Origin of the sequence: Algoriphagus sp. NBT04N3 (genome assembly GCF_019443765.1) — a bacterium.
Lineage (GTDB): Bacteria > Bacteroidota > Bacteroidia > Cytophagales > Cyclobacteriaceae > Algoriphagus > Algoriphagus ornithinivorans.
In genome coordinates this window covers 1,414,901-1,472,272 of record NZ_CP048415.1, presented here as the reverse complement: position 1 = coordinate 1,472,272, position 57,372 = coordinate 1,414,901, and the positions used below count along the sequence as shown (strand labels likewise).

Below are 57,372 nucleotides of genomic sequence, written 5' to 3'. Positions count from 1 at the left end.
CTTACCAAAAAAGTGCAAGAAACTCTCCAATCCATGGTGGTAGAAATACCTGACGAAGGATATGATGAGAATCTACAAAAGATTCTTGATGCAGAAGTTGATGTCACTTCCAAAAAGGCAGTAAGTGAGTTTTTGGGTAAAGGGAATATCATTGAGTCGGTAGATAGGCCCTCTCCTATCAAAAATAAACTGATGAAAGTATTCCATTTTCCACTCTATTGGATTTGGCTTTCTATCAGTCCCAAAATAGAAGATCGGGTTTTTGAATCCACGTTTAAGTTTTTGATCGGTTTCTTCTTAGCCCCTATTTATTACCTTTTGCTTCTTATTCTTGCATTAGAGAGCCCTTTGGGAAGCTGGGCCCTTTCCTTTCTGATCATGGCCTGGATAAGTCTCTTATGGAACAAGAACCCACAAGAATAAGTTGAAATGATACCAAATAGTATTTGGAGGAATCATTAACTTTGAGCAACTCTTTGTAAAACCCAAACATAACTTATCATGAGTGAAGACTTCTTGCCCATAAATGGGACTGATTATGTCGAATTATATGTAGGCAATGCCAAGCAAGCTGCTTTATTTTATCAATATGCTTTTGGCTTCGAATTAATAGCTTATTCCGGTCCGGAAACTGGCTACAGAGATAGAGCTTCCTATGTATTGAAGCAGGGAAAAATCAGATTGGTTTTGACTTCTCCTCTAAAATCTGACCATTACATAGCTGAGCACATCAAAAAGCATGGTGATGGAGTTAAAGTATTAGCCTTGTGGGTGGATGATGCAGAGAAAGCATGGCAGGAAACTACCTCCAGAGGCGCTGTTTCCGCTGATGAGCCTAGAACTTTTACAGACGAGCACGGGGAGGTAAAAGTAGCTTCAATTAAAACTTATGGGGATACTGTTCACACTTTCGTAGAACGAAAAAATTACAAAGGCATCTTCATGCCAGGCTTTATCCCGAGGAAAAGCACCTATCAATCTGAATCCATAGGCCTACTTCATATTGACCACTGTGTGGGAAACGTGGAATTGGGAGAAATGAACCATTGGGTAGAATTCTATGAAAATGTAATGGGCTTTAAACTCTTGGTTACATTTGATGATAAAGACATTTCTACAGAGTATTCAGCTTTGATGTCGAAAGTGGTTTCCAATGGAAATGGCTATATCAAGTTTCCAATCAACGAACCTGCCGAGGGAAAGAAAAAGTCCCAAATCGAAGAGTATCTGGATTTCTACAATGGCCCAGGAGTACAGCATATGGCTATTGCTACAGAGGATATCATTCATACAGTAGGTGAATTGAGAAAAAGAGGAGTTGAATTCTTGGAGGTTCCGGCAACCTACTACGATGATCTCTTGGATAGAGTTGGTGCTATTGATGAAGATATCAAACCATTGAAAAAACTCAATATTTTGGTTGACAGAGACGATGAAGGCTATTTACTTCAAATCTTTACCAAACCACTTCAGGACAGACCGACTCTTTTCATAGAAATTATCCAAAGAAAAGGAGCAACTTCTTTCGGAAAAGGTAATTTCAAAGCTTTGTTTGAAGCAATTGAACGAGAGCAAGAACTAAGAGGAAATCTTTAATAAAAATAAAGAGGCTGTCTCATAAATAGCTCTAGTGTCAGCCTGAGTCTTAAATATTCTTCGAACATACAAAAAAGGGGATGACAGGTTCATCTAAAATGGATTCGCCTGTCGTCCTTTCGCAAATGATATCCATCCCTTTTAGAAAAATTTTTTTTAGTTAGGGCGCGGTGGGCTGACGCAGCAGCGGGCCAGCGTCCGGCCTAGTGCGGTTGAAGCTTTGCTGCGTCTTGAATTTTTGGTTCTTTTGCTTCAAGGCAAAAGAACGAAGAGAAAAAAGAAAATGCTTAGTAGAAGCAGTAGGACTTTAAGTTAGCTAAAGCTTAATTTCCATGACAAAGAATTAAATTTCGAAATAAGTGAAATTTCGGAATTTAATTTAATCTGTCATTGGTAGCGGAGTCGAAGGCCATTTCTATCGTCATGTCCTACATTTCGACTTCGCTCAATGTGACAAATTGCACTTTTGAGACAGCCCCTTTTTTTATCGATACAGTTCACTGTGTAATTTCTTTAGAGCATTCAGGTCAAATTTGAATACCTGTCTATCATAGGTCATTAATCCATTTACTTCTACTTCAACGTCTGTAGTTTGGGTATAAATAGCCGCAGCTAATCCTTTAGGAATAAATTCTTTAAGATCCTCCATCAAAAGACTGTACCTGGCAAAAAGCTCTGCTTGATCCGAAAAACTCTGATAGCCCCAATTATCCCGATTTTGCCAAGTATGACCATCAAGCGGCAATCCTAATCCTCCAAATTCCCCAAGAACCAAGATGTTTTTCTCTCCAAATAAAGTTGGATCTGGCATAACAGGGTCGGGATAATTATGTAAATCTAAAATATCTCCCACTAGGTCGGCTTCCTTAGGATTCTCCCATTCAAAATTTCCCCCACTGGCAGAATTTATCAAGCGGGTTAGATCCAATTTTCTGGTTAAATCCACGATTTCAGCAGTTTTAAACTGGCCCCATGCTTCATTGAAAGGAACCCAAACAACAATGGAAGGGAAGAATTTGAATTCTTGAATGATTTCAGTCCACTCAGTCTTAAAAATTGACTCAGACTCTCCATTTCTTTCTTTGGAAGTACCTTCTCGAATCACTCCAGGTCTTATCTCCCATTTATTCCCCATGTCTCCAGAAGGCATATCTTGCCAAACTAGCATTCCTAATTTGTCTGCATGGTAATACCATCTGGCAGGCTCTACCTTCACATGCTTTCTAATCATGTTGAAGCCCATTTCCTTGGTTTTTTCTATATCAAAAGCTAAAGCTTCATCGGTTGGCGCAGTATACAATCCATCCGGCCACCAGCCTTGGTCTAAAGGTCCATATTGAAATAAAGGTTCTCCATTTAAAAAAATTCGCTGATGCCCGTCTCGAGCTTTAGCCATTTTGACCTCTCTAAAAGCGGCATATGAACTGACTTCATCAATGACCTTGCTCCCATCAAGTAATTTAATTTTAACATCATACAAATGTGGTTGCTGAGGAGACCATGGAATTGGATTTTCCAATTTTAGTTGAATAGGCTCACCAACAAAATTAGATCCAGAGGCAATTAGCACGCCTTGATTGGTCAATTGAATTTCAACCTTCTGCCCGGGTTTAGATTCAATTACGCTAGTATGAAAAACTTGAGTTTTTTGCTCAAAATTGGAAACAGAGAAAGTCTCAGAGATATAAGATTTAGGAACTGACTCTAACCATACGGTTTGCCAAATTCCAGTGACCGGTGTATACCAAATTCCTCTTGGGTTTTTAACTTGCTTTCCTCTTGGCTGTGGACCGGAATCACTTGGATCCCACACTCTAACTCTGATTTGCTGTTTTTTTCCTGGCTCTAAATGATCGGTGATATCATAGGAAAATGAGTCAAACCCTCCTCTATGTATACCAAGCGATTTCCCATTCACCCAAACTTCTGACTCCCAGTCAACAGCTCCAAAATGCAGCAATATTCTTTTCTTATTAGATTTAAGAGCCAATTCGAAGTCTTTTTGATACCAAATTTCATTATCCGGACCAACGGGTTGCTGAACTCCAGACAAGTAAGATTCTACAGGAAAAGGCACGATGATTTTTCCAGCAAATCCAATCTCTGGCAAACTGCCTTTTGGAAGAATGCTGTAATCCCAGGGTCCATTCAGATTCTGCCACTCTGAACGAACTAACTGAGGCCTTGGGTAATCCTGTAAAGGCGCATCCGAGCTAACTTGATCCGTCCAGGGAGTCTTTAAAAAATTAGCCTGCCCAAAGGCATATGTACAACTAAACAATAAAATCAAAAAAAGACTAGAGCGCATAAGTGGATTGTTTAATGAAAATCAAACCATAGTATCATAGGTCCAATTTTTCTGTCTGTATTTGTTTTTAAATTTTCAGAATCTTTACCTGGAGCACTCAAAATATTTTCTTTTGCCAGCTCTCTTTTACCTATCGACAGAAAGCTAATATCAGATTGCCAACCCATTAGATCATCTTTAGAAACCGGCCCCATATTGAGTTCAATACTTGGGTTTTCCGATTTTATCTCCACCCCAACATATTCGAAATTCAATTTAACTTTATGGAATTCAGGAAGTTCCAAAATATTTTTACCGTCCATAGCAGCATCATTAGCCTCATTTTCTAGAAAAAAGCTTCCGCTCAAATTTTTCGAATTTAGCCAACTTACCTCTTTCAATTGAGAAACTTGGTAATCAAAACTAAGCCCGATAAGATCTTGAGTTTGGTCTATATATCCATTGGCTTCCATTTTCAATTGACCATTGGAAAATATAGTCCAAGTTAAAGTAACAGGTCCTGGTTTATAATTAGATTGGATTTGTATACTACCGTTGGAATTTCTCTTCCAGGTAAAATTCTGATAGGTACTACTGACTCCTTCGATTTTTGGAACTTGAACAAATGTGAGCACATTCATACCCACCTTGACTTTTTCCAAATTCCCATTCGCTTTTCCGAAGACAAATATTTTTTCTCCTACACGAATCTGAAGATCCACTGTAGATTCCCTAACAACAATAGTTTCCTCTTCTTTTAAATCCTTTGCAGTAAAAGAAGCAAACATGATTAAAAATAAAACGAAATAAAGTTTTGAGGCTTTTGCCATTAAGTAATTCATTTGGGTGAAGCTATTTCAGACTCTAAATTAAACTTTATCTATCCATTTAAAAATTAGGAGGCGTTTTTCATTCTTATAGACAGGCTATGTTTCGATCAATTTCAAAAATTAAATGGCATTTTTTCACATTTTCCATATCTTAGAATCAAGCTATAATTTTTAAAAAAAATGACTTCTATAGACCCTTCAATCTTAGTGCGGGCACAGGCATGGCTCGATGGTAACATAGACCAGAAATCAAAAGATGCTATTAAAAAGCTTCAGACAGAGAATCCAACTGAACTTATTGATTCCTTTTACCAAGACCTAGAGTTTGGTACAGGGGGACTTCGGGGGTTAATGGGAGTTGGAACCAACCGAATGAATGTCTACACCGTTGGGATGGCTACCCAAGGCTTGGCCAATTATTTAATAAAATGCTTTCCCAATGAAGATATAGCTGTTGCGATCACCCATGACAGCAGGATCAATAATACTCTTTTCGCTAAAACCACTGCCGATGTTTTAACAGCCAACGGCATCAAGGTGTATTACTTCCGGGAAATGCGACCGACCCCAATGCTTTCTTTCGCTGTGAGGCATTTTTCATGCAAAAGTGGCGTGATGATTACAGCTTCCCATAATCCAAAGGAGTACAATGGCTATAAGGCATATTGGGAAGATGGAGCACAAGTCGTAGCACCCCATGATAAAAATATCATCAAGGAAGTTCAGAAAATCACCTCTTTTGATTTGGTAAACTGGGATAAGAATGATGATCTATTTGAATACATAGAAGAGGGTTTTGATCAAATTTATCTGGATAAAGTCAAAGGATTGAGTTTATCTCCAAAGGCGATTCAAGCTCAGAAGGATTTATCTATCGTGTTTTCTCCTATTCATGGGGCTTCAGGAAAAATGGTGCCAGCAGCCCTAAAAACCTTTGGGTTCTCGAATGTAAATATAGTCAAAGAGCAAGCTGAGCCAGATGGGACTTTCCCAACTGTAATCTATCCTAACCCTGAGGAAGCTGAAGCTTTGACATTGTCTGTGGAGTTAGGAAAGAAGGTCAATGCTGATCTGATTTTGGCATGTGATCCAGACGGAGATAGATATGCGGCTGTAGTACCTAATGAAAAAGGCGAGTTTGAATTGCTCAATGGTAATCAAACCGGTACTCTACTTACCTACTATCTCCTCAGCAAATGGAAAGATGCTGGAAAGCTGGATGGAAATCAATTTATGGTGAATACCATTGTAACCACAGAGCTAATCAATCGCTTAGCAGAGGGCTTCGGTGTGAAATGCTTTAATGTTTTAACAGGTTTTAAAAATATTGCAGCTATTATCCGTGAGTTGGAAGGAAAAGAAACCTTCGTTGGTGGTGGGGAAGAGTCCTATGGCTATTTGGTAGGAGACTTCGTGAGAGATAAAGATGGAGTAAGTGCCTGCGCGATGGTTGCTGAAGCGATTGCCTATTACAAAACTCAAGGAAAATCAGTATTTGATGTATTAGCAGAAGTTTACCAGCAATTCGAATTCTATAAAGAAGCCTTGATTTCTGTAACCAAAAAGGGAAAAGATGGAGCGGAACAAATCCAGGCTTTGATGATGGATTTCAGACTCAATCCTCCAAAGGAAATGAATGGAGTGTCCGTAGAAAAAATCATCGATGTAAAAGAAGGCATAATCAAACATGTCAAATCCGGTAAGACCGAAAAGTTGGACATGGATTCCTCCAATGTAATGCAGTTTTACCTGGAAGATGGAAGTAAGATATCAGCTAGGCCTTCAGGGACTGAGCCCAAAATCAAATATTACTTCTCTGTTCATGCACCACTGGCATCCACTTCAGATTACCGAAAGGTAGAGTCTCAGTTAGAAGATAAACTGGAAGGATTAAAGCGCTATTTTTCTTAATAAGCCATTGATTAGAAAAAAGAGACTGTCTCATAAATAGTTCTAATGTCAGCCTGAGCGCCTGCCTGTCGCAGGCAGGGAGTCGAAGGCCATTCCTATCGTTGTGGCCTACATTTCGACTTCGCTCAATGTGACAAATTGCACTTTTTAGACAACCTCTTTTTTATATCCTTTGCCACAGGACATCCGTGAAGTAATTTTCAGAATCAGTAAAAAAGTCCACGACTTTAAATCCACATTCTGAAGCCAATTGACTGATTTCGGACTCACTGAATTTTCTGCTTATTTCAGTGAAAATAGGTTCAAAAGCCTCAAATCGAATGAGTTTATTGGCAGCACCAATAGTTACCAATTGTTCTTTTTGGGAAATCAAATAACTTCTGCATTCCCCTGTAAGTGGATCATACATCGGCCAATGTGTAAATTGCTCCAAATCAAAATTGGCATCCAACTCTCTATTGATTCTTTTTAATAAATTGAGGTTAAAATCTCTAGTAACGCCCTGTTTATCATTGTAAGCCTGCAAAATGATGGATGGATCTTTCTTTAGATCCACTCCCAATAATAGCCAATCATGCGTTTGGGTACCTTGTGCTACATGAAGAAGGACATCTTTGGATTCATTCAAAGAGAAATTGCCAATATTAGACCCCAAAAAAAAGATTAGCGTAGGCTTTCCATTTTCCCAAACTCTTTCCTTCATAGCATTTCTGTAGGTATTTTGAATGGGATGAACATCTATTTCGGGTAATTCTCTTTCCAAATTATCCTTTAATTCCTGTAAAACTGAACCGGAAATATCAACAGGGAAATACGTAAAGTTGATTTCCGGCTTAGATCGTAGATATCTAAGCAGGATTTTGGTTTTCATTCCATCTCCGGCCCCTAGTTCTACCAAGTTGAAATCCTGGGAGTATCTCAAGATCTTTCCAAATATGGCAGCATGCTGATTTTCAAAGATTTCAAATTCTTTCCTGGTCAAATAGTATTCCGAAAGCCCCATGATTTTTTGAAAGAGCTTATCTCCTGCTGCATCATAAAAGTATTTGGAGGACAGAGATTTTGGATTTTGTGTTAACCCATTGATTACATCCTGAAGAAAAGTTTCAGATGCATTTTTAATTTCATTCATAAGCTTTAAAGTGATTTGGCTAGGCGAATGCCCATAAACTGCCATCTGTATTTAGGATGAAAAAAGTTTCTATATGTCGGTCTTGAATGCCCTTCAGGTGTAGCCACGGATGCACCTTTTAAAACCATTTGATTAACCATAAATTTACCATTATACTCTCCTAATGCCCCTGGCGCTATGATAAATCCCGGATAAGGCAAGTAGGCAGAGTTGGTCCACTCCCATCTATTTCCCCAATTGAATTTTTCCTGAGCAGCTTCCCATTCAAATTCAGTAGGTAAACGCATGCCTTTCCAACTGGCAAAAGCTGATGCCTCATAAAAGCTTACATGAGATAGACTTGCTTTGGGATCCAGAAACTTCCTCCCGTTTAAAGTATAATAGGTCCATGTATTATTTTGTTTTTCCCAATATAAGGGGGCTTCAATATTATTTTCTTTCACCCAAGCCCAACCTTCATCATGCCAATATCTTGGCTCAGAATAAGCTCCAGATTTTATAAACTCCAAATATTCTCCATTAGTCACCAATGCAGATGAGATAGCATAAGGATGTAGATAAACTTTATGTCTGCCTAATTCATTGTCAAAACAAAAGGAATCACCCTCGTAACCTATTTGGTAAATTCCTTCATCCATCTCAATCCACTTAGTCTTTTCTTCATGTGGATATTCATCAATATCCATGACGATAGGATCCAAAGGATTAAACCAAAAGCTGTATTTCAAATCAGTCAGCAAAAGCTCCTGATGCTGCTGCTCATGATTCAATCCAAGAATAATCAATTCATTAATCTCAGGATTATCTTTTCTAATCAATCCTTCCATGGCTTGATCCACATATTTCCTGTATTCTTTCACCTCTTCTACTGATGGTCTCGTGATCAAGCCACGCTGATTTCTGGCAGTTCTTTGCCCCATTGCATTGTAGTAAGAATTAAATAGAAAGTTGAAATGAGGATGTTTAACCCTATATTTTTCAGCGTATTTAATTAAAATAAATTGCTCAAAAAACCAGGAAGTATGTGCCAAATGCCACTTAGGCGGACTTACTTCTTCCGACGCTTGCAGGCTAAAATCCTCAGTAATCAAGTCGGAGCAAAGGTAAATCGAGTGGGTTCGAATCCTCCTGTAATCGTCTAAAAGTCTCATTAAAAACGGGTAGTTATTGGTTTTTCTAATATAAAAAAATACTTAGGCTTTCCCCAAATGAATCAGTGCTTCTCCTACATTAATTACCGGAAGATTATTGATACCTATCACATATCCATTGGAGGGAGCTTTGATGGGGATTTTGATATGTCCATAAGGATCTGAAATCCTAGCGACAACCTGACCTTTTTTAACCTCATCACCCAAGCGAACAGAGGAGTTGAAAATCCCTGAAGATCGTGCTCTTATCCAGTCACTACTTTGTAAAATAACGGTTTCCTTCTTTTCAGGACCACTTTCCAACATGTCCAAATGAAATAACATACGCTTGATTCCGGCAACTCCTTCGTCAGTAGACAATTCATCTATCCTCATGGATTCTCCGCCTTCAAAAACCAGAAGATGCTTTTTGGCTTTAAAAGCAGCTTTTCGGAATGATTTCTCAATCAACTTAGAATTAACCACAAAATGGGTCCCGAAAGCCATGGCTAATTCAATCGCCTTTTTATCCTGAAAATCGACCCTAATTTGGGGGTGATTGGTCAGCATTCTTCCACCGGTATGAAAATCAATTCCATAATCTATGTGGGGAATAATTTGCTCATTAAGAATGTAGGCTATTCTCCCAGCTAAAGAGCCCTTTTTGCTACCGGGAAAACTCCTATTTAAATCTCGTCCATCTGGAAAGGTTCTACTATTTGAAAGAAAACCATAGATGTTTACTAGAGGAATGATAATCAGCGTACCCCTCAGTAACTCCAACCCATTGTCTATCTCTTCCAAAATCCGTTTGGCTGTAATTATTCCATTGATTTCATCCCCATGAACTCCCCCACTAACCAATACTACGGGTCCCTCCTCTTTGGCAGACCTGATGAAAATCGGTAAATCAATTAATGTATGTGTGGGTAATTTTGCAATTGGCAATTCAATATTCACTGCCTGACCTTGTCTGATCTTGACACCGTTGATCTGAAACTCTTTCATAGTAAGGGAAAGGAATAATAAATTTCTATTCCAAACAAAACTTCTTTATTTCGCATCTTTGATTCCGCTATGAAGATACAAGAAAACATTTCCCTTCAGCCCTACAACACCTTTGGTATTGATAAAAAAGCTAGATTTTTTGTCATCGTTACCTCTATTTCAGATTTGAAAGAAGCATTGGCTTATGCAAAAAGAAATGAGCTTGGAACCATATTTCTTGGTGGAGGCAGCAATATTTTATTGACTGAGGATCTGGAGGCCTTGATTATCAAAATTGAAATCAAAGGAATTGAGTTACTAAAGGAGACTGAGGATCATGTTTTGGTTGAAGTTGGAGCTGGAGAAAACTGGCATGAATGGGTTCTGTACACTATTCAGAATGACTGGGCTGGAATTGAAAACCTGTCGCTAATTCCCGGAACAGTTGGAGCTTCTCCCATGCAAAATATAGGTGCTTATGGCGTGGAACTCAAAGACGTATTTCATAGCCTTAAGGCTCTCAATAGAACTACCGGAGAAGTAGAAATTTTTGATGCCGAGCAATGTGAATTTGGATACAGAGAAAGCGTTTTCAAGCATAAATTGAAGGATGTTTATGTCATTTGCTATGTCACATTCAAGCTTTCCAAAAAACCTGTATTTCATACTGAATATGGCATTATTAGAGATGTTTTAGCAGAAAAAGGAGTCAGAGACCTCAGCATAAAAGCCATTTCAGATGCCGTAATTGCAATCCGTCAATCCAAGCTACCGGACCCTGAAAAAATTGGAAACGCTGGCTCATTTTTCAAAAACCCTACAATAGATTTGGAATTCTTTGAAAAACTGAAAAGCGAATTCCCTGAAATCCCGGCCTACCCAGTTTCTGAGGGTATGAAATTAGCAGCCGGATGGTTGATAGAAAAAGCTGGCTGGAAAGGAAAAAGAGTAGGTAATATAGGTGTTCATGACAAGCAAGCCTTAGTACTCGTCAATCATGGCAATGGAGACGGAAAAGCAATTGCTGAACTTTCACAGGAAATACGTGCTTCTGTTCGGGAAAAGTTTGGAGTGGAATTACACCCGGAGGTAAATTTCCTCTAAATCAGGCTATCCTGAACCTCCAGTTCTTTTTGATAACGCTCTACGCTAACGCCAAATTTCTTCAAAAATTCAACTCCTTCATCTACCCCAATTCCTTTGTATTCAGCATAGGAAAATAGGTACACAACTTTGGAGATCCCCATGGAGAAAATAATCCGGGCACAGGGCAAGCAAGGTGCTAAAGTCACATACAATGTAGAGCCTTCTACTGAAGTGTTATTTTTTACAGCATAAAGAATGGCATTTTGCTCCGCATGCAATGCTAGCGAACAACTCCCCTTGCTATCTCTCGCACAACCATTTTCTGGAAATTCAACATCACAGTTGTGCGTACCAGCAGGAGGACCATTATACCCGATGGAGATAATTCTGGTGTCCTTTGTCAAAACTGCGCCTACGTGTTTTTTGATGCAATGAGAGCGTTTGGCTAGGTTTACTGCCAACTCCATAAAAATATCGTCAAAATCGGGTTTACTCATAATTAATAATTTGCTCAAAAATACTACTTAAGGTGAGGTAGGAACAAAATTGGAACAGAAACCTTCCAAAATTTGTCAAATATTATACATATTCAACTTTTAAGCAGCTTAGTCGTTTTGAGCTAAAAAGAAATATTCATGAGTTTATCTAAAATATCCGTACACCTTGTCTGCATTTTAGCCATTGGGCTATGCTCATGTAGTTCAATAGATATTTTCAAAGAGAACACAGAAATTGCTCCTGTATCAAACTACAAATCCTTTGTCATTATCAATCAAGAGGTGAATATGCGAGGATTCAGTGCGCAATTATTGGATGAGAAAGTTCAGGACCATTTGAGAGAGGCGCTAGAGGCTCAAGGCATGGTATATGACAGGACTAAGCCTGATTTAGTCATTCGATACACATCAAACGAGGACCAAAGAATGAGGGAAATCAATAATTTCAATTATCCTATGCCATTCTGGGGATATAGAGTTTGGGATCCTTGGACTTTCAATCCTTACTCCTCTTTCAATACACCTGTAAGATCCAGTAGCTATGAGCTTCTTCAAGTGATCGTAGATTTTATTGATCCGAAAAAAGATAAGTTTTTGATGACCCTTACTGGTGTTACAGAGGTTCAAAGTGCTAAATTCAAGGAAAGAAAAGTGCTGAAAACTACAGACAAGATTCTTGAGAGATTTATAACTGACGTACTAATCAACTCTAAATAAAATGGAAAAGCGCTATCAATCCTTGAATGAATTTTATCCTTTTTACCTCTCAGAGCATCAAAACCCAACTTGTAGGATCCTTCATTTCATTGGTACAGCCTTGCTATTTGTGATTTTGTTTAGCGCAATCTTGACAGGAAATTATTTGTGGCTCATAGCTATCCCATTTGTAGGATACGGTTTTGCATGGGTGGGACATTTTTTCTTTGAAAAAAATAAACCTGCTACTTTTCAATATCCCGGTTATAGCTTGATTTCTGATTTCAAACTGTTTTTTGACCTTTTACTTGGAAAAGAAAAATTTCATCCAAAAAAAAGTATATAAACCAGTCTTATTTATTTGGCAATATATTTGCGAAGATTGAAAAGTATATTACTTTTGTAATAGCTTTAATGTAGTTCAGGCGCAAATATTTGCATTTTGATGTTAACGATAGTATTAATAGACGACGACCCTATCAGCACATTTGTGACTGAAAAGCTGATTTCTAAGAATGTCAAGCAGCCCTGTCAATTTTTTAAATATCAAAGTGCCAAAACTGCTCTCAATGAAATCTATCAAATCCGACCAAATTATCTGTTTTTAGATCTGAATATGCCTGAAATGACAGGCTGGGATTTCCTCGATAATTTCGATAGTCAAAAAAATGAAGCTGAAATTTATATCCTCAGCAGCTCGGTTGATGAAAGAGATATCAACAAAGCTAGCAAGTATCAAGTGGTCAAAGATTATTTATCAAAGCCACTTATTAAGAAATACATCAAAAGCATCTTCAACTGACCCACAGGGTCATTTTTTTTTGCCTTTTCTCCAACTTTTCAACTTCTCATAAGTTTAATTTTATGTAAATTAAACCTTATGAAATGCCCATAAGGAAAAATATCACAAAGCAGGATAATTATTGTGGGCATTCCATCTGATCTGTAAAAAACAAACTATAAACAGATGAAATCGAGCTCGACGAGAACGACACTCACTGAGATGCCCCCGAAGTATCGGGGAAAATGTGCGACCTGCCTGCCGTAGGCAGGGATTCCATCCCGATTTTCGGGACAGGTAGTGACCTTCGAAAAACAAATTCTAAACACATGAAAGAGATTAAAGCCGAACTAATAGCAGCTATAGAGAGAACCGCGAAGAAGTTGAAGAATGGAGCAGCCTATCAGTGGGGTCACATGGGTGCCTGCAACTGTGGGAATCTTGCTCAGGAATTGACAAGTTTGTCAAAAGCCGAAATACATCGATTTGCTATGGAAAGATCAGGAGATTGGAATGACCAGATTCTGGAGTTTTGTCCTACCTCTGGTTATCCTATTGATTTGATTATAGAAAATATGCTGAATTATGGGTTGACTTTAGATGATTTGGGTCATTTAGAAAGATTATCAGCTCCGGAAGTTTTATCCCAACTTCCATTTGAGGTCAGAAACAATCTTTCCCAAAACAAAAAAAATGATGTCATCCTTTACTTAGAAACTTGGGCTCAAGTATTAAGGGAAAGATGGGAAAAGCAAACTCCTGTTTTCGATTTAGAGCAAAATGAAAAAAAATTCATCTCGCATGCATTGAGCTAAATAAAATTTTATTTTAATTCGCGCAATCTAAACTAAGTGCCCTTTAACAAACAACTATGGAGGAATTTGACGACGATTTCGATGACTTCGATGATATCGAAGACGAAGATGATTTCGATTCTGATTTCGAGGACGAATACGATCTCGATGAGGAAAATGAATTTGTAGATGATAACATCATGGACTTCGACGAAGACGATGAATTCGACGAGGACTTCGAAGATGATTTCGAAGACGATTTAGACTAAACCATAATTGTGGTGCCTTTATGTTGGTATTTTCCTTCTTTGAAAGTATCTTCGGGCCATCATTATATACCAATAAAATTATGATTCTACTTGATATATTCACTTCACCAATTGCCTCAGGAGCACAGTTGTTCATTTTAATCGTTTGCATTCTAATAGGACTAGGTGCAGGTCTTTCCGCAATTGATGCCAGAAGTACTTTCTCAAAAAGCAAGAAGGATTAATCACACAAGATTTATACATTTAAAAGGGAGGCTTAGCCTCCTTTTTTATTGTAGATCTAATTGAAGAGATAAACTTTTTAATAGCGCTGTCTCAGCATCATTTTTCAAACTTTGGGACAAAAAATCTAGATCTTCGAGCTTAACAAAATGGTCGAACCCTGCTTTTTTCCCCTCCTCCCCGGAACTGATTAAAACTGATTTTTTACCATGCTTCCAACAAAGTTTCAAAAGTTCGAAACAAGCCTTTCCCTCTTCCGACTGAGCATCATATCTCCCCTCTCCCGTAATCACCCAATCACTTTCTTTGATAAGATCTTCTAATCCTATTCTTTCAAAAAAATAGGGGGAACCAAATTCAATATCTGTATTAAAAAACGCTGATAAGCCCAAAGCAATCCCTCCAGCCGCTCCAAATCCTGATTTATCTACAAACTCCTTTTTGGCTTTCTTAAATAATAGAGCAACATTCTTTTCTGAGGAAGTTTCAAAGGCAGTCAATTCTTTAGATTTCAAACCCTTCTGAGGGCCAAAAACCGGAATAGCTCCATGATTCCCGAAAAATTGATTTCGTACATCACACAAGCAAGTAAAGCGGATATTAGGTAAGGGAACTGGGCTTTGAATATGACTGATTGCCTGTTGCACACGATCAGTGAATGGTAGAATCTCTCTTCCATTTTGATCCAGAAAGACAAATCCCAAAGCTTGAAGAATCCCCAAGCCCAAGTCTACTGTAGCACTCCCTCCTAAGCCAAGAATAATCTCCTTGGATCCCATCCCTATAGCTTTTTTAATCAACAGCCCTGTTCCAAAAGTAGAAGCTATCCAAGGATTTTTTTGACTGTCAGCTATTAATGCAATTCCAGAGGCTGTTGAAACATCCAGATATGCTTTTTTTGAGATTTCATCGAGGCTAAAAAAACCTATCGTTGGTCTCCCAATTGGATCTAAAGTCCAGGCATTTACCTGCTTTAGGTTTAAAAATTTACTGAGAAGATTACAGGTTCCATCTCCTCCATCAGCTATAGGAACAACTTGTGTGTGAACTCCAGCATACTTATCAATGCAAAATGAAGCTATGATTGCCCCGGCCTCTTCAGCGCTTAAGGTACCTTTAAAAGCATTCGGGGCAATCAAGACTTTCATTTTTCAGCTTTCATTCTTTCGAAATAATCTTTTGCAGCTGCTTTAACTTTCGGTGCCAGATATATGGTGGAAATCATCGTTGGAATTGCCATGATCGCATACATTCCATCTACCAAACTCACCACAACTTCTAAGGAAGCTACAGCTCCCATTACAATCGTGATCAAATAGAAATAATTGTAAAAGTCAGCTTTTTTGGCCCCGAAAAGATAATTGAAACACTTATGTCCATAATAAGAATAGGTGAACATGGTGGAAAGTGCGAAAATTAGAACGGCAGTCATTAGTAGGTATTTTCCGATTCCAGGTAGGGCCGTTTCAAAAGCATTCAAGGTAAGTCTTACTCCATCAGCTTCTGTACTTTGCCAAACACCTGTCAACATAATAACCAAAGCAGTTAGAGTACAAACCACGATCGTATCGATAAATGGACCTAACATCGCTATCAATCCTTCTCTAATAGGCTCTCTATTTTTGGATGCTCCGTGAACCATAGGGGCTGTACCAATACCTGCTTCATTGGAAAAGGCAGCTCTTCTGGCTCCTGTTATAATTACTGCTCCAACAGCACCACCTGCTGCCGCCTCTCCAGTAAATGCATCGGTTACGATTCTAACCAACATTTCAGGAACATCACCAATATATTTTGCAACAATAATCAAGACCGTTGTAAAGTAAAGGGCTACCATAAAAGGAACCAGCTTGGATGCCACGACAGCAATTCGTTGTATCCCTCCCAGAATTACGATAGATACAAGCAACATCATAGAAATACCGATTATCCACCTTGTCGTTTCTCCTGTAGGAACTCCTGATGGTTCAAGCATCACAGCTCTGAATACAGCAGATAATTGATTGGCCTGAAAAATTGCTAAAAGACCTATTACACCGGCAACTGAAAATATGATGGAGAGAAATTTCCATTTTTTCCCCATGCCCTCTTCTATCACGTACATAGGACCACCTTGAACCACACCGGCAGTGTCTTTTCCTCTAAACATGATGGCAAGGCTACAGCTATAAAATTTGGTTGCCATTCCCACGAATGCGGAAACCCACATCCAAAAAATGGCGCCTGGGCCTCCCATATTGATTGCTATTGCCACGCCACTGATATTCCCCAATCCTACTGTAGCGGCTATTGCGGCTGAAAGAGCTTGAAATGAGGTAATCTGCCCTGGAGCCAGATCATCGTCATATTTTCCTCTAAGAAGGCTGATGGCATGTCCGATTTTCCGAAATGGAACAAAGCCGGAGTGAAACAACAAAATCATACCGCCACCCATCAATAAAAGCAACATGGGCGTACCCCATATCCAATTTGCAAAGGAAATAATAATGTCTCCCATTCTTATCTTTTTGTTTATCAGACAGATGACTCTGTCATTTCTAATTTATTTTAAAAGGACCATATTAGGCCGATTTTCCTCAAAATCCTAGATTTTCGAACTATTCCTAAAAGTAAAAAACCCAAGCTGATAATTTCAACTTGGGCTCAAATTTTAGTTTTTTCTACCACTCCACTTTGGGTGATTTATAGAAATTAATATCTCTCAATTCCCATCTTTTTCCTTGAATAGCAATTCGCTTTTTAAAGCTTTCCCAATTTCTTTTTTCCGTTGGAGTCCAAGCTACCTCAGCAATTGCTGCCAGTCTCGGGAAAACCAGGTATTCTAAATCATCTCTATTGACCACGGTTTCAGTCCATAAAGGCGCTTCGACTCCTAAAATGTCCTTCTTGCTGATTCCTTCAGTGTAATTGGCTGGATCCCATAGATAAGCAGAATCCAGTTCAATATAGGCAGCCCAATGCAATCCTATTCTAGTGGTGGAATCATACTGCATATCCAAGTAAGCCTTTTTTGCAGGGGACATTAATACCTGATTTCCTTGCTCTTGAGCCAGTTTAGCATTATCCGCCATAGCCCAAAATTGTGCAACATTCCCCGGTAATAAAGTAGTGGTGGCAATTTCGTCCCAGCCAATGCTGGTTTTACCATGACTCTTTACTATCTCCTGAACACGCTCTATGAAATAGATATAATCATCTTTTTTGGTTACATGGGACTCATCCCCGCCAATATGAAAATAAGGCCCTGGAGTGATTGCTGAAAGCTCCCTTACTACGTCATCAATCAATTGATAAGTTAATTCCAGATCAGTATCCAAAGTGCTGAATCCTACTTCAATTCCCGTATATAGCTCAGCCGGTTCTCTAATAATATTGGACTTTTTTAAATCCCCCTCAGCTCTTTCGACAGATTTGGTAACAGTCTCTGTATCACCATCCGGTAAATTGATCCCGGAATTCAACTCACCATAGGAAGCTAAAATAGCATTGGTATGCCCAGGCATATCCACTTCAGGGACAATAGTAATAAACCTCTGAGAGGCATACTTTACTATATCCACATAATCTTCCTGTGTATAATATCCACCTTCTCCACCTCCAACTTGAGTACTTCCGCCTATTTCTGTCAGTTTAGGCCAGGATTTGATTTCAATTCTCCAACCCTGATCATCGGTTAAGTGTAAATGCAGATAGTTTAACTTTAGCTCGGCCATCAGATCTATATAGTGCTTCACTTCCTCAACACCCATAAAATGTCTGGAAACATCCAGCATAGACCCTCTATAGGCATACTCTGGTTTGTCTACAATTTTCCCTGCAGGTACTTCCCAGGTTTGATTGCTCGGATTAGGAGCTAATAACTCAGCTGGAAAGGCTTGTAGAAGGGTTTGAACACCATAAAATATTCCTGAAGCTCCATTCGAGGATATGACTATTTTTTCTTCTCCTATCTCCAATTCATAGGATTCATCTCCAGAATTTGATTTGAGGTCCAAAACAATAGAGCCAGCATCACCAGATACTGGGATCGCAAAACCCGTAGCATTACGGAGTTTCTGAGCTAAATAATCTGCGATGAAAGAAAGTTCTTCTCCAGCACCAGATATTTGTATAGAAGTCGATTCATTCACCTGAAAGCTTCCCGAGGCAGGAACCACACTCGCTGGTAAGGGCATGATACCCACAGCATCTAATGATTCCTTTTGATTTTGGCAGGCAGTCACTAACAGCACGATTGACATCGCGAAAGCCAGTTTGAATTTTTTCATGATTATTGATTGGGTTTGAGTAAACTTAAATAAAAATTTTTTTTATCCATTTCCTTTTATCAAATTTATTTGAAAAAGATGAATATGGGAATGAATGCGCCTTTTGCATCAAATCCTTTCCATTATTCAAAAATTAAAATCAGTATCCCCATGATTTTTTTAAATTGAAATCATATAAATGGATTTGAGCTTTCTGGATCATTGAAAGTTATCCTCCTCAATCAGTAATAGACTACACTTGAAATAAAGAACATAAGCATACCTTTTATTGATTTTCCCAAGTAACCATGAAAGACAAAAAAGAGATAAAAACTAATTCAAGAAGAGAATTCCTCAAAGGCTCAACTTTAGCCTTGGCGGGATTCTATATTGTACCAAGACATGTTTTAGGCGGACCGGGCTTTGTGGCACCTAGTGACAAACTCAGAGTAGCAGGAATTGGAGTTGGAGGAATGGGCTACAATGATGTTAGTGGAGTATATAGAAGTGAAAAGGCTGAGATAGTTGCCTTATGTGATGTAGACGATACCAGAGCCCAAAGAGCAAGAGATCAACATCCAAAAGCTCCTTATTACAAAGACTTCAGAGTCATGTTGGAAAAGGAGGAAAAAAACATTGACGCGGTCACAGTGTCTACTCCGGATCATATGCATGCCGTGCAGGCGATGATGGCCATGAAAATGGGAAAACATGTTTACGTTCAAAAACCTCTGTCTCATGACATCTATGAGGCAAGAATGTTGACTCAGGCTGCAGAAAAGTACAAAGTGGTAACCCAGATGGGAAACCAGGGATCTTCTGGGGACGGTGTCAGAAAAATGGTAGAATGGTATAATGCAGGGTTGATTGGAGAAGCTACAAAAGTTTACTCCTGGACCAATAGGCCTGTTTGGCCACAAGGTATTCCATGGCCCAATGAACCCATGACACCTCCAAGCGATCTGGATTGGGATTTATGGCTTGGGACAGCTCCTTACAAAGATTATGTAGGAAATCTGGTTCCATTTAATTGGAGAGGTTGGTGGGATTATGGAACAGGTGCATTAGGAGATATGGCATGCCATATTATGGAGCCACCATTTAGAGTTTTAGGATTAGGCTACCCTAAATCCGCAGAATGCTCAGTAGGATCAGTCTACGTAGGTGAATTTCAAAGAGGATACTTCCCAGACAGCTGCCCTCCTTCTTCCCATATCACATTAAGGTTTGACAGACCTGGAAAAGAAGATCTAGAGTTTCACTGGATGGATGGAGGTATTCAACCAACGAGACCTGAGGAATTGGAGCCTAACGAACAAATGGGAGACGGAGGCAACGGAGTAATTATCGAGGGAACAAAAGGAAAAATGATGTGCTCCACATATGGGGTCAACCCACAACTATTACCTACTTCCAAAACCAAAGACATCAATGTTCCTGAAACATTGTACCGAGTACCGGATGGAGACAGGGGGCATTACAGAAACTGGGTAGAAGCTTGTATCGGAGGTTATGGCTCAAAAGAATATCAACAATTGAGTTCTCCTTTCAGTGTGGCAGGGCCATTGACTGAATCTGTTTTGATGGGAAATCTTGCAATTAGGTCCTATGACTACAGAGTACCAAGACCTGGAGGAAATGACAATCAATTCGATTACCCAGGCAGAGGAATCAAATTGGTTTGGGATGGACCAAATATGAAAATCACCAATTTTGATCCAGCAAATCAATTTGTAAAGCGGGAATATCGAGGGGATTACACACTTTAGAAGCATTTATTTATAATAAAAGAGCGCTGACTTTAAATAAGCCCAGCGCTCTTTTTTATTTTAAAGAATATCCCCTTTTCTAATTTTCTACTGTTAATTCTACTCTTCTATTTTTTGCTCTTCCTGCTTCAGTTGCATTGGAAGCCACAGGGCGAGTTCCACCCCATCCTGCAATTCTTAATTTTTCAAACTCAATACCTTTCTCAACCAAATAATCCCTCACAGCTGCTGCTCGTTCTAAGGAAAGGGCTTTATTTAATCCAGGATCACCGGCATTATCAGTATGTCCACTAATTCGGATTGTCAGATCAGGGTTTTCTATTAAAAACTCTGCAATCTCATTCAAAAACTCCAGCGTTTCTACTCCTTCTAGTTCAGCTGTGCCTCTTTTGAAAGCAACTTTTTCCAAAGTAAAGGTACTGCCGGGAGCCGCTTTTCTCAGCAAAATCACATTTGGTTCTCCACTTAAAATCCGATCCACAGGAATTGCAACGGGGAAATATTTTGCTGCCTGGAATCGAAGCTCAGTTACTCCAGACTTCTTTAATTCATTCAATTTTAATGGGCCGTTTTCTATTCCCCATTCTGCACCTTTTTTTGAGAATAAGGAATAATCCAAAATTCTGGATTTTGAATTTTCATCTATGACCAACCAAGAAAGATTGGGCTCATCCACGGGTACAGATTTTTCCTGAACTTTTACTTCCGGAAATCCTACGGAACTTGAAGGATAAATAGGAACAATCTCCTGTATCTCTACCTTTTCTTCAGCTTCTGTTTGATTCAATACAATCGCACTCGGAGACTCAAAATTCTCTGGAATAATTAATTTTTCTGGGTTTTGGAAAGTCAAAAGATCCGCAAATCCATCACTGTTTTGTGTACTCGTCCATACTATTTCATCATCAGAAATAAAGGTGATGGAAGCCTCAGATCCCGGAGAACTGATTTGTTCCCATCTTTTAGGCTGGCTCCAATTGGAAAGGGATCCGTCCAAAGATTTGGAGATAAAAATATCTTTCCCCTGTGCTCCTTCCTGCATGTTTGATGAAAAATAAAGGAGCTTGCTGTCAGGATTATAGAATGGACTTATTTCCTGACCTGGAGTATTGATCACATTTCCGAGATGAACCGGCTTTGACCAATCTATCGTACCAACCTTTTGTATTAGGTAAATATCTTCATTTCCTCTGCTGTCTGCTCTTTTCCCTGAAATAAAAATTAAAGTTCCTCCTTTGGAAACTCTACCGGTCAGGTTTCCTTCCATTTCTGAAATTCCTTCCACATTGACTTTTCTCAGAAAATTCCAGTCAGTTCCAAACTTGGAGTACTGATAAACCCCATTCCTTTCAGTATCTCTGTGATATACTAGTAAAGTCAGAAGATCCTCTAAACCCAAGGGAAAATCATAGCCAGGTGTACTGAGATCAGGTCTGTGAATAGCCTCTGACCATTCCCCATTTTCATCTTTTTTACTCATCCATATATCACCGGGATCAGTAATTCCACCTTTATTGTCTGGGTGAAATGCTCTGGTAAAGAGCAGCGTATTATTTCCAATCCAAACAGGATTCTGATCATCCTGTGGACTATTTGCTCCTGACAAACTTCGGATAGCTTGAGCAGAAAGACCTGAGGAAAAAGAAAAAGCAAGCAATACTAGACTGCCTGCTTTCACATAAAATGACTTGAACTTATTCATAATTATTGACCCAAAACGATGGCAAATACCAGCGGGGCCACAATTGTTGCATCAGATTCAATGATAAATTTCGGAGTTTCCAAACCAAGTTTACCCCAGGTAATCTTCTCATTAGGAACTGCTCCAGAATATGATCCATAAGAAGTAGTAGAATCAGAGATCTGGCAGAAATAACCCCAAAGAGGCACATTATCACGTTGCAAGTCCTGATGCAGCATCGGAACCACGCAGATTGGGAAGTCTCCTGCAATTCCCCCGCCAATTTGGAAAAATCCGACTTTACTTTCTTCGGTAGCATTCTGGGTATACCATTCAGCTAGGAACATCATATATTCTATACCGCTTCTTACAGTATGTACATTCTTTACATCTCCAGAGATCACATGACCTGCAAACATATTTCCCAAGGTTGAATCTTCCCATCCTGGCACTATGATAGGCAGGTTCTTTTTGGCAGCTTCTAATAACCAGCTGTTCTTAGGATCAATTTGGAAAGAGTCATCCAACTTACCAGATAGCAATATTTTGTAGAAAAATTCATGAGGAAAATATGCTTCACCGGCCTGGTCGGCTTTCATCCACTCTTCCAAAATCACATTTTCAATTCTTCTCATGGCTTCCATCTCAGGAATACAAGTATCCGTAACCCTGTTCATGTGTCTCTCCAAAAGATCTTGCTCTTGTGCAGGAGATAATTCCCTGTAATTTGGGATTCTCTCGTAATAATCGTGAGCAACCAGATTAAAAACGTCCTCTTCCAGGTTCGCACCTGTACATGTAATGATTTGGACTTTATCTTGACGGATCATTTCTGCCAAGGAAATACCCAATTCAGCGGTAGACATGGCTCCTGCTAGGGTGACCATCATCTTCCCCCCTTCTTCCAAATGAGTCTTATATCCTTCGGCCGCATCAATCAAGGCAGCTGCATTAAAATGTCTGTAGTGGTGCTTTAGAAATTCTGTGATTTTCATTACTTGGATTTATCAATTAGGCGTCAAAAATACCTAAAAATAGGGTACAAAAAAACCCGACCTTAAGCCGGGTTTCTATATATCAGTAAGTAAATACTTATTTAGCTGAATCAGCAGGAGTAGTATTGTACTCTTTATTCAGACCTTCAATCACGGCTTTGGTTACATCCAAAGCATCTTTTCCATACCATACTGCTCCACCTCTAGTGTAGCTCAAGATCAAATCAATGTTATTTTCCTCTGCATAGCTCTTTAGATATTTCTGAACTTTGTCATAAACATCGCTATATAGATTAGACTCATCGGCAGAAAGCTCTTGCATCAGATTATCTCTGTAAGTCATCAAGTTTTGCTCTTTCTTTACCAACTCTTCCTGCTTTGCTCTTTGCTGGTTAGGAGTCATATTTCCACCAGTTTGCTGGAAATTAGCTACCTCCTGCTCAAAACCTCTAGCTCTGCTTTGAAGATCTCCTTCAAACTTCTTTCCTTTTTCTGTGATTTCTTCGGATTTCTTTTTGAAGAACTCGTATTGATTGATCACACTGTCAGTATACACATATGCAATACTCAAATCAGAAATTGAAGCAGCCTCTCCTGAAGCTGTTGCAGTTGTGTTTTCTGTAGTTTTTGGTTGACAAGCGTAAAAAAGCACTGTTGCAAAACCAAGTACTCCTATGAATTTAAATCCTTTTTTCACTTTGTATATTTTATTGTTGACAAGGGCGCAAATATAAAGAAAGTATTGATTTTCCAAGGTCTGACCTTTTTGAAAAAGCTTTTTTTAGGAGTATTTAAAAAAATATGTCCTGAGCTAGCCTGTAAACCTGAGCATGCGCCTCAATGATATGGCTGATTTTTTCACTATAGCCTCCTCCCATCGAACACATAATTGGAAGCTTCAACTCTTTTGCAAGGTTCAGCACTTTCTTGTCACGCATTTTAACACCTTCTATGCTCATGCCTAGACGTCCAAGTTTGTCTGTTTCCAACACATCGACACCACATTGATACATGATGAAGTCAGGATGAAACTTCTTCAGTATGTTTTCTAAGGCCAGATCTAGCTGAGTTAAATATTCCTCATCTCCAGTTCCATCCGGCAATTCTATATCCAGGTCAGACTTTTCTTTTCGATGTGGATAGTTTTTGGCTCCATGCATGCTGAATGTAAATACGGATGGATCATCTTTGAAAATTTGAGCTGTACCATTGCCCTGATGCACATCCAAATCTATGACTAGAATATTTTTGGCAAGTCCTTCATTCTGAAGATATCGACTTGCCAAAGCTATATCATTTAACAAGCAAAAACCTTCTCCTCTATCCGTAAACGCATGATGAGTGCCACCGGCGATATTTAGGGAAATACCGTATTCAAGTGCAAACAAAGCAGCTCTAACCGATCCACCAGCAATGATGGTTTCCCTATCCACCAATTCTTTGCTCAAAGGAAAACCTGTAACTCGTTCTTCTGACCTGCTTAAGGCTAAATTTTTGAGTTTTTCCCAGTATTGAGCATCATGGACTTGTACAATAAGACTTTCATCTATTGCATCTGGAGCAAAGAAATTTCTTTCAGAAACTGTGCCCTCATACATCAGTTGCTGAGGCAAAAGCTCATATTTCTCCATTGGAAATCTATGTCCCGGAGGCAAAGGATGAGCATATTCGGAAGACCAGGCAATTTTAAGCATAAAAAAAAACGCTTGTATTTTAACAAGCGCTCCAATTTTTTGTTCCAAATTAAAATTTAAACGTCTTCTTCTTCAGATTGAAAAGCATACATGGTTTCATCGAGTTGAATTGTATCATCATTAAATTCCTTGATGAATTTAGCTATTACTTTCTCATCAATATATTCCACATTCAAAGCTGCATCTAAACCGATTCCATAATCGTGATTTGTATCGATGTCTATGAATTCTTGAACTTTCACAGACTCCTCCTCTTCGATTTCCATGATCATCTCAGTGATAAACCAACCGATTTCCTCTTCTTCACTAGACAATGGCATAAGATTGCCATTTTCATCTTCTTCGTACCTAATTCCACTGAAATTCGGGAATTTCTTAGCGGCTTCATGTTCTGCAAGCTCATAAACCTCACTCGCATGGTGTAACCTCAACGTATATAAGGCAGCATCGTATATAACTTCTTTACCTTCAAACATTCCAATGAAGTAAAAATTTACAAATTCATCAGAGTTTTCCTCCTCAGGAATTAATTGAAATGATTTGCCAGAGGCTTTCAATTCCTGCTTGAGCTTGGAAATTTCTTTTGGATCAAAGCCAGGATTCATAGTTGACATAGATTAAAAATTATTAGTCTTAAGTTTCAGTTGGGAAAGATAATCTTCAAGTTGAATATAGCAAGTAATATACGTCACAAATTGTAAATGAATAAACATAATATAGAAAAGTTTGATGAAGAATTCATCAAAAAAGTTTTAAAATCAGAAGAAGGTATCTCATTGGATTTCAAGCAGAAAGTGAGTTCCAAGGAGAAAATCGCCCGCACAATCTCTGCTTTGGCCAATACAAAAGGAGGTATCATTGTAGTAGGTATTTCGGATCAAAAAAAAATAACTGGCATAGACCCAAACGAGGAAATGTATATGATTCAGGATGCTAATGATAAATTCTGCATTCCTTCGGCAAACATAGACTTTGAGACTATCAAATGGATTGACGAAGCACCTGCTTATAATGAACCTTCTGAAAAATTCATACTAAAAGCCATGATTCATCCTTCCAAACAGGAAATAAAGAGCCCAGATAAAAACGGAGTTTTGAAAGTTTATCGAAGGGTTAATGATCAAAGTACCTCAACGATCTAAATTCAAATTATTTCCAAACAACGAGTTGATCAAGCTCAAGACAATTGCAAATAATAAAGCCCACCAAAATCCGTTTACTTCAAAACCGGGAATTATCGCATCTGCTAATAATATTACTAAAGCATTAATCACCAAGAGGAACAAACCAAAGGTGATGATGGTTAAAGGTAAAGTAAGTAAGATCATCAAAGGCTTTACAGTCAGGTTGATTAAAATCAACAGAGCAGCGAGCAAAAAGCCAGTAATCCATCCATCAATGGAGATTCCCGGAAGAAAAAAAGCTGCTATTAATACTGCAATGCCACCTAATAGAATTTTGACAAGAATCGAAGTTGCTTGTGATTGCTGAGACATAATGAAAAGTTGTTTTCACCAAATTAAGCAAAAATTGATTTAAATCATGAAAATTAGATCGAGGTTGATCTCCTAGAAGCTTTACTATTGGGCTACTGCCTCTTATATTTGTACAAATTCAATAAACCAATAACGAGTGATTATCATTATCTTCTTTCTTCTGCACTGGTACTTTTCATTATTCTGCCAGAGCTTCTTTCTGCACCGCTATGCAGCTCATCAAATGTTTGTCATGAATAAATACTGGGAGAGATTTTTCTATGTTTTCACCTGGATATGGCAAGGAAGTTCGTATTTATCCCCTAGAGCATACGCTATCCTTCACAGAATGCATCACGCATATAGCGATACTCCGAAAGACCCTCATTCCCCACATCATACAGAGAACCTTTTCACTATGATGTGGAAAACGAAAAACATTTACAATGATTATTTCAGCTTTAAACTGAAGCCTGAGGAGCGTTTTTCTAAAGATATTCCTGATTGGAACAAATTTGACAAATTTGCAGACAGCATGGGAGTCCGAGTAGCTTGGGGATTATTATATGTAGCAATCTACGTATTGGCAATTACTGTATTTGAATTGCCTGGAACTCACTGGTGGATGTACTTCTTACTTCCAATCCATTTCTTGATGGGTCCTGTTCATGGTGCTATTGTTAACTGGAGCGGCCACAAATACGGATATGCTAATTTTGACAATAATGATAAATCAAAAAATTCGTTATTGTTGGATGTTTTAATGCTCGGAGAGCTTTTCCAAAATAATCATCATAAGCTTCCAAACCGTCCCAACTTTGCAGTGAAATGGTACGAATTTGATCCGACCTATCCCATTGTAAAACTATTACACGCATCGGGTATAATTAAATTAAGAACAGCATAATCAAAAAGGAGCAAAATTTGCTCCTTTTTTATTTCCCTAGTTTTCAGCTACTTGAGATTTTTTTTAACTAAATAGGCAAACTTATTTTTGTACTTTTCTTGGATTTTCGAAACTAAACCAATAATTTTCTAAGGAATTAAAACTTAACACCTTATGAAACCATTAACCAGAGCAGAAGAGGAGATCATGCAAATCCTCTGGGACATCGAAAGAGGGTTTGTCAAAGACATCCTTGTACCGATGCCAGAACCAAAGCCAGCCTACAACACAGTTTCCACTATCGTTAGGATTCTAGAAAGAAAAGGCTTTGTGAGTCACAAGTCTTATGGCAAAAGCCATGAGTATTTCCCAATCGTATCTAAAGATGAGTACAGAACATTCATCATCAAGAAAATGCTAGAGGGATATTTTGATAGTTCATTTGCAAAAATGACTCAGTTCTTTAAGAATGATGAGTCTTTGAACAACAAGAATTATCAATAAATAGAAACGTTTAACGGATAAGCATCAGATAAAAGAAAAAGCCGGGCAAATTGCCCGGCTTTTTTTATCTCACCTCTTTCAGAAGTTCTTCAATTGCCTTTTCCAGCTGCTGATCAATGCCCTGATCAATTTTACCTGGCATATTTTTCACTTCAAACTGTGGCTTTGTTTCATTATTCTCCAGCCACTCTCCTGCTTTATTTTTGGCAGAAATAGGAACAGCTCCCCATCTCACTCCATTTGGCAAACCTTCCCAACCTGCAAAAGAGCAAGTACCCGGAGTAGGCATGCCCACTGTTTTACCAATATTCAAATCTGTATATCCACAAGCAAAACAATGTCCATCTGAATAATTGGCTTCATTGAACATTGCTAAAGTTGGTTTAGTCCACCTAGCAGTTGGCTCATAACCCACCACTTTATCAGCAGTGGCATAAGTCAGGAATTTTTCACCAGTAAAGAACATAGCCAAATCAGCAACCAAGTCTCCACCACCGTTGAAACGAGTATCTACGATAACTGCTTCTGTATCATGATACTTACCCATCATGTCCTCATAAACATTTCGATAAGGTCCGTCACTCATCCCCGGAATATGCACATAACCCAATTTACCATCACTTAATTTTGTAACCTCTTCCTGATTCTGTTTCACCCATCTTTTATAAAGAAGTCTGTTTTCTTCCCCCAAGGAAATTGGTTTTACAGTGATTTGCTGAACATTTCCGCCACTGGTATCGGTTAGTTCAAGCAAAGTAAACTTGTCCACTTTCCTGTTCAAAAGTTTAGCAAAATCCACTTCTGGACTAATTACTTCACCATCGATCTTTTGGATAATCATACCCTGCTTTACAGTAAATTCTGCTTTATCCAATGGGCCTCCGGAGATCACTTCTGTTATTTTTACTCCATTTCCCTGATGCTTATAGTCCCAGAATATCCCCAAAGCAGCTGTTTGATCAGCCATTGGAATAGATCTGTTGTATCTTGCTCCAGCATGAGAAACATTTAACTCCCCGATCATCTCAGAGAGCATTTCAGCAAACTCATAATTATTACCAATATGTGGCAGGTATTTTTGGTAATCTACTTTGGCTTTTTCCCAGTCTACACCATGCATATCCGGAGTATAAAAAATACCCTTTGTCCTTAACCAAACATGATCAAATAAATGGGCTAATTCTGCATCCTTATCATAACTCATCTCGCCACTGATCTTAATGCCCTCTTTCTTCATTGACTCAGTGTTGATTTTGGAAATACTTCCATCACTCAATAAATAAAGATTTTTTTGATCCTTGTCCCACATCAACCTACCATACCCGGCATTCAAAGCAAGCTCCTGCTTGGTTTCTTTAGTCCTTAAATTAGTGCTCCAGAGGTTTTGTCCTTTTTCAAAACTGGCCAAATAGAATAGTTTCTCCCCATCTTTACTAAGTACAGCGTCCCCCAACATAGAAGAGTGAATGGTCAGTTTGGCCTTTCTTTCTTCCAATCCATCCCAGTCAAATTTAAGAGGAGCAACTTCTTTTTTCTCATCCTTTTTTTCCTCTTTGGAATCATCTTTCTTTTTGGACTTTTCTATTTCCTTCATCAAGTCAAATTCCTCTTTACTCAAGTTGAATTTGTCCCAAGCTGCTTTATCGAAGAAGAGCATATACACATCTTCTTCACTTCTTCCTGATGTGGCATAGCTTCTTAGACCATCTCTATTAGACATCCAAAGCATTTGTTTCCCCTCATTTACCCAGGTAGCTCTATCGTCACTATAGCCACTTTGGGTGATCTTTTTCATGGGTTGCTTGCCAGTGATATCCAATAAAACCACTTCAGAGTTGACCATGGTAGGTCTGTAGGTAGCTAATAAATAGTTACTATCAGGACTCCATACAAAATATTGATCTCCATCTCTCATATGAAAGAGCTGATCAGGAGTCATTAAAGTAACTGCCACTTTACTGGATAAATCCACTACTTTCAAGGTTCTTCTTCCCTCTACATAAGCGAGCTTTTTCCCATCGGGAGACAATTTTGGAAGATAGGCATCATCATTTATCTCCAGCAATAACTTTTCATTCAGCAAGGTTGAAGCAAAAAAGAAAGGTTCTTCTTCTCTTGCTTTCGTACTTTGGAAAATCTGCCATTTACCATCTCTTTCACTGGCATATACGATGGATTTCCCGTCAGGAGCAAATTCCACAAATCTTTCTTGTTCAGGAGTATTGGTGATTCTTTTTGTGAGTGATCCATCGACAGATGTAACAAAAACTTCTCCCCTGGCTACGAAGGCGATTTCTTTTCCATCAGGAGAAATACTCATTTCGCTAACTCCACCATTAATAGAAATAAAGTTATCAGGATTGGAGATTGCCTGCGTTTTCAGACTAACGGCTACTTTTTTAGGATTTTCACCTTTTCTTAATGTATACAGCTCTCCATCATATCCAAAACTCATCAATCCATTGTTGGAAATACTTAAGAAGCGAACTGGAAAATTTGTCAAGCTAGTTAAGGCAGTAGTCTGCGAAGGATTATCTAAAGCCATGGAAAACACGTTGAAACTTCCATTTTGCTCGCTTAGATAATACAACTCTTTTTCATCGGGTGAAAAAACCGGGTTTCTGTCTTCCCCATAGAATGTGGTGAGCATCTGATGCGAATTAGAACTTGCATCATAAATCCAAAGATCCCTAGCTATTCCAGACTCATGATGTTTTCTCCATTCATTCTCCCCTCCTTTTTTGTCATGATAGACTATCTTAGATCCATCTTTACTGGTCTTTATATATTCTGCTGGAATAGTCCAAACTTGGTCTACTCTGCCACCATTTACCGGAACCTTATATAATTCAGGCTGTGATCCCGTAGGATATTGTCTATGAGAAGCAATATCCATTCGGGTTGCTCCGAATAGGACAAACTTTCCATCTGCTGAAAAATCAAAAGGTTGCTCATCATTGGAATGATATGTCAACCTTGTTGCCGGGCCTCCGGCAGCATCCATGATAAAGATGTCAAAATTTCCATACCGGTCAGATGCAAAAGCAATCCTGCTTCCATCCTTGCTCCAGACTGGTTGATAGTCATGAGCTTCGTGAAAGGTGATTTGCTTAGCTTCTCCACCTTGAGAAGAGACAGTATACAAATCTCCTTTGTAGGTGAACACAATAGTGCTTCCATCGGGAGAAATTGCAGGGTATCTCATCCAAGAAGGATTCTCTTGGGCATTGATTCCTGAACTGATCAGAGTGAATAATGTCAGAGTTAGAATACTATATAAATATCTCATAGCTTTTAATTTCGATTGTGAAAGTAATGAAAATTAAAAAACTTAGCTTCAAAACTTCACCGTTGGTGTCTTTTCAAGGAAGAATGGATGCATCTAGCAATCCTTTTATACTTTTCTTCCATCCTTCGATGGACAAGGCTATATTTGCGGCTTAAATTTTAATAATTCCATGAATCCATTTATAGAAGAATTGCGCTGGAGAGGAATGCTCCAAGATATGACACCCGAAATCGAAGAACACTTAAACAAAGGTACAGCTTCGGCATATCTGGGTTTTGACCCGACAGCAGACTCTCTTCATATTGGCCATTTGGTGGGAGTAATGACGCTATTGCATTTCCAGAGAGCGGGTCACAAGCCTTTTGCTTTGGTAGGCGGGGCAACTGGAATGATTGGAGATCCATCTTTTAAATCAGCAGAAAGAAACCTTTTGGACAAACAGACATTAGATCATAATGTATCCTGCATCCAAAATCAATTGTCTAAGTTTTTGGATTTCAAAACCAATGCTGACAACAAGGCTGAGTTAGTCAACAACTATGATTGGATGTCTCAGTTTTCCTTTTTGGATTTTATCAGAGATGTAGGAAAGCACATTACCGTTAACTACATGATGTCCAAGGACTCCGTAAAAAGAAGACTTGAAGATGGAAATGGGCTTTCTTTTACCGAGTTTTCATACCAGCTGATTCAAGGTTACGATTTTTACCACCTTTGGAAAAATAAAAATTGTACTGTTCAGCTTGGGGGTTCAGATCAATGGGGAAATATAGTAACCGGAACTGAACTCATTAGAAGAATGGGTGGCGGTAGCGCCTATGCCTTGACTGTTCCTTTGATTACTAAAGCTGATGGAAGCAAATTCGGGAAAACTGAAGGAGGTTCCGTGTGGCTTGATCCAGAAAAAACCTCTCCTTACGCGTTTTACCAGTTTTGGTTGAATGTGTCGGATGAAGATGCATCTAAATATATCCGAATATTTACCACATTAGACAGGGAGACCATAGAGGCATTGGAAGCAGAGCATGCTCAGGCACCCCATTTGAGAACCTTGCAGAAAGAAATAGCCAAGCAAGTAACCATCATGGTACATAGCCAGGAAGATTATGAGATGGCTGTAAAAGCATCTGAGATCCTTTTCGGAAAATCTTCAACAGAAGACTTGGCAGCTTTGGACGAGCGAACCTTTTTACAAGTATTTGATGGAGTACCTCAAGTAAAAATTGAGAATGCTGAATACACAGCACTTACTTCTATTTTAGATTTATTTGGAGAAATTTCTCAGGGAGTGATTTTCGGTTCCAAAGGAGAAGCAAGAAAAATGATTCAGGGAGGTGGCTTAAGTATCAATAAGGAAAAGGTTGCTGATCCTAACGCATCCATAAATTTTGAATTGCTACAAGGAAAGTATTTACTAGTGCAAAAAGGAAAGAAAAATTACTTCATCGTAGAGATTGTTTAATCCTATGAGGATCAAGTAAAAAGCCTTAAATTTTAAAATTTAGGGCTTTTTTTTATGTCTTTAACCTAAATATTGACCCAAGTTTAATTCCTGTTTTTGACCAAGGTTTAATATCTTTGATATGTTTTTTAAACAGACAAGCAACAGGTATGGCAGGCGAAAAAAATAAAGAAAAGCTCATTTTAGATTCAGCGATTGCACTCTTCACCAGCAAGGGATTTCAAGCAACACGAATGGAAGATGTAGCAAAAAAAGCAGGAATAAGTAAAGGCCTCAGTTACTTTTATTTCAAAAATAAAGAAGACCTTTTCATGGCATTGACCAAAAAGGCATTTGACCAGTTGAAGGATGAATTCCGCGATGAATGGTCCAACCGAAGCCGGGGGAAATCAGGCTTGGCTATGCTTTCTGATTTGATAATCAGGATATCAAATTTTGCGAAAAACAATCAGATCCTTTATGATTCTGTGATCAACTTTTTGGATCTGATGAAAAAATATAACTCAGAAAAAGAGAGGGAATCTATCAATGCCTTGATCTTAGAAAGCGTTCACTTCCAAAAACTCTTAGAAATTCATCATGAACCTGCCAAGCTAGGAATCGCAATGGTCAGTCATGGGATTAAAGATGGAAGTATCAGACCGGAATTACAGCCCGAAATCACTTTCTATACCATCTGGAGCATGATGATTGGATTTGAGAAAATGCGAGGCCCTATTGAATATGAAGCCAAGGAAGTTAAAATTAATCCTGAAAACTGGGAGCCTGGCTTTATCAAACTAATGCAAGAGATGCTCAAAGGAACCATTCAGGCGAGTAAGCCAACTACTGTTCAGACAAGTTTATTCTAAAAAAGGCTGTCTCATTAATAGCCCTAGTGTCAGCCTGAGTCTTAAATATTCATCGAACATATAAAAAAGGATATGACAGGGTCATCCAAAATGGATTTGTCTGTTGTTATTTCACAATTGAAACCCTTTCCTTTTAGAAGAACTTATTTAGTGAGGGCGCGGTGGGCTGACGCAGCAGCGGGCCAGCGTCCGGCCAAGTGCGGTTGGAGCTTTGCTGCGTCTTGTCCCGTACAGCTGTCGGGATTGGTTCTTTTGGTTCAAGCCAAAAGAACAAAGAGAAAAAAGCAAAATGCTAAATTGAAGTAGGATGTCCTTAGTTTAGTTAAAACTAACATTAAAGAATAAAAAATTAAATTCCGAAATAAGTGAAATTCCGGAATTTAATTTAAACTGTCATTTGTGGCGTCAGACAGGGAGTCGAAGGCCATTTCTTTCGTTTTGGCCTACATTTCGATCCCGTACAATTGTCGGGACACTCAATGTGACATTTGCACTTTTGAGACAGCCTCCCTTCATTTAATGGACATTGCCCATCATTCGTTTTATAATTGGTTTCAGTAGGAAGAGCAATAATGCTGAACCAATAACGGTGTAAACGATCAACATATATTGGTCAGGCATCTGAGCCAAAGCCTCTTCAGTTCCCCCACTCGCTTCACCTGCTATCAGGCCGGCAAACAAGTTTCCAAGAGAAACAGATAAGAACCAAATACCCATCATTTGTCCTGCATAGCCTTTTGGAGCCAGCTTGGTAACCAAACTCAATCCTACAGGTGACAAACTTAACTCACCAAATGTGTGAAGCATATAAGTCATGATTAACCAGGTAGGAGCTGCCAAATCACCGGAAGCAGCAATTTTAGCTGCGAAATACATCACAAAGAAGCCCAAACCTAAAAGAAGGAGACCAAATGTAAATTTCAATGGAGAGCTAGGCTCCAAATTTTTGCGACCCAACCATACCCACATTCCTCCGAAAATCGGAGCAAAAATGATGATAAACATGGAGTTGATAGATTGGAAATAACCGGTAGGTATTTCAAAGCCTAAAACTGACCGGTCTGTAAATCTTTCCGCAAATAAGTTGAGCGTAGAACCTGCCTGCTCAAAACCTGACCAGAACATAGCAGAGAACAAAAACAAAATGGCGATTACTCCAACCTTATTTTTATCCCCTTTATCCAATCCACCAAAAAGGATTACATAGCCTAGATATCCAAAAGCAACCAATGCGATGATGGTTCCTGAAGCTCCTGCGATAGCAGATACATCAATAGGAATAAGTCCAGTAAACAAAACAGCCACAAAAACTGCTAAAGCTAATCCAATCCAGGTTACCAAAGAGCGCAACTTTTTCTGCTGAACTTTTTCAGTCTCTTCAGCCACAACTGGAGCTTCACCATATCCTTCCAAAGAAGCACCAGTAATTTTATACTGAATTAAGCCAAAAACCATCCCTAATCCAGCCAAACCAAATCCTAAGTGCCAATCATATTCAGCAAGAGTACTACAAGCTATAGGTGCGATAAGAGCTCCCAAGTTGATTCCCATGTAGAAAATAGAGAAACCTGCATCCCTTTTTGAGCTTCCAGCAGGGTATAATTGACCTACGATAGATGAGATATTAGGCTTTAATAAACCTGTTCCAAGTACAATTAATATAAGTCCTAGAAAAAATGAATTAGTATCTAAGGCAGAAAGCTCTGTTTTTCCTTCATAAGCACCAGATCCAAAAATCCCGGGCAAAGCCATCATAAAGTGACCCATGGCGATAATAATACCACCGTACCAAACAGATTTTTTCAAACCAAAAAGACGGTCTGCTAACCAACCTCCCGGTAAAGCCAATAAATAAACACCCATGGTATAGAGTCCATAAATAGCACCGGAGGTTTTATCATCAAAACCAAGACCTCCATCAGCAATAGCGGTGGTCATAAAAAGAATGAGCAATGCTCTCATTCCGTAGTAACTGAAGCGCTCCCACATTTCTGTGAAAAACAAGGTCATCAGACCCTTCGGGTGGCCAAAAATAGTTGGCCCTTCAAATTCAGGATTGTTTGGAGTTTCCAATTAAGTCAGTGATTTAGGTTGATAAATTTTACAATGATAAAAGAATTTGGCAGGTTCTTCAAAATGGAATGATTTAAATACACGCAATTTTCATTTTAAAATATGTAAATCTGGAGGATTTGTGAGCAGTTCAATATATGAAAATTCAAGACTGCCAAATAATTATCTGTTTTTTCTTCGTAATCGATTGAAAAGCGAAATTTTAAAGATTTTTCATTTTGAATTAAGACCTTTTTCCTAATTTTGGGAAGACAATTTTCAGTTTGTAAACCCAAAATTTTATGCAGGATTTAGCTCTGGACACCCAGACCTCTCCTTTGAATTTTCTCGACTTGCAGACAAGCGGAAAAGTTCACTTTAATCTTCCACAAGCCGAATTGGTGGAACAGGCATTGGCTCGAAAGGAAGGATATCTCACCTCTACAGGAGCCTTGATGGCAGACACCGGTAAATTCACCGGTAGATCTCCTAAGGATCGTTACGTTGTCAAAGATGCTCAAACAGAAGATGCTGTTTGGTGGGGAGACATCAACATTCCATTCGATGAAGAAAAATTTGATCGATTATTGGAGAAAATGAAAGCTTTCCTTTCTGACAAAGATCTTTTTGTTAGAGATGCTTTTGCTGGAGCTGATCCTCAGCATAGATTGAATATTCGAGTTATCAATACTTGGGCATGGCATAACCTCTTTTGCCACAACATGTTCTTGAGACCTACTCAAGAGGAGTTGGAAGACTTTGAGCATGATTTTACCATTATCTGCGCTCCGGGATTCCAGGCAGACCCTGAAATGGACGGTACTAAAAATCCAAACTTTGCCATATTAAATATGTCAAAGCGAATGATTTTGATCGGAGGTACGGGATATGCTGGAGAAATGAAGAAAGGCATCTTCTCTGTTTTGAATTTTATACTTCCTCACGAAAAGAATGTGCTTTCTATGCACTGTTCAGCCAATGTTGGCGAGAAAGGTGACACAGCTATTTTCTTTGGTCTTTCAGGTACGGGTAAAACCACCTTATCTGCTGATCCAAAAAGAGGGTTGATCGGAGACGATGAGCACGGATGGACAGAAAATGGTGTGTTCAATTTCGAAGGTGGCTGTTATGCTAAAGTCATTGACCTAAGCAGAGAAAAAGAGCCTGAAATCTGGGATGCCATTCGATTTGGTTCCATCGTGGAAAACACCAGATTTAATCCGGGAACACGAATCGTGAATTACGCAGATAAAAGTGTAACTGAAAATACGAGGACAGCCTACCCTATCCATTATATACCAAACGCTTTAGAGCCTTCTACTGCGGGAATCCCAAAAAATATATTTTTCCTTACAGCAGATGCATTTGGAGTAATCCCTCCGATTTCTAAACTGAACAAGAGTCAAGCCATGTATCACTTTATTTCTGGCTATACTGCTAAAGTAGCAGGTACAGAAATGGGAGTCACAGAGCCTAAATTGACGTTTTCCGCATGTTTTGGTGCAGCATTTCTTCCATTACACCCAACAGCATATGCTTCTCTATTTGGAGAGAAAATGGAAAAGTATGAGACCAATGTTTGGCTGATCAACACAGGCTGGACTGGCGGACCTTACGGTGTCGGTTCTAGAATGAAGTTAGCTTACACTAGAGCCATGATCACTGCGGCTTTGGAAGGTGGCTTAGAGTCTGTTGATTTTAAACCTCATGCAGTTTTTGGTTTTGAGGTTCCTCAATCTTGTCCTAATGTTCCTAGTGAAGTATTAAACCCAAGAAGCACCTGGAACAATCCGGCAGATTATGATAAGCAAGCATCAGACTTGGCAAAATCATTTGTTCAAAACTTCAAGCAGTTTGAATCTTACGCCTCTGAGGATATTCTGGCTGGAGCACCAAAAATTTAATCAAAATAAACCCTCTATAACCAAAGCCCATACATAATTGTATGGGCTTTTTTTCTTGATCACCATCCAAAATTTAATTATCCAAATAAATAATTGACTGATTATTCTAGGGAAAGACTATTTTTACCCCTCGAAAAATTCAGATCAAAAGACACAACATGAAGACAGCTGAAATTATCACTGAAAAGGGAACAATGAAGGTGGAGTTTTATGAGAAAGATGCTCCCAACACAGTAAATAACTTCGTTGAATTATCGCAAAAAGGATTCTATGATGGACTTACTTTTCATAGAGTGATTCCAAACTTTGTGATTCAAGGAGGATGTCCAATCGGAAATGGTGCCGGTGGACCAGGCTATAAAATCAATTGCGAATTAGACGGAGGTAACCAATACCATGATAGAGGTGTACTTTCAATGGCACATGCCGGAAGAAATACTGGAGGCTCCCAGTTTTTCATTTGCCATAGCAGAGATAATACAGCTCACTTGGACAGAAACCATACTTGCTTTGGAAAAGTAGTAGAAGGACTTGAAGTCATAGATGCTATCCGAGCAGGAGATAAGATTGAAAAAATAGTGATCAGCGAAGCGTAAATTCAAGAGGCTGTCTCATTAATAGCTTTAGTGTCAGCCTGAGTCTTAAATATTCTTCGAACATATAAAAAAGGACATGACATGGTCTTCCAAAATGGATTTATGTGTTGTTATTTCACAATTGAAAACCTTTCCTTTTAGAAGAACTTATTTAGTGAGGGCGCGGTGGGCTGACGCAGCAGCGGGCCAGCGTCCGGCCAAGTGCGGTTGGAGCTTTGCTGCGTCTTGAATTTTTGGTTCTTTTGCTTCAAGGCAAAAGAACGAAGAGAAAAAAGAAAATCCTTAATAGAAGCAAAAGGATTTTAAGTTAGCTAAAGCTTACTTTCCATAACAAAGAATTAAATTCCGAAATTTCTCTTATTTCGGAATTTAATTTAAACTTTCTTTGGTAGCGCCTTCCTGTCGCAGGTAGGGAGTCGAAGTCCTTTTCTATCGTTGTGGCCTACATTTCGATCCCGCACAATTGTCGGGACGCTCAATGTGACATATTGCACTTTTGAGACAGCCTCTTTTTTTTTAACAATTCTTGGAATAGTTCTTGAACAAGGGAAAGTTCAAAGAACTGATCTATGAAATATACTTATTTATTATTCCTGATTTTTTTTGGCACCATCAATTCTCTTCAAGCCCAGCATTATGGGAATTCATTGGGTCTACGCCTTGGAAATAATGATTTGGGCAGAACAGTAGGACTTTCTTTTCAACAAAGAATCAGTAAAAGAAATACCATTGAGGCTATTCTTCAGTCGGACTTTTCAAGAAACACAACGGCTCATATTTTATATGAAATTCATAGACCTATCATCTCCAAGCGATTGAATTACTATTATGGAGGTGGCTTAGCTTTCGGAAGCGAAGAGAGCTTTATGAAAGATGCAGTGAACAAAGAGATAGTGCATACCTATGGCAATTCAACAGTCGGTGTAGATTTTATCTTGGGTTTTGAAATGACCTTTTTGAATACGGTTTTTTCTTTTGATTATAAGCCCAATATTAATGTGGCAGGAAGAGAGGAGTTTTTCAGAGGACAAGCTGGGATATCAGCGAGAATGGTCTTAGTCAAAAGTAAGGACCAGAAAAAGCGTCAGAGACAAAGACAAAGAGCAAAAAATCAGCAAAATACCAGTTCTTTTGGAGAAAAAATCAATTCTATTTTCAAGAAGAATTAACTTAGGAATTCAGAGTTTCCCAGTACATTTTTTCATGTAGATCTGACCTCTTTACAATCTGCTTATACCATTTAAGCCTTAAAGCATGTTTTTCATCTTCTGATAAATGGAAGCCCTCGATTGTTAAATCCTTGATTTGCTTTGTCAATTCATAAAGAAAAATTGAAGCGGAGACTGAAATATTAAAACTCTCTGTAAATCCCAACATAGGAATATGAACCAAGCCATCTGCTTGCTGTTTCACTTCTTCACTTACGCCTTCATGCTCATTGCCAAAAACTAATGCGATTTTCTGGTTAGCAGGCAAATCATAGACAGAAATGGATCCGGGGTTGGGGCTTGTGGCCAATATTTGATAACCATTTTTCTTGAGAGCTGAGAAACAGTCCTTGACTGCATTTCCTTCATTGGAAAAATATTTATGAATATCTACCCAATCAGATGCACCACGGGTGACATAGGGATTGACTTTGTATTGATTGGTTTTTTCAATGATATGAACATCCTGAATACCGAAGCAATCGCAAGTTCTTAATACTGCACTGGCATTATGAGGCTTGTAAATATCCTCTAAAACGACCGTGAAAAATCGGGTTCTTTGAGCTAATACAGTTTCCATTACCTTCTTTTTATGATCTGTAATGTACTGTCCCAGATAGGATAACAGCCCTAATTCCTTCTTGTAAAGCTCTTTTTCTTCCATTTTCAAATAAAAAGGGACTGTTTAAAACAGTCCCAATTGTTCTTCGTCATCCTTTTTGGGACTCAAATCTATGGTGCTTCCCACTTCAAGTTCATCATCCGTTTCAACTTCTTCCTCAGAACTGTCCGCCTCTTGCTTTTTGGATTCCTTTTTAACTTCAATCAACTGCAAGTCCTTGATATCATGAGAACTTAACTTGTTACCAATGGCTTTCCAGCCTTTGACATCGATTAGCATATCCAAATCAAACTCTACCGACTCTTCATTCTTACCTTTTACCAAGGTAGCAGAGACCTGAGGTTGCTTATTGGTAGATACAAGCTTGAGATAGGATGATTTATGATCAGTAATAAAGTTGAATTTTTTATTGAGTGTAGTAGTTTCCACCTGGAATCTTTTCACATAGAAGGTCTTACTCCCTCCATCAAAATACACTGCAGAAAGGATCTTTTCCGGTTCAAACTTTTCAATCAACACCACCTCATTGGGTTCGTATCGATTGGTCAGTTCAAAATTGGTTAATTCATAATCCCCCGACTTATAGCAAACCAATATTCTATCTTCACCCAGGAAATTACCGATTAAATTACCCCGTTGATCTGTATTCAGTCTTCCGACTATAGGATCGTAATAAATATCCAAGCCTCCCAAAGTGGAAACACCTTCCATTTTCAGTTGGATTTTTCTAACTGGGTATTTGGTCAGAATATTTCCTCCTGCTCCTCTCCCCTTGATCTCTATCGTGGCAAAATCAAAATCGAATACTTTGACTCTGGCTTTGGCACCTTGGGTCAAATAAACTGTTACAATTTCAGCTTCCCCATTCGGATTAGCCGTGAGATAAAGCGATTTTGATCCTTTCGTCCCTTTTGTCAGATCATATTCTTTATCTCTCGTTACACCTCCAGGCTGGAACCTTTTAACCATGGCTCTACCAGATGCACCGTCCAAATAGATCATATTGAAAGTCAAGCGCTCATCAGTTTTTCTATAGATTCCTACATGGAGAATGTCTTTCCCCATGAAGTTCTTCTCCTGAATCTTGGAAACCATCATCACTCCATCTCTACGAATTACGATGATATCATCCAGATCGGAACAGTCACAGACAAACTCTTCTTTTTTCAATCCCATGCCCACAAAACCATCTTTTCGGTTCACGTACAATTTGGCATTATTCGCTGCTACTACGCTGGCTTGGATGGTATCAAAGGCTCTGATTTCAGTTTTTCTTTCTCTGCCTTTTCCGTATTTATCTTTTAGATTTTCATAATACTTGATGGCATAGTCTGTCAGGTGCCTTAGGTTATGATTTACTTCCTTCAATTCATCCTGAAGCCTTTTCATCAATTCATCTGCCTTAAATGCATCAAATTTCGAAATACGCTTAATCTTAATCTCTGTAAGACGAATCAGATCATCCTGCACAATCTCCCTATAAAAATCAGGTTTGTATGGATCTAGGCCTTTATCAATTGCTTCCAAAACAGCATCCCAGGTAGTACATTCTTCAATATCCCTGTAGATCCTGTTTTCGATAAATATCTTTTCCAAAGAAGAAAATAAGAGTTTTTCCATCAACTCTCCTTTCCTGATCTCCAGCTCCCGCTTTAAAAGTGCTTTAGTTTGCTTGGTGTTGTATTCAAGAATCTGGTTAACCGTTAGAAAGACCGGTTTATCTTCAATGATTACACAAGCATTAGGAGAAATAGAAACCTCACAATCAGTAAAGGCATAGAGCGCATCAATCGTTACATCGGGCGAAACTCCGGGAGCCAAATGAACCTGAATCTCAACATCTTTAGCAGTGTTGTCCACCACTTTTTTGATTTTGATTTTCCCTTTATCATTGGCTTTTAAAATAGAATCAATCAGAGAATCAGTAGTTGTACCGTAAGGTATCTCCTTGATTAAAAGAGTTTTAGAATCCTCTTCTTCTATTTTAGCTCGAACTTTGATTTTTCCTCCTCTAAGGCCCTCATTATATTCACTGAAGTCTGCCAATCCTCCAGTGATGAAGTCCGGAAGAACATTGGTTTTATTGCCTTTTAGAATTTCAATTGAGCCATCTATCAACTCAAGAAAATTATGAGGAAGAATTTTAGTGGAAAGACCTACAGCAATTCCTTCAACACCCTGCGCAAGCAGTAATGGAAACTTAACCGGAAGGGTAACAGGTTCTCTTTTTCGACCGTCATAAGATAATTGCCACTCAGTGGTTTGAGGATTGAATACTACCTCAAGGGCAAATTTGGAAAGCCTAGCCTCTATGTATCTTGCAGCCGCAGCTCTGTCACCTGTACGAATATCACCCCAGTTTCCCTGGGTTTCAATGAGAAGATCTTTTTGCCCCAAATTGACGATAGCATCTCCGATAGAAGCATCACCGTGTGGGTGGTATTGCATGGACTGTCCAATGATGTTGGCTACTTTATTGAATCGCCCATCGTCCATTTCCTTCATGGCATGAAGGATACGACGCTGAACTGGCTTCAATCCATCTTCAATTGCTGGGACGGCCCGCTCTAGGATTACATAAGAAGCATAATCCAAAAACCAATCCTTATACATTCCAGTAACAGGCACCGAATCGTGTAAGCTTTCGTCTTTTTCTTCAGGTCTATTTGTTTCCTCGCTCATTTAATTAATCCACTATTTATAAAGATCAGAAGTCATTCTGACTAGTCTTCAGGTTTAACTTTCTTCAGAAATATTAATTGATATTTCTATTAGGCTTTTATGCCGCCTCTTCTTCCTCTGTTTGATTTCTTGGGTCATCCAAAGCCAGATCCTTCTCGATCTTCAAATTATCGATGATGAAGTTTTGTCTATCAGGTGTGTTTTTACCCATGTAGAAATTCAAAAGATCAGAGATTTTCGTTTCCTTGTTCAAGATGATAGGCTCCAACCGGATATCCTCTCCAATGAAATTCCCAAACTCTTCTGGTGAAATCTCTCCCAATCCTTTGAATCGGGTAATTTCCGGCTTATTTCCTAGCTTATGGATCGCACGTTGCCTTTCCTCATCTGAATAGCAATAGATCGTTTCCTTCTTATTCCTTACCCTGAAAAGAGGGGTGTCAAGAATAAATAAGTGCCCATTTTTCACCAAATCAGGGAAAAACTGCAGGAAATACGTCATGATTAAAAGTCGGATATGCATTCCATCCACATCGGCATCGGTAGCTATGACAATTTTTCTATATCTCAAATTTTCAATACCATCTTCTATATTCAAGGCGTGCTGTAGCAGGTTAAATTCCTCATTTTCATACACCACCTTTTTCGTCATTCCAAAGCAGTTGAGCGGTTTACCCCTCAAGGAAAAAACTGCCTGAGTTTGCACATCCCTAGATTTGGTTATCGACCCAGAAGCTGAATCCCCCTCTGTGATGAAGAGCATGGTATTATTCTTCAAGTCTTCATTGGCCTTCGCATCATCATAATGCACACGGCAGTCTCTTAATTTTTTATTGTGAAGGTTAGCCTTTTTCGCTCTTTCATTTGCCAGCTTCTTGATTCCGGAAATCTCCTTCCTTTCTCTCTCAGACTGCAAGATTCTCTTCAACAAAGCGTCTGCTACTGCAGGGTTTTTATGAAGATAATTATCCAGTTCAGTCTTGATAAAGTCATTGACGAAGGTTCGTAAGGTTGGACCTTCTGGACCAACTGATTGAGAACCCAATTTGGTCTTTGTTTGGGATTCAAAAACGGGCTCCTGAACCCTTACCGCAATGGCTGCTACCACACTTTGGCGGATATCTGAAGAGTCATAATCTTTTTTATAAAATTCCCGAACTGTCTTAACAATAGCCTCTCTAAAAGCTGCCAAGTGAGTTCCTCCCTGGGTGGTATACTGTCCATTGACAAATGAATAATATTCCTCTCCATATTGATTGGAATGAGTGATCGCTACTTCTATATCATTTCCTTTCAAATGGATGATAGGATACCTTGAACTTTCCTCATCAACTTTATTGGACAACAAATCATAAAGTCCTCTGTCTGAGAAAAACTTTTTTCCATTGAAATTAATGGTCAAACCTGCATTCAGGTAAGCATAATTCCAGATTTGATTTTCAAGATATTCCGGGATAAAGTGGTAATTCTTGAATATGCTGGCATCAGGGGTGAAAATCACCTTGGTTCCATTTCTATCAGAAGATTTCTCAATCGGTCTATCTTCCTTCAATACCCCTTTCTCAAATTCAGCTATTTTGGTTTCCCCATCACGATAGGATTGAACTTTAAAATAGTCTGACAAAGCGTTTACAGCTTTTGTACCGACTCCATTTAGTCCTACTGATTTTTGAAAAGCACCTGAATCATACTTTCCACCAGTATTGATTTTGGAAACACAGTCTATCACTTTCCCCAAAGGAATACCACGACCATAATCCCTTATTTCAACTCGGTGTTCAGATATTTTTACTTCTATGCTTCGTCCATAACCCATCATGTGTTCATCGATGGAGTTATCCAAAACCTCTTTGACCAAAACATAAATCCCGTCATCCTGGGCACTTCCATCTCCGAGTTTACCAATATACATCCCCGGCCTGAGGCGGATGTGTTCTCTCCAATCCAGAGATTTAATACTGTCTTCGGTATATTTAACTGTTTCTGCCATAGTCTTATCCTTAATCTCTTTTCTGTAGCTGTTTGGCTTTTCCTACGAAAAGCAAAAAGAGTGCAATGATCCAAAGCACCAAAAGCCCAGGAATCAAATAAAAGAAAAAGCCAAATTCATCTGCTGCGATCTCCTCCTGATTATTGGTGGCATGGATGTAAAATACAATAGTCGCAAGACTCAGATTGATAATGCCTCCAAAGGAGTAAAACCAAGTCAATAAATAATCTCTATAATTATCTCCTATCGGAAAAAGCTTGTGGAGTTTTCTATACGATTTGGTCTCCAACATTTTTGGCGGAACGAGCACCAAAGCATTCAAAGCCACAAATGTCGCAATCATCCCATAGAAAAAGTTTCCTTTTCCAATAGTAGAAATCCCTCCTTCTCCATCTGTTTGATAAGTGACCTGATCGGTCAATGCTGAGTAGAAGTAAAGAAGAAAAAAGAGAAAGAAAATGATGCTGATGTAGTAAAAGGCTTTCCCAAAACGGTAGTACATAATTCACGGGTAATTAGATGTGCTAATATAAAGGATTTGCTCAAACAGAATGTGCCAATATGGGTTTCATGCTATGACAATATTTGTCATTAATTTCAAAAAACCGTGAGCATAAGCTGATTAAGGCAAAAAACAAATCCGGAAATTTTCAATAGTACTCGAAATTGATTCAAATAGTTTTATTGAAAACATAGTCCTGATTTAAGATTGCGCTATACCTTTGCTTCAAATTAATTAATGCCCAATGAAATATTCAATTTCTTTCATTTTCGTATTTCTACTATTTATTGCTGCTTGTTCAGGTCCTCTGGATACCGGCAACATCAATATTGAGAATTGGAAAAATGACAGATATGGATGCAGTGGTCTTCGAATCCAAGATTTGGATGAATTGGAAAAAATCAAAAACAGCTTTTTAGGAGCTAATAATCAAGAAATCATCAAAACTTTTGGTAGGCCGGACCGGGTAGAATTGGTTGATAAAAGCCAAAGCTTCTTCTTTTATTTTCTAGAGCCAAGCAATGCATGTGAAGGGGTAGAAATAGAAAAAGAACCTCTGAAGGTTCTTTTTCGAATGAATGCAATATCTAAGGTTTCTGAAGTGACTATTACAACCCTGAACCCATAAAACACAAGGCGGCAGCACCTAATGTGCCGGCATTATTTTCTAAGGTGGCTTTTTTCAGCCTCAAATCCTTATTATAGTAATTAGTCAGGTATTGACGAATAGTTCTTTCCATAGAAGGCATCATAAACTCCAATCCAGCAGAAATACCACCCCCAAAATACACCTCTGTAACGTCCAAAATTCGAACAGTCGATACGATAGCTTCGCCCAGGATAATACCCACTTCCTGAAAAACCATCAGGGAAACTTCATTTCCTTCCTTAGCGGTGTCGACCAATAAATGGGTTCCCAGTTCAGCACCTTTCAATCTTCCAGCTTTTTCAGGGTAAGCAGCTATCATTCTATCAAGAATGGATAAAATGCCTTTTCTACCGATCAGTGTTTCCAATCTGGCACTACCGCTTGATAGCATGTGACCCATTTCAAGGGCATTACCTCTAGAACCTTTGAAAACCTCACCATCCAAAACCATAGCACTTCCAATTCCAGTACCCATAGTAATGAAGAGGAAATTATCTGATGGATCGTCTTTTCCGTAATAAAACTCCCCGATTGCTGCAGCAGCGGCATCATTTTCTAAGAAGAACTCTTTATCAGGGTAAGCTTTCTCCAATCCGTTTTTCAGATTGAAATTATTCAGACTTGGAATAGCAGGGATTTCCAGCGGTGTTGTTCTATCCTTACTGATCAACCCAGGTAGTCCTATGCCTACTTTCTCAACCTGAGGATATTTTTTGAAATACTTGTCTAACCCGGAGATAAATGCTTGACCAAAACCTTCGGCATGGTCTCTGAATGGCGTAGTATCCTCTTTTTGAAAATCGAGGATGTTTCCGTTTTTGTCTACAAGTCCGATTTTAAGGTGGGTCCCGCCCACGTCCACTCCTAAAAAGTGTGTCTCCGAATTATTCATTTTGTTCTTCATAGGTTTGATTCTCAAAAAAGCCAAAAAATTGCTTTACTTCCTATATTCTTTGCCAATCTGCTGGAAAATTTTGAAAACTGCAGGACAAACTAGCGTATTTTTTAAAGTTAAACCCAAAATTCCGTGAATATTCTTCCGATTCGTGTGAGGATACTCCCTGCAGGCTTTAGGTCTGTCCTCATAGACTAAACACTTATTATCCGAGTTTAAAAAAGGACAAGGCGAAGAGTTCAAGACATAATCTCCCTCTTCATCACGGTGAAGATATTCGTCTATAAATTCACTGCTTTTTTGGCGAAAAACTTTGGCCAATCGATCTATGTCTGTTTGCAAAAAAATGGGACTTGTTGTCTTACAGCAATTTGCACATTCGAGGCAATCCAGATCTTCGAACACTTTATCGTGTAGATTTTCAAAGTCTTCATCTAGCTTTTTAGGCTTTACTTTTCGCAGCCTTTCCTTCAGCTTTTTATGAGTTGGGAATTCAGATTTACTCTCAATGTTAAATAATTCTAAATTCAATGAATCTTTTGATGCAGTCACATCTATCTTATTTTCAATTTATTACGTATTTTTTGTATCTTAATAAGATACTAAACCCCAATGACTATGAAAACACATCCATCAGAACTTTTATTCTATCACAGCGCAGGTCAACCAATTGATAAGCAAACCAAAGCCTACGCAAAATCTCTAGCAAAATTTGTCAACGAGATCGATGTGGTGAAACAAAGAATCACTGCAACTCAATGGGATAGCATATTATTGAAACTTGGACTGCGTGCCAAGGACCTGCTCAATCGAGCCCATCCTGATTACCAGAAATACATCGCAGGTAAAAACTGGGATGATGAAGACTGGCTCAAAATCTTGGTCAAATATCCCTATTTGATCAAATCACCGATTGCCCTTTTCAGAAATAAAGCGATTCTCTGCCGAACTCCCAGTGATATTTTGAAATTGGATTAATCAGCTAATGCAATCCCATCCTCCAGAATTTTTATTTCTCTGGCCTTATACAACTGCCCTATACATTGCTTAAAGTGCTTTTTACTCATAGAAAGCACTTTTTTTATTTCCTCAGGATCTGATTTATCATGAAGGGGAAGAAACTTCTTTTCTTCCAATATTTTCAGAATTCGTTCCGCACCTTCCTCGTATTTTTCTCGACCAGTAGGCAACAATTGCAAATCAATTTTACCATCATCTCTCCTTTTCTTCACATAGAGCGTTCGCTGCTCTCCTATTTCCAAAGGTTGAAATACTTCATTTGCATAGACCAAGCCTTCGTATCGGTCTTCTAATAAGACTTTATATCCAAGGTCAGTTTTATCGAATATCAAACCCTCAACCTGAATTCCCGGCTCATAGTCCTTTGGTGCAGGGTAGATAAAATCTTTATGCTTGGTACTTCCTATCAGCCTATTGGTTCTGTAATCCACACAGACCTTGACCAAGTACTTTTTCCCAGGCTCCATGTTTTTACCCATCTCAGCATTAGGCACCAAAAGATCTTTCGGCAAACCCCAATCCATAAAAGCTCCAAATGAGGTGACTTCCTTAGCTTCCATGACACCCCATTCATCTAAAAGTGCAATAGGCCGAGTGGTTACAGCAACTGGTCTATCTTCACTGTCAGTATATACAAAAACCTCAAGCTCATCATTTTCACGCTCCTCCCCTTTCAAATAACCTTGGGGTAACAAGACCTCTTCACCGGACTCTAACTGAAGGTATGCTCCAAAATCTGTAAATCTATTGATGGGTAATTTGCTGACTAAGCCAAGTTCTTTCATAGTTCAAAGGTAGCTATTAATCTAAAAGGATTTTGAAATTTTGTGACAAACAAAGTCAGGAAACGCATGTTTAAAAATTGGATTTCCTAGCTGTTGGAAGTAGTTTTGAATCCCTTTGCTTGAAGGCAAAGTCAAAAAAACCCAAATAGAACTGTTTTTAAATTTTAATCGCCTCATTATGAAAAATATCACTGTCATAGGATCTGGAACCATGGGAAATGGTATTGCACACGTTTTTGCCCAAACTGGATATCATGTGTCCTTAGTAGACATTAAAGAAGAATTTTTGGACAAGGCTCTGGCTACTATTTCCAAAAACATGGACAGACAGGTGAGCAAAGGCCTTCTATCTGAAGATCAAAAAACTGAAGCTCTAGGGAGAATCAAGAAATTTACCGAACTCAAAGAAGGAGTTAAAGATGCAGATTTGATCGTTGAGGCGGCAACTGAAAATATGAATATCAAGCTCGATATTTTCAGACAAATGGATGAGTTTGCACCTAAAAGTGCGATTCTGGCAACCAATACCTCCTCCATTTCTATCACCAAAATTGCAGCGGTTACCCAAAGACCTGAACAGGTGATTGGAATGCACTTCATGAACCCCGTTCCTGTCATGAAGCTTGTAGAGGTAATCAGAGGATATGCAACTTCTGATGAGGTTACGGAAAAGATCATGGACCTATCCAAAAATTTAGGGAAGGTTCCAGTTGAGGTAAATGATTATCCAGGATTTGTTGCCAACAGAATATTGATGCCAATGATCAATGAGGCTATCATCACTTTATTCGAAGGAGTTGCGGGTGTGGAAGAGATCGACACGGTCATGAAATTAGGCATGGCGCACCCTATGGGTCCTCTTCAATTGGCTGACTTTATTGGTCTGGATGTTTGCTTATCTATTCTAAAGGTATTGCACGATGGTTTTGGCAATCCTAAGTATGCTCCTTGTCCTTTGTTAGTAAACATGGTAGAGGCAGGTTACAAAGGAGTAAAAACCGGTGAAGGTTTTTATCAGTATACTCCGGGAAGCAAGGATATTAAAGTAGCTCCAAGATTCATTAAATAAGCATTAGCAAATCATGCACTTAGCAGTATCCGGAAATATCGGTAGCGGGAAAACTACGCTTACAGAAAAGTTAGCCAAGCATTATGGTTGGAAAGCTGAATTTGAAGCGGTAGATGATAATCCTTACTTGCCTGACTTTTATGAAGACATGAAAAGGTGGGCTTTCCACCTTCAGGTTTATTTTTTGAATTCTAGATTCAATCAAATTAAAACTATTCAGGAAAGTAAAACCCCTACTATCCAAGATAGAACAATCTACGAGGATGCTTACATCTTTGCGGCCAACTTGTATAAAAGCAAGCTATTGAGTGAAAGGGATTATTACAATTACCGAAGTCTTTTTGATAGCATGATTTCTCATGTAAAGGCTCCTGATTTGCTGATTTATCTCAAAGCTGATATCCCCAAATTAGTTGGACAAATAGAAAAAAGAGGTAGATCCTATGAAACGGCCATGAGGATTGATTATCTCAAAAATCTAAATTCCCATTACGAAGACTGGATATCGAATTATAAAGAAGGGAAGTTATTGATTATTGATGTCAATGAACTGGACTTTGTAGAAAGGCCTGAGGATTTCTCTTTTATTGTAGATAAGGTTCATAGAGAAATCTTTGGATTGTTTGCTTAAAAAATAATCTGATCTGATTAACCGTAGTTATGCCAGTTGCTATTTCCTCTTTGCTCTATCGATTGGAAGACCGAAGACCAAAGACCGAAGCTTCGGAATTCTGATCCTTTGGGCTAATATTAAGCCATATTTTCTTCTTACTTGCTCAAGTATCAGCCTGATTCTTAAATATTCTAAGCATTCAAAAAAATGATATGACAGGTTAATCCAAAATGGATTCGTGTGTTATCCTTTCGAAATTGAATTCCATTTCTTTTAGAAAAAACATAATTAGTGAGGGCGCGGTGGGCTGACGCAGCAGCGGGCCAGCGTCCGGTCTAGTGCGCCTGCCTGGCGGCGAGACAGGGCTGGAGCTTCCTTACGCACTTTCTGGCTCAAAAACTTTCGTTTTTGCCCTGTCTTGTCCCGTACGGCTGTCGGGATTGGTTCTTTTGCTTCAAGGCAAAAGAACAAAGAGAAAAAAGAAAATGCTTAATTGAAGCAGCAAGCGCTTAATCTAGGTAAAACAAACTTTCCATAACAAAAAATCTAATTTCGAAATAATTGAATTTTAGGAATAAGATTCAACCCATCACTGGTAGAGCCTGTCTGACGCTGGCAAGGAGTCAAAGGACATTTTTATTGTTTTGGACAACATTTCGATCTCGTACAATTGTCAGGATGCTCAATGTAAAAAACTCTATTTTTTAAACAGCTCTTTTACTCCAATTTCCTCAAAAACCAGTTACAGATTACTTTTCTCTGATCCTCATTTGGGTTAACCAGCATTTGATCCAAACGCTTCAGGCTGCCTCCAGTCATGATGGTTTCGTAAGGAGCTATGCGAATCAACTTATAACCATGAATTCTGGACTGAAGGTCGATTTGCGCATCATTGAACGCTGTTAATTTCCAGCCTGAAGCACCTACACCGGAATAGTCTCCCGGCTCGGAAGCCTGTCCAAACCAAGTCCCCGCAACAGGTGGACCATTCCAAATTCTTTCCTGCAAACCGGCTTTCTGACATTCCTTTTCATAAGTTCTGCAAAGTCTCTTGTAGGCTTCCGAAAAAGGGAAAGACATTTCACTATAAAAATCTGATCTTAAGCTTATTAATCTATATCTGTTAAAGTGAATGGGTGAATCAAAGAGGAATAAGACCCTGTTGATTTTCATATCAAAATTTGCCTTTTCCAAAAGTGGATGCTTTCCTTTTCCACCTAAGTCATCATAGATTTCATGAAGCCAAGCTTGTCCTTTAGAATCCAGAAATGAGGGATTGAACTCCAATTGAAAACGATCATCAAAATCTACTTCTCCTTCTTTTAAGATGGAGAGGAGATTGCTTAAAAGTACTTGTTGCATGACTATATATTCTCTCTGACAACTTCCCAAGTATGGTCTGCCAGTAATTTTACTTCAGCCACAAAAGCAGCAAAGTCTTTCTTTCTCCCCCATTCTTCAGGGGCTATCATGCTCAAAAAATCAGAACCATCCTCTTTCTGGTAAAGAAAGTAGGTATGGTTAATTAAAGGTTCGAATGCAATGGATGCTTGATAAATCCGTTCAGAAACCTCTACCCGGGCTTTAATCTTTTTTGCCTGATCGGCCAAAAGCTGCATCTGCTCATAGATTTGAGCCATCTGCATATCCGTTTGGCTTTGCATAGCAGCCACGGCTCTGCCGGTAATTTTACCCTTATCTTCAGGTTTGATCAGAGCACTGCCCGAGTGATGAGCATAGGGAAGAGTTCCGGGTTCCTCGGTCGTCTTATCCTTCATGCGTTCCAGATCCAACTTATCTACATCTATCTTCTTTCCAGTCATTGACTTTTTATTCTTCTCCTGTTGTAATACGTTCTTTTAGATTCCCTTTTGAGCCAGGGAAAGTAGTTCTCTGAGAAATATCATAACCAATCCAAAGCATGATTAGCATGAATATCACAAAGACTATCAAAAAGACTTTCTTGTTCTTTTTCATAACAGTACTTCCTTATTCTGGTTCAAAATTAATGTTTAACCAGTAAACACACATCTTTATAACTGATTTATGGAATCTTTGATTAAGAAATCCCTGATATTGAAAAATGTTTTTAATTTTAAGGATAGGTACCAAACAATCATTTTTATTTTGACTAGTCAAATCGCTCATGTATCAGCTAATCAGTGAACAAAGCATCTACCAATATTTTGGAGATGATGATCCGGATATGATCAGGGATATGATCCAAATTATTCTGGAAACCAACGTCCATGACCTTAAGGAGTTAGGGGATTTTTACGAAAAAAAGGAATTTGAAATCATCAAAAAAAGATGTCATAAAGCAAAGCCTAGCATGAGCTATATTGGAGCTATCAAGACTAGGAAATTGCTGGAAGAAATTGAGGCGGATATACCCAACTCACTTCCTCTGAATGCAAAACTTCAAAATCACCTTTTAACCATTGAGGATGAATTGAAAAAATTCGTCAAAACTCTTGATTAATATTTAACAAGCATGGTTCGTAATTGTCTACTTATCCTGGCATTTATATGCCTATCCTCTCCCCTTTTTGCCCAATCTCAATTAAGCGTGGAATACATCATGCGGGATCCTCAATGGATGGGTACTTTCCCAAGTAGAGCAAGATGGAGTGATGATAGTCAAATTATTTATTTTCAATACAATCCAGAAAAAAATCCTGCTGATTCCACTTACAAGATTCAAGTAAGCTCTCCGAAACAAATCCAGAAAGTGAACTGGAAAGAAGAGAGTGCTATGAGGAGAGATCAGGCCAATTGGAATACTGATTATTCTCAGAGAGTTTATTTGAGTGCATCAGACCAGATATCTTTGGAAAATATGAAAACAGGCCAAAAAAAGGTTCTGTTAAATTGGCACTCAAGAGTTTCAAACCCAACTTTCTTGGCGGATGAAAATTTGATCTCATTTGTCTCTGATCAAAATATTTTCACGCTTAATCTCAGTACCGGAGTTGTTAAAAAGGTTACTCAAATATCCTCCGGTTCTAAACCTTCCAAAAAATCTAATGCTGCCCAAGCAGAGCAGGTTAAAGGATTTGTGGAAACTGAAAATTTAGAACTTCTTCAAGTGGTCAAAGAAAGGCAGGAGGCGGAGAAAAAACGTGCAGCCTACAGAGAGGCTACCAGAGAACAGGCGGAGGAAAAATTTGTCTATTACACCGAGGGAAAAAGTCCGGCTAACCTCCAACTTTCACCTGATGGCAACTTTGCAAGCTTCACCTATTATAATTCATCCAGCAACAAAAACACGAAGGTACCTGACTATGTCGCTGCCTCAGGTTATACAGAAGACCTAAATGCAAGACCAAAAGTAGGTACCGATCCTACCACGTCGGAAATCGGAATTTATGATCTGAAAAGAGACAGCGTTTATTTCATAGATTATTCTAAGCTTCCTGGTCTTCAGGACCTTCCTGATTACACCAAAGACTACCCAGACAAAAAGTGGGACAGCACAAATAGAAAATTATCTCTTTTTGGGCCCATATTTTCTCCTGACGGAAAAAGAGCAATCGTTCAAGCCCGATCTTTTGACAATAAGGATAGATGGATTGCTGAGGTAAACCTTCAAACAGGTGAATTAAAAAATTTGGACAGGCAAAGAGATGAGGCTTGGATTGCAGGACCTGGAATTGGCTGGACTTTTTCAGGAGGAACCTTAGGTTGGCTCCCAGATAGCAAGCATATTTATTTTCAATCTGAAGAAAGCGGATATTCTCACCTATATCTCTTAAATGTAGAAAATGGAAATAAAAAGACTTTGACTTCAGGTGCTTACGAGGTATTTGATCCATTCATTTCCAGAGATAAAAAAAGCTGGTTCTTTACTAGTTCAGAGGTAGATCCTGGAGAAAGACATTTTTACCAAATGCCTCTGATGGGAGGAAAAAAGGTTCAACTCACTTCCATGACTGGAAATAATGAGGTAAGTCTATCTCCGGATCAGAGTAAAATGGCAATTATTCATTCTTATAGCAACCGACCCGAGGAGCTTTACATACAGGACTTAAAACCCGGAGCCAAACCTGTTCAAATTACCAACGGGCAGAGTGAGGAATTCAAAGCTTATAACTGGAGAGACCCGGAAATTATTAGATTCCAGGCTGAAGATGGAGCCATGGTACCTGCGAGAATTTACCAACCAGAAGCCTCAAAGAAAAATGGAGCTGCTGTCATCTTTGTACATGGAGCTGGATATCTTCAAAATGTACACAAATGGTGGAGCAGTTATTTCAGGGAATATATGTTCCATAATCTATTGACAGATTTGGGTTACACCGTTTTGGACATAGACTATAGAGCTTCTTCTGGATATGGAAGAGATTGGAGAACGGGCATTTATAGACATATGGGAGGAAAGGACTTGTCCGACCAAGTTGACGGCGCCAAGCATTTGGTAGAAAAGTATGGGGTAGATGCTGATAGGATTGGAATTTACGGAGGAAGCTATGGAGGTTTTATCACGCTCATGGCACTATTTACGGCTCCAGAGGTATTTAAATCCGGAGCTGCCCTTCGCTCAGTAACCGATTGGGCACATTACAATCACGGATATACTTCCAATATTCTCAATACTCCTGAAGAAGATCCAATAGCTTATAGAAGATCCTCTCCTATCTATTTTGCTGAAGGTTTGAAAGGGAACCTTTTGATGGCTCATGGAATGGTAGATGTGAATGTTCACTTCCAAGATGTAGTTAGATTATCCCAGAGACTCATAGAATTAGGAAAAGACAATTGGGAAATGGCTATTTACCCTGTCGAGGATCATGGATTTGTGGAGCCTAGCTCCTGGACAGACGAATACAAGAGAATTCTTAAATTATTCAATAACACCCTACTCAATGATTAAGAGTTTTAAATCGATCAAGCTATTGCAAGTTTATGCAATAGCTTTTTTGTTGTTTTCTTGTTCCGAGAAACAACCTGAGGCTGAAAAAATACAAGGTTTGATAGCTGATCAAGCCATGATCGTATCAGCAAGAAAAGAGGCCTCAGATATTGGAATTGCAATCCTTCAAAAAGGTGGCAATGCATTTGACGCCATGATGGCAACTGAAATGGCGCTGGCTGTGACCTATCCTTTTGCAGGTAATCTAGGTGGAGGAGGATTTGCGGTATTTAGAATGGCTGACGGAAGCACTGGATCCATCGATTATCGGGAAAAAGCTCCCCTAGCTGCCGACAGGGACATGTATTTGGATGAAGAAGGAAATATTATTCCTGGCTTAAGTACCCAAGGGGCCTTAGCCTCGGGAGTTCCCGGAACGATCTCAGGCATCTTCACAGCTCAAGAGAAGTATGGGAAATTAAGCCCCGCTGAGGTTCTCCAACCTGTGATTGAACTTGCTGAAAAAGGATTTGTGGTAACCCAAAGACAAGCGGAACGCTTTGATAGATTAAGAGATACCTTCATCGAAGTCAATGGGCCTGAAACATTCTTTGCACAAGAAATCAATGCAGGTGACACTTTAAAAATTCCGGTTTTAGCACAAACCTTGAAGAGAATAGCCTTGAATGGAAAGGATGAATTCTACAAAGGTGAAACAGCTCAAATTCTTGTCAAACACATGCAGAATTTAGGAGGGATCATTACCGAGGAAGATTTGGCTTCCTATGAGGCTGCATGGAGAGATCCAATCATTTTCAATTATAAAGATCTGAAGATTATTTCAATGTCGCCGCCGAGTTCCGGTGGTATTACCATCGGGCAGATCTTCAAAATGGTGGAGCCTTTCGATCTCCATACTATGGGGCATCATTCACCTGAATACATCCAAGTACTGGTGGAAGCAGAAAGAAGAGCCTATGCGGACAGAAACTACTACCTGGGCGATCCTGATTTTGTAGAAATTCCCGTGGATGAACTATTAGATGACAATTATCTCCAATCAAGAATGGCTGATTTCTCATTGGATCAGGCAACTAAATCAGAGGATATTTCTGAAGGAAAAATAGCCTTTGCCGAGAGCATGGAAACCACCCATTATTCCATTGTAGACCAAGAAGGCAATGCTATCTCCGTAACGACAACCTTGAATGGAGCTTATGGAAGCAAGGTGTATATCGATGAGTTGGGTTTCTTTATGAACAATGAAATGGATGATTTCAGCTCCAAAGCTGGAGAGCCCAATATGTTTGGGTTGATCGGTGCAGAAGCCAATAGCATTGCTCCGGGAAAACGCATGCTGAGCTCCATGACTCCAACCATTGTAGAAAAGGCGGGTGAATTATGGATGGTGGTAGGGACTCCAGGAGGATCAACTATTATAACATCTGTGGTTCAGACAATTTTGAATGTCTATGAGTTTGAAATGAGTATGCAGGAAGCCGTGGAATCACCGAGATTTCATCATCAATGGCTTCCCGATTTGGTCAGCTTTGAGCCAAATTCTTTTGATACCACTTTGATCTCAAACTTAAAGTCAAAAGGCTATATCATCCTGGAAAACAATAATCCTATTATCGGAAAGGTAGATGCTATTTTAAAGCTACCTAATGGAAAATTGGAAGGTGGTGCAGATCCTAGAGGGGATGATGCAGCTTCAGGGTTCTAAAAAAAAGCCTCATTTATTTTAAAATGAGGCTTTTTAGCTTTAGTGAGAGATCATACTTTTTTAGAATATACATTACCAAACCTGTCTTTTGCCTCAACTACCAAGTTATCGATAGAATTAGGCTTAAAGAAAAACATATGGTCATTCAACTGAGGCTCTACCCACTCTCTTCTGGCAGGCAAATTAGGACCAGCATGTAATTCTATGCTCCAAGGATCCACAGCCATAATTTTCTGGGGAGCACCAACTTTGATTCCATTTTCATACCATGAAATCTCCCAGTTTGGATCATAATTCCAGCAATTCACTGTGTGATATTCAGGAAAATCTGGATGATAGCTTTTTCCATAAACTCTAAACTGCTCATCTAAGCCTAAACCTGTGCCCTTGTAAGTCCACTTTAATTCACTTCCTCTAGCTTCATATATAGCATATCCATTTGGGGTGCCATCGTAACAAATGGGTCCGGACCACCAAGCTCCGCAAACGGTCCCATGACAATGCTCATAGACTTGTCCCATGATCATATTATCATTAAAATGGGTATGTCCTGATAAAATGTGAGCATTATAACCCTCCAGCAATCGATACAGATGCTCCCGATTACTAACCGTACCTCCAAGGGTATCCCGGTCAGGATAGCGTTGCACAGCTCCTGTGTAGGTAGGAATATGCAAGGAAACTACCACTGTTTTCCCTTTTTCGACCAAAGCCAAATCCTGCTCCAACCAAGCCAATTGCTCCTCCGGAATATAGCCGATGTATTTGGTACCCACTCCCAGATAGAACACATCATCCAAAACCACATAATGCACCTCTCCCCGATTCCAAGAATAATAAGTAGGCCCAAAGTGACCCTTGAAAGTCTTGGCGGTTCCTTCGTCTGATCGTACCCCAAAGTTCATGTCATGATTCCCAATCACCTGAAAGAAAGGAATCCCGGTAGCGGCTATTCCTTGATTATATTCTTTGAAAAGTTCCAATCGGTCAAAGACCAAATCTCCACAGCCAATCCCAAAAATATTGGGATCGTTGATATTTTGAATGGTTTTTTGCACATCAGGAATTGAAACAGTCAATAACTGGTTGGCTTCATACTCATTCTGAATCTGGGTATCAGACAATAACAAAAAGTG

54 protein-coding genes (2 of these 54 only partly in view) are annotated in these 57,372 nt (G+C 39.0%); 26 read left to right on the top strand and 28 right to left on the bottom strand.

Annotated elements, in window-relative coordinates:
• Both GYM62_RS06305 and hppD read left to right on the top strand, forming a co-directional pair.
• Window positions 1–423 carry the 3' end of a 1-acyl-sn-glycerol-3-phosphate acyltransferase gene (locus tag GYM62_RS06305; protein ID WP_219958768.1) on the top strand. The gene continues 579 nt to the left of window position 1, outside the view, so only the last 423 of its 1,002 coding nucleotides appear in the window; its start codon lies beyond the left edge, outside the window; it ends in the stop codon at window positions 421–423.
• Between the two features lie 78 nt (window positions 424–501).
• Window positions 502–1,596, top strand: a complete 1,095-nt coding sequence (gene hppD / locus GYM62_RS06300; protein WP_219958767.1) for a 4-hydroxyphenylpyruvate dioxygenase — start codon at window positions 502–504, stop codon at window positions 1,594–1,596.
• A gap of 484 nt (window positions 1,597–2,080) precedes the next feature.
• Here hppD and GYM62_RS06295 read toward each other — a convergent pair whose 3' ends face one another.
• Both GYM62_RS06295 and GYM62_RS06290 read right to left on the bottom strand, forming a co-directional pair.
• Entirely contained in the window at window positions 2,081–3,904 is a 1,824-nt protein-coding gene (locus GYM62_RS06295) for a glycoside hydrolase family 2 protein (protein WP_219958766.1), read from the bottom strand.
• 11 nt (window positions 3,905–3,915) lie between these two features.
• Window positions 3,916–4,713, bottom strand: a complete 798-nt coding sequence (locus GYM62_RS06290) for a hypothetical protein (RefSeq protein WP_219958765.1) — start codon at window positions 4,711–4,713, stop codon at window positions 3,916–3,918.
• A 180-nt stretch (window positions 4,714–4,893) separates the two neighbouring features.
• On the opposite strand from GYM62_RS06290, the gene GYM62_RS06285 reads away from it, so the two are divergent.
• Window positions 4,894–6,624 (top strand): phospho-sugar mutase, encoded by a 1,731-nt coding sequence (locus GYM62_RS06285; RefSeq protein WP_219958764.1) that lies wholly within the window; start codon window positions 4,894–4,896, stop codon window positions 6,622–6,624.
• A gap of 163 nt (window positions 6,625–6,787) precedes the next feature.
• Here GYM62_RS06285 and egtD read toward each other — a convergent pair whose 3' ends face one another.
• The 3 genes from egtD to GYM62_RS06270 are packed head-to-tail and all read right to left on the bottom strand — an operon-like array spanning window position 6,788 to window position 9,894.
• Window positions 6,788–7,756: an L-histidine N(alpha)-methyltransferase gene (egtD, locus tag GYM62_RS06280; protein ID WP_219958763.1), complete on the bottom strand. Its 969-nt coding sequence runs from the start codon at window positions 7,754–7,756 to the stop codon at window positions 6,788–6,790.
• A 5-nt stretch (window positions 7,757–7,761) separates the two neighbouring features.
• Window positions 7,762–8,907 (bottom strand): ergothioneine biosynthesis protein EgtB, encoded by a 1,146-nt coding sequence (gene egtB, locus GYM62_RS06275; protein WP_219958762.1) that lies wholly within the window; start codon window positions 8,905–8,907, stop codon window positions 7,762–7,764.
• Between the two features lie 42 nt (window positions 8,908–8,949).
• Complete coding sequence (locus GYM62_RS06270) at window positions 8,950–9,894, bottom strand: succinylglutamate desuccinylase/aspartoacylase family protein (protein ID WP_144605117.1); 945 nt, start codon at window positions 9,892–9,894, stop codon at window positions 8,950–8,952.
• A 69-nt stretch (window positions 9,895–9,963) separates the two neighbouring features.
• Between GYM62_RS06270 and murB the strand changes: the two genes are divergently transcribed.
• Window positions 9,964–10,977: a UDP-N-acetylmuramate dehydrogenase gene (gene murB / locus GYM62_RS06265; protein ID WP_144605115.1), complete on the top strand. Its 1,014-nt coding sequence runs from the start codon at window positions 9,964–9,966 to the stop codon at window positions 10,975–10,977.
• Here the strand turns inward: murB and GYM62_RS06260 are convergent.
• Window positions 10,974–11,456, bottom strand: a complete 483-nt coding sequence (locus GYM62_RS06260) for a dCMP deaminase family protein (protein ID WP_091653922.1) — start codon at window positions 11,454–11,456, stop codon at window positions 10,974–10,976. The genes murB and GYM62_RS06260 overlap by 4 nt on opposite strands.
• 138 nt (window positions 11,457–11,594) lie before the next feature.
• Here GYM62_RS06260 and GYM62_RS06255 point away from each other — a divergent pair, with 138 nt between their 5' ends.
• From GYM62_RS06255 to GYM62_RS06230, 6 genes are all read left to right on the top strand, one after another.
• Window positions 11,595–12,173, top strand: coding sequence for a DUF4136 domain-containing protein (locus GYM62_RS06255; protein WP_219958761.1), 579 nt, complete (start codon window positions 11,595–11,597; stop codon window positions 12,171–12,173).
• Between the two features lies 1 nt (window position 12,174).
• Complete coding sequence (locus GYM62_RS06250; protein WP_219958760.1) at window positions 12,175–12,498, top strand: DUF962 domain-containing protein; 324 nt, start codon at window positions 12,175–12,177, stop codon at window positions 12,496–12,498.
• Window positions 12,499–12,597: 99 nt separating this feature from the next.
• Window positions 12,598–12,954, top strand: a complete 357-nt coding sequence (locus tag GYM62_RS06245) for a response regulator (RefSeq protein ID WP_091653927.1) — start codon at window positions 12,598–12,600, stop codon at window positions 12,952–12,954.
• 308 nt (window positions 12,955–13,262) lie between these two features.
• A complete protein-coding gene (locus tag GYM62_RS06240; protein WP_144605109.1) occupies window positions 13,263–13,748 on the top strand; it encodes a hypothetical protein in 486 nt (161 codons plus the stop codon).
• 56 nt (window positions 13,749–13,804) lie between these two features.
• Window positions 13,805–13,996, top strand: a complete 192-nt coding sequence (locus GYM62_RS06235) for a hypothetical protein (RefSeq protein ID WP_091653931.1) — start codon at window positions 13,805–13,807, stop codon at window positions 13,994–13,996.
• An 80-nt stretch (window positions 13,997–14,076) separates the two neighbouring features.
• On the top strand, window positions 14,077–14,220 hold the full coding sequence (locus GYM62_RS06230; protein WP_186300077.1) for a hypothetical protein: 144 nt from the start codon (window positions 14,077–14,079) through the stop codon (window positions 14,218–14,220).
• Between the two features lie 45 nt (window positions 14,221–14,265).
• Here the strand turns inward: GYM62_RS06230 and GYM62_RS06225 are convergent, their stop codons facing one another.
• The 3 genes from GYM62_RS06225 to GYM62_RS06215 form a co-directional block, all read right to left on the bottom strand.
• Entirely contained in the window at window positions 14,266–15,366 is a 1,101-nt protein-coding gene (locus GYM62_RS06225; protein WP_219958759.1) for a glycerate kinase, read from the bottom strand.
• Window positions 15,363–16,715 carry a sodium:alanine symporter family protein gene (locus GYM62_RS06220; RefSeq protein WP_219958758.1) on the bottom strand — a complete coding sequence of 451 codons (1,353 nt, stop codon included), beginning with the start codon at window positions 16,713–16,715 and terminating at the stop codon, window positions 15,363–15,365. The genes GYM62_RS06225 and GYM62_RS06220 overlap by 4 nt, the downstream gene beginning before the upstream one ends.
• Before the next feature lie 163 nt (window positions 16,716–16,878).
• Window positions 16,879–18,486: a beta-N-acetylhexosaminidase gene (locus GYM62_RS06215; RefSeq protein ID WP_219958757.1), complete on the bottom strand. Its 1,608-nt coding sequence runs from the start codon at window positions 18,484–18,486 to the stop codon at window positions 16,879–16,881.
• Between the two features lie 287 nt (window positions 18,487–18,773).
• On the opposite strand from GYM62_RS06215, the gene GYM62_RS06210 reads away from it, so the two are divergent.
• Window positions 18,774–20,234, top strand: a complete 1,461-nt coding sequence (locus tag GYM62_RS06210) for a Gfo/Idh/MocA family protein (RefSeq protein WP_219958756.1) — start codon at window positions 18,774–18,776, stop codon at window positions 20,232–20,234.
• 79 nt (window positions 20,235–20,313) lie between these two features.
• On the opposite strand, the gene GYM62_RS06205 is transcribed toward GYM62_RS06210, so the two are convergent.
• The 5 genes from GYM62_RS06205 to GYM62_RS06185 form a co-directional block, all read right to left on the bottom strand.
• Window positions 20,314–21,936: an OmpA family protein gene (locus tag GYM62_RS06205; RefSeq protein WP_219958755.1), complete on the bottom strand. Its 1,623-nt coding sequence runs from the start codon at window positions 21,934–21,936 to the stop codon at window positions 20,314–20,316.
• Window positions 21,937–21,938: 2 nt separating this feature from the next.
• Window positions 21,939–22,910 (bottom strand): deoxyhypusine synthase family protein, encoded by a 972-nt coding sequence (locus tag GYM62_RS06200; RefSeq protein WP_091653945.1) that lies wholly within the window; start codon window positions 22,908–22,910, stop codon window positions 21,939–21,941.
• A gap of 97 nt (window positions 22,911–23,007) precedes the next feature.
• On the bottom strand, window positions 23,008–23,607 hold the full coding sequence (locus GYM62_RS06195) for an OmpH family outer membrane protein (RefSeq protein ID WP_091654317.1): 600 nt from the start codon (window positions 23,605–23,607) through the stop codon (window positions 23,008–23,010).
• A gap of 94 nt (window positions 23,608–23,701) precedes the next feature.
• Window positions 23,702–24,604, bottom strand: a complete 903-nt coding sequence (locus GYM62_RS06190; protein ID WP_219958754.1) for a histone deacetylase — start codon at window positions 24,602–24,604, stop codon at window positions 23,702–23,704.
• A gap of 56 nt (window positions 24,605–24,660) precedes the next feature.
• Window positions 24,661–25,218: a hypothetical protein gene (locus tag GYM62_RS06185; RefSeq protein WP_091653948.1), complete on the bottom strand. Its 558-nt coding sequence runs from the start codon at window positions 25,216–25,218 to the stop codon at window positions 24,661–24,663.
• Window positions 25,219–25,305: 87 nt separating this feature from the next.
• On the opposite strand from GYM62_RS06185, the gene GYM62_RS06180 reads away from it, so the two are divergent.
• A complete protein-coding gene (locus GYM62_RS06180; protein WP_219958753.1) occupies window positions 25,306–25,746 on the top strand; it encodes a helix-turn-helix domain-containing protein in 441 nt (146 codons plus the stop codon).
• Here the strand turns inward: GYM62_RS06180 and GYM62_RS06175 are convergent.
• The gene (locus GYM62_RS06175) at window positions 25,735–26,100 is read right to left on the bottom strand and encodes a phage holin family protein (protein ID WP_219958752.1); all 366 of its coding nucleotides are present in this window, start codon (window positions 26,098–26,100) and stop codon (window positions 25,735–25,737) included. The genes GYM62_RS06180 and GYM62_RS06175 overlap by 12 nt on opposite strands.
• Before the next feature lie 136 nt (window positions 26,101–26,236).
• Here GYM62_RS06175 and GYM62_RS06170 point away from each other — a divergent pair, with 136 nt between their 5' ends.
• Window positions 26,237–26,986 carry an acyl-CoA desaturase gene (locus GYM62_RS06170; protein WP_219958751.1) on the top strand — a complete coding sequence of 250 codons (750 nt, stop codon included), beginning with the start codon at window positions 26,237–26,239 and terminating at the stop codon, window positions 26,984–26,986.
• A 153-nt stretch (window positions 26,987–27,139) separates the two neighbouring features.
• Window positions 27,140–27,469 carry a BlaI/MecI/CopY family transcriptional regulator gene (locus GYM62_RS06165; RefSeq protein WP_091653955.1) on the top strand — a complete coding sequence of 110 codons (330 nt, stop codon included), beginning with the start codon at window positions 27,140–27,142 and terminating at the stop codon, window positions 27,467–27,469.
• A gap of 64 nt (window positions 27,470–27,533) precedes the next feature.
• Here GYM62_RS06165 and GYM62_RS06160 read toward each other — a convergent pair whose 3' ends face one another.
• Window positions 27,534–30,758 carry a S41 family peptidase gene (locus GYM62_RS06160; protein ID WP_219958750.1) on the bottom strand — a complete coding sequence of 1,075 codons (3,225 nt, stop codon included), beginning with the start codon at window positions 30,756–30,758 and terminating at the stop codon, window positions 27,534–27,536.
• 169 nt (window positions 30,759–30,927) lie between these two features.
• Between GYM62_RS06160 and tyrS the strand changes: the two genes are divergently transcribed.
• On the top strand, window positions 30,928–32,220 hold the full coding sequence (gene tyrS, locus GYM62_RS06155; RefSeq protein WP_219958749.1) for a tyrosine--tRNA ligase: 1,293 nt from the start codon (window positions 30,928–30,930) through the stop codon (window positions 32,218–32,220).
• Window positions 32,221–32,369: 149 nt separating this feature from the next.
• A complete protein-coding gene (locus GYM62_RS06150) occupies window positions 32,370–33,071 on the top strand; it encodes a TetR/AcrR family transcriptional regulator (protein ID WP_144605080.1) in 702 nt (233 codons plus the stop codon).
• Window positions 33,072–33,587: 516 nt separating this feature from the next.
• Here GYM62_RS06150 and GYM62_RS06145 read toward each other — a convergent pair.
• Complete coding sequence (locus GYM62_RS06145) at window positions 33,588–35,081, bottom strand: peptide MFS transporter (RefSeq protein ID WP_091654318.1); 1,494 nt, start codon at window positions 35,079–35,081, stop codon at window positions 33,588–33,590.
• Window positions 35,082–35,425: 344 nt separating this feature from the next.
• On the opposite strand from GYM62_RS06145, the gene pckA reads away from it, so the two are divergent.
• The 3 genes from pckA to GYM62_RS06130 all read left to right on the top strand — a co-directional run bounded on the left by pckA (window position 35,426) and on the right by GYM62_RS06130 (window position 38,792).
• Window positions 35,426–37,027 carry a phosphoenolpyruvate carboxykinase (ATP) gene (gene pckA, locus GYM62_RS06140; protein WP_219958748.1) on the top strand — a complete coding sequence of 534 codons (1,602 nt, stop codon included), beginning with the start codon at window positions 35,426–35,428 and terminating at the stop codon, window positions 37,025–37,027.
• A gap of 158 nt (window positions 37,028–37,185) precedes the next feature.
• Window positions 37,186–37,623 carry a peptidylprolyl isomerase gene (locus GYM62_RS06135; protein WP_091653964.1) on the top strand — a complete coding sequence of 146 codons (438 nt, stop codon included), beginning with the start codon at window positions 37,186–37,188 and terminating at the stop codon, window positions 37,621–37,623.
• Between the two features lie 569 nt (window positions 37,624–38,192).
• Complete coding sequence (locus GYM62_RS06130) at window positions 38,193–38,792, top strand: hypothetical protein (protein WP_219958747.1); 600 nt, start codon at window positions 38,193–38,195, stop codon at window positions 38,790–38,792.
• A 1-nt stretch (window position 38,793) separates the two neighbouring features.
• On the opposite strand, the gene GYM62_RS06125 is transcribed toward GYM62_RS06130, so the two are convergent.
• The 4 genes from GYM62_RS06125 to GYM62_RS06110 all read right to left on the bottom strand — a co-directional run bounded on the left by GYM62_RS06125 (window position 38,794) and on the right by GYM62_RS06110 (window position 44,627).
• Entirely contained in the window at window positions 38,794–39,495 is a 702-nt protein-coding gene (locus GYM62_RS06125) for an RNA methyltransferase (protein ID WP_091653969.1), read from the bottom strand.
• Between the two features lie 21 nt (window positions 39,496–39,516).
• Window positions 39,517–42,135 carry a DNA gyrase/topoisomerase IV subunit A gene (locus tag GYM62_RS06120; protein ID WP_219958746.1) on the bottom strand — a complete coding sequence of 873 codons (2,619 nt, stop codon included), beginning with the start codon at window positions 42,133–42,135 and terminating at the stop codon, window positions 39,517–39,519.
• Window positions 42,136–42,232: 97 nt separating this feature from the next.
• Complete coding sequence (locus GYM62_RS06115) at window positions 42,233–44,125, bottom strand: DNA topoisomerase IV subunit B (RefSeq protein ID WP_219958745.1); 1,893 nt, start codon at window positions 44,123–44,125, stop codon at window positions 42,233–42,235.
• A 10-nt stretch (window positions 44,126–44,135) separates the two neighbouring features.
• A complete protein-coding gene (locus tag GYM62_RS06110; protein WP_091653974.1) occupies window positions 44,136–44,627 on the bottom strand; it encodes a DNA topoisomerase IV in 492 nt (163 codons plus the stop codon).
• Window positions 44,628–44,871: 244 nt separating this feature from the next.
• Between GYM62_RS06110 and GYM62_RS06105 the strand changes: the two genes are divergently transcribed.
• Window positions 44,872–45,255 carry a hypothetical protein gene (locus GYM62_RS06105; RefSeq protein WP_091653978.1) on the top strand — a complete coding sequence of 128 codons (384 nt, stop codon included), beginning with the start codon at window positions 44,872–44,874 and terminating at the stop codon, window positions 45,253–45,255.
• Here GYM62_RS06105 and GYM62_RS06100 read toward each other — a convergent pair.
• Both GYM62_RS06100 and GYM62_RS06095 read right to left on the bottom strand, forming a co-directional pair.
• A complete protein-coding gene (locus GYM62_RS06100; protein ID WP_219959418.1) occupies window positions 45,236–46,168 on the bottom strand; it encodes an ROK family protein in 933 nt (310 codons plus the stop codon). The two genes, GYM62_RS06105 and GYM62_RS06100, sit on opposite strands and share 20 nt — an antisense overlap.
• Before the next feature lie 45 nt (window positions 46,169–46,213).
• Window positions 46,214–46,702, bottom strand: a complete 489-nt coding sequence (locus GYM62_RS06095; RefSeq protein ID WP_219959417.1) for a YkgJ family cysteine cluster protein — start codon at window positions 46,700–46,702, stop codon at window positions 46,214–46,216.
• Between the two features lie 87 nt (window positions 46,703–46,789).
• Between GYM62_RS06095 and GYM62_RS06090 the strand changes: the two genes are divergently transcribed.
• Window positions 46,790–47,149, top strand: a complete 360-nt coding sequence (locus tag GYM62_RS06090; RefSeq protein ID WP_091653979.1) for an arsenate reductase family protein — start codon at window positions 46,790–46,792, stop codon at window positions 47,147–47,149.
• On the opposite strand, the gene GYM62_RS06085 is transcribed toward GYM62_RS06090, so the two are convergent.
• Entirely contained in the window at window positions 47,146–47,976 is an 831-nt protein-coding gene (locus GYM62_RS06085; protein ID WP_219958744.1) for a S1 RNA-binding domain-containing protein, read from the bottom strand. The two genes, GYM62_RS06090 and GYM62_RS06085, sit on opposite strands and share 4 nt — an antisense overlap.
• A gap of 178 nt (window positions 47,977–48,154) precedes the next feature.
• Here GYM62_RS06085 and GYM62_RS06080 point away from each other — a divergent pair, with 178 nt between their 5' ends.
• Together GYM62_RS06080 and GYM62_RS06075 are read left to right on the top strand one after the other, a co-directional pair.
• The gene (locus tag GYM62_RS06080) at window positions 48,155–49,045 is read left to right on the top strand and encodes a 3-hydroxybutyryl-CoA dehydrogenase (protein WP_219958743.1); all 891 of its coding nucleotides are present in this window, start codon (window positions 48,155–48,157) and stop codon (window positions 49,043–49,045) included.
• A gap of 13 nt (window positions 49,046–49,058) precedes the next feature.
• A complete protein-coding gene (locus GYM62_RS06075) occupies window positions 49,059–49,676 on the top strand; it encodes a deoxynucleoside kinase (RefSeq protein ID WP_091653984.1) in 618 nt (205 codons plus the stop codon).
• Between the two features lie 699 nt (window positions 49,677–50,375).
• Here the strand turns inward: GYM62_RS06075 and GYM62_RS06070 are convergent.
• The 3 genes from GYM62_RS06070 to GYM62_RS06060 are packed head-to-tail and all read right to left on the bottom strand — an operon-like array spanning window position 50,376 to window position 51,635.
• Window positions 50,376–51,020 (bottom strand): hypothetical protein, encoded by a 645-nt coding sequence (locus GYM62_RS06070; protein ID WP_091653988.1) that lies wholly within the window; start codon window positions 51,018–51,020, stop codon window positions 50,376–50,378.
• Between the two features lie 2 nt (window positions 51,021–51,022).
• Window positions 51,023–51,481, bottom strand: a complete 459-nt coding sequence (locus GYM62_RS06065; RefSeq protein WP_091653991.1) for a DUF2452 domain-containing protein — start codon at window positions 51,479–51,481, stop codon at window positions 51,023–51,025.
• A 7-nt stretch (window positions 51,482–51,488) separates the two neighbouring features.
• Window positions 51,489–51,635 (bottom strand): hypothetical protein, encoded by a 147-nt coding sequence (locus GYM62_RS06060; protein ID WP_175557892.1) that lies wholly within the window; start codon window positions 51,633–51,635, stop codon window positions 51,489–51,491.
• A gap of 169 nt (window positions 51,636–51,804) precedes the next feature.
• Here GYM62_RS06060 and GYM62_RS06055 point away from each other — a divergent pair, with 169 nt between their 5' ends.
• The 3 genes from GYM62_RS06055 to ggt are packed head-to-tail and all read left to right on the top strand — an operon-like array spanning window position 51,805 to window position 56,236.
• A complete protein-coding gene (locus tag GYM62_RS06055) occupies window positions 51,805–52,140 on the top strand; it encodes an Hpt domain-containing protein (protein WP_091653995.1) in 336 nt (111 codons plus the stop codon).
• A gap of 12 nt (window positions 52,141–52,152) precedes the next feature.
• Window positions 52,153–54,531, top strand: coding sequence for a prolyl oligopeptidase family serine peptidase (locus GYM62_RS06050; protein WP_219958742.1), 2,379 nt, complete (start codon window positions 52,153–52,155; stop codon window positions 54,529–54,531).
• Window positions 54,524–56,236, top strand: a complete 1,713-nt coding sequence (ggt, locus tag GYM62_RS06045) for a gamma-glutamyltransferase (RefSeq protein WP_219958741.1) — start codon at window positions 54,524–54,526, stop codon at window positions 56,234–56,236. The genes GYM62_RS06050 and ggt overlap by 8 nt, the downstream gene beginning before the upstream one ends.
• A 50-nt stretch (window positions 56,237–56,286) precedes the next feature.
• Here ggt and GYM62_RS06040 read toward each other — a convergent pair whose 3' ends face one another.
• Window positions 56,287–57,372, bottom strand: the 3' portion of a protein-coding gene (locus GYM62_RS06040) for a calcineurin-like phosphoesterase family protein (protein WP_219958740.1). It continues 408 nt past the right edge of the window; 1,086 of the gene's 1,494 nt are visible here — the last part of the coding sequence; its start codon lies off the right edge, out of view; its stop codon occupies window positions 56,287–56,289.

What these genes read in the sequence shown, in the direction of transcription:
- hppD (WP_219958767.1), top strand. Translation starts at nt 502, where the DNA reads ATGAGTGAAGACTTCTTGCCCATAAATGGGACTGATTATGTCGAATTA.
- GYM62_RS06295 (WP_219958766.1), bottom strand. Translation starts at nt 3,904, where the DNA reads ATGCGCTCTAGTCTTTTTTTGATTTTATTGTTTAGTTGTACATATGCC.
- GYM62_RS06290 (WP_219958765.1), bottom strand. Translation starts at nt 4,713, where the DNA reads ATGGCAAAAGCCTCAAAACTTTATTTCGTTTTATTTTTAATCATGTTT.
- GYM62_RS06285 (WP_219958764.1), top strand. Translation starts at nt 4,894, where the DNA reads ATGACTTCTATAGACCCTTCAATCTTAGTGCGGGCACAGGCATGGCTC.
- egtD (WP_219958763.1), bottom strand. Translation starts at nt 7,756, where the DNA reads ATGAATGAAATTAAAAATGCATCTGAAACTTTTCTTCAGGATGTAATC.
- egtB (WP_219958762.1), bottom strand. Translation starts at nt 8,907, where the DNA reads ATGAGACTTTTAGACGATTACAGGAGGATTCGAACCCACTCGATTTAC.
- GYM62_RS06270 (WP_144605117.1), bottom strand. Translation starts at nt 9,894, where the DNA reads ATGAAAGAGTTTCAGATCAACGGTGTCAAGATCAGACAAGGTCAGGCA.
- murB (WP_144605115.1), top strand. Translation starts at nt 9,964, where the DNA reads ATGAAGATACAAGAAAACATTTCCCTTCAGCCCTACAACACCTTTGGT.
- GYM62_RS06260 (WP_091653922.1), bottom strand. Translation starts at nt 11,456, where the DNA reads ATGAGTAAACCCGATTTTGACGATATTTTTATGGAGTTGGCAGTAAAC.
- GYM62_RS06255 (WP_219958761.1), top strand. Translation starts at nt 11,595, where the DNA reads ATGAGTTTATCTAAAATATCCGTACACCTTGTCTGCATTTTAGCCATT.
- GYM62_RS06250 (WP_219958760.1), top strand. Translation starts at nt 12,175, where the DNA reads ATGGAAAAGCGCTATCAATCCTTGAATGAATTTTATCCTTTTTACCTC.
- GYM62_RS06245 (WP_091653927.1), top strand. Translation starts at nt 12,598, where the DNA reads ATGTTAACGATAGTATTAATAGACGACGACCCTATCAGCACATTTGTG.
- GYM62_RS06240 (WP_144605109.1), top strand. Translation starts at nt 13,263, where the DNA reads ATGAAAGAGATTAAAGCCGAACTAATAGCAGCTATAGAGAGAACCGCG.
- GYM62_RS06235 (WP_091653931.1), top strand. Translation starts at nt 13,805, where the DNA reads ATGGAGGAATTTGACGACGATTTCGATGACTTCGATGATATCGAAGAC.
- GYM62_RS06230 (WP_186300077.1), top strand. Translation starts at nt 14,077, where the DNA reads ATGATTCTACTTGATATATTCACTTCACCAATTGCCTCAGGAGCACAG.
- GYM62_RS06225 (WP_219958759.1), bottom strand. Translation starts at nt 15,366, where the DNA reads ATGAAAGTCTTGATTGCCCCGAATGCTTTTAAAGGTACCTTAAGCGCT.
- GYM62_RS06220 (WP_219958758.1), bottom strand. Translation starts at nt 16,715, where the DNA reads ATGGGAGACATTATTATTTCCTTTGCAAATTGGATATGGGGTACGCCC.
- GYM62_RS06215 (WP_219958757.1), bottom strand. Translation starts at nt 18,486, where the DNA reads ATGAAAAAATTCAAACTGGCTTTCGCGATGTCAATCGTGCTGTTAGTG.
- GYM62_RS06210 (WP_219958756.1), top strand. Translation starts at nt 18,774, where the DNA reads ATGAAAGACAAAAAAGAGATAAAAACTAATTCAAGAAGAGAATTCCTC.
- GYM62_RS06205 (WP_219958755.1), bottom strand. Translation starts at nt 21,936, where the DNA reads ATGAATAAGTTCAAGTCATTTTATGTGAAAGCAGGCAGTCTAGTATTG.
- GYM62_RS06200 (WP_091653945.1), bottom strand. Translation starts at nt 22,910, where the DNA reads ATGAAAATCACAGAATTTCTAAAGCACCACTACAGACATTTTAATGCA.
- GYM62_RS06190 (WP_219958754.1), bottom strand. Translation starts at nt 24,604, where the DNA reads ATGCTTAAAATTGCCTGGTCTTCCGAATATGCTCATCCTTTGCCTCCG.
- GYM62_RS06185 (WP_091653948.1), bottom strand. Translation starts at nt 25,218, where the DNA reads ATGTCAACTATGAATCCTGGCTTTGATCCAAAAGAAATTTCCAAGCTC.
- GYM62_RS06180 (WP_219958753.1), top strand. Translation starts at nt 25,306, where the DNA reads ATGAATAAACATAATATAGAAAAGTTTGATGAAGAATTCATCAAAAAA.
- GYM62_RS06175 (WP_219958752.1), bottom strand. Translation starts at nt 26,100, where the DNA reads ATGTCTCAGCAATCACAAGCAACTTCGATTCTTGTCAAAATTCTATTA.
- GYM62_RS06165 (WP_091653955.1), top strand. Translation starts at nt 27,140, where the DNA reads ATGAAACCATTAACCAGAGCAGAAGAGGAGATCATGCAAATCCTCTGG.
- GYM62_RS06160 (WP_219958750.1), bottom strand. Translation starts at nt 30,758, where the DNA reads ATGAGATATTTATATAGTATTCTAACTCTGACATTATTCACTCTGATC.
- tyrS (WP_219958749.1), top strand. Translation starts at nt 30,928, where the DNA reads ATGAATCCATTTATAGAAGAATTGCGCTGGAGAGGAATGCTCCAAGAT.
- GYM62_RS06150 (WP_144605080.1), top strand. Translation starts at nt 32,370, where the DNA reads ATGGCAGGCGAAAAAAATAAAGAAAAGCTCATTTTAGATTCAGCGATT.
- GYM62_RS06145 (WP_091654318.1), bottom strand. Translation starts at nt 35,081, where the DNA reads ATGACCTTGTTTTTCACAGAAATGTGGGAGCGCTTCAGTTACTACGGA.
- pckA (WP_219958748.1), top strand. Translation starts at nt 35,426, where the DNA reads ATGCAGGATTTAGCTCTGGACACCCAGACCTCTCCTTTGAATTTTCTC.
- GYM62_RS06135 (WP_091653964.1), top strand. Translation starts at nt 37,186, where the DNA reads ATGAAGACAGCTGAAATTATCACTGAAAAGGGAACAATGAAGGTGGAG.
- GYM62_RS06130 (WP_219958747.1), top strand. Translation starts at nt 38,193, where the DNA reads ATGAAATATACTTATTTATTATTCCTGATTTTTTTTGGCACCATCAAT.
- GYM62_RS06125 (WP_091653969.1), bottom strand. Translation starts at nt 39,495, where the DNA reads ATGGAAGAAAAAGAGCTTTACAAGAAGGAATTAGGGCTGTTATCCTAT.
- GYM62_RS06120 (WP_219958746.1), bottom strand. Translation starts at nt 42,135, where the DNA reads ATGAGCGAGGAAACAAATAGACCTGAAGAAAAAGACGAAAGCTTACAC.
- GYM62_RS06115 (WP_219958745.1), bottom strand. Translation starts at nt 44,125, where the DNA reads ATGGCAGAAACAGTTAAATATACCGAAGACAGTATTAAATCTCTGGAT.
- GYM62_RS06110 (WP_091653974.1), bottom strand. Translation starts at nt 44,627, where the DNA reads ATGTACTACCGTTTTGGGAAAGCCTTTTACTACATCAGCATCATTTTC.
- GYM62_RS06105 (WP_091653978.1), top strand. Translation starts at nt 44,872, where the DNA reads ATGAAATATTCAATTTCTTTCATTTTCGTATTTCTACTATTTATTGCT.
- GYM62_RS06100 (WP_219959418.1), bottom strand. Translation starts at nt 46,168, where the DNA reads ATGAATAATTCGGAGACACACTTTTTAGGAGTGGACGTGGGCGGGACC.
- GYM62_RS06090 (WP_091653979.1), top strand. Translation starts at nt 46,790, where the DNA reads ATGAAAACACATCCATCAGAACTTTTATTCTATCACAGCGCAGGTCAA.
- GYM62_RS06085 (WP_219958744.1), bottom strand. Translation starts at nt 47,976, where the DNA reads ATGAAAGAACTTGGCTTAGTCAGCAAATTACCCATCAATAGATTTACA.
- GYM62_RS06080 (WP_219958743.1), top strand. Translation starts at nt 48,155, where the DNA reads ATGAAAAATATCACTGTCATAGGATCTGGAACCATGGGAAATGGTATT.
- GYM62_RS06075 (WP_091653984.1), top strand. Translation starts at nt 49,059, where the DNA reads ATGCACTTAGCAGTATCCGGAAATATCGGTAGCGGGAAAACTACGCTT.
- GYM62_RS06070 (WP_091653988.1), bottom strand. Translation starts at nt 51,020, where the DNA reads ATGCAACAAGTACTTTTAAGCAATCTCCTCTCCATCTTAAAAGAAGGA.
- GYM62_RS06065 (WP_091653991.1), bottom strand. Translation starts at nt 51,481, where the DNA reads ATGACTGGAAAGAAGATAGATGTAGATAAGTTGGATCTGGAACGCATG.
- GYM62_RS06060 (WP_175557892.1), bottom strand. Translation starts at nt 51,635, where the DNA reads ATGAAAAAGAACAAGAAAGTCTTTTTGATAGTCTTTGTGATATTCATG.
- GYM62_RS06055 (WP_091653995.1), top strand. Translation starts at nt 51,805, where the DNA reads ATGTATCAGCTAATCAGTGAACAAAGCATCTACCAATATTTTGGAGAT.
- GYM62_RS06050 (WP_219958742.1), top strand. Translation starts at nt 52,153, where the DNA reads ATGGTTCGTAATTGTCTACTTATCCTGGCATTTATATGCCTATCCTCT.
- ggt (WP_219958741.1), top strand. Translation starts at nt 54,524, where the DNA reads ATGATTAAGAGTTTTAAATCGATCAAGCTATTGCAAGTTTATGCAATA.